The following is a 52,466-nucleotide window of genomic DNA, read 5'->3' on the forward strand; positions in this document are numbered from 1 at the left end:
GCCTGGAGACACACCTGGCGCTGCTGACCTTGGCTGCCGCCATCATCTGCTCGCGCTTCGTCGAAGACTTGTGTTAGCGGCTGTTAATGCGGGCCTCGGCGCGGTTGGATTGGGCGGCTGGTTTGTAGCGGGTGCGGTCGTCGGCTCAGCTTCGTTGGCTGACCGGTACCGGCCAGGAGCGCCCATTGGTCAAGTTGCCACAAAGCAGCCGTGCAATTCTATTGGCACGTTTGAGTGCTTGCAGGGTTTGATCGCGCATTTAGTGCTAGATGCAAAATGACAGCATCCGAAAAACCAACTAAAACCAAAGAACCGTATCAATGAAGGCTGATAAGTTACCCTTCACGAGTCCGAGAAACCCTGCAAAATTGACGTCCACTATACGTTAGCGTTTACCGAAGATGCGCTTACAGCATGAAGAAAATTGCGACCATTTGCACCATCCTCATGCTTTCTTCCTGTGCTACCCCATACGGCAAATATGGCATTACATGAGGCTGCACAGACTCCCGTATTGATGAGAACAATTTTTCGATAAGCGTGGACACAAACGGTTTTACAAACCAACAAACCATCTCAATGCACGCCATGTATCGCGCAGCCGAGTTGACAGTTGAAAATAGCCTTGACTACTTCGTCATTGTCAGCAATTCAAAAAACCGAAAGGCATAACTATGAACATGCCTAACACAGCTCACACCACCATAAATTCATTTGGTTTAACTGCAACCACGAGAACTACCTATACCCCGGGTGCGGCAATACCAATGGTGTTTCCAAACTTTTCGCTCGTTATCAAATCTTTCAAGGGCAATAAGCCGGCTGACGTAGAAAATGCCTACGATGCTCGTTCTGTCATGGCCTACCTTGGCCCACAGATTAGCATTCACAGAAGTAAGAAATGAGGGTGCAACACGATAAAAAACGCTTCTAAAAGGACGCTCATTTTAGGATGCTTGGACCTAAAACATGAAAGAAACCATTATTGGCCTTATATCTGCCTTAGTAGGCTTCATCTCCGGGCTTCTTGTGCCCTGGATCAAATGGGAAATCGAAAAGCGGCAAAAGAGGCATGACTACCGAATGAAATTGATTGCCACTTGGAAAGCAAAACTGGCCGCCGCAGAATTCCATTCACCCGAAAGCCGAAGCAGCTTTGGAAGCTCTCCTGAATATTCAAGCCTACGGTCGCACATGACGACGGCAATGATTGAAAAATTCGAAGCAGCTCGCACTATGTATGTTGGTGGTGGCAGAGGCGACGATGTGCGAAAACAAATGCTGCTTGATGAGGTCTCTCGATTGGAAAAGCACTGGGGGTTGTCATAGTGCGCGGCCCAACCCATCATTCCACCGGACCTGCGAAAAAGCCGCGCAGGCCGACTACCTCCAAGTTAGACTTTTAGAAGGAGCTTCGGATGCCATCCCCACAGCCAGATCAGGCAATACAAACTATTGCTGTGCTAACCACATGCCTCGCTCAAGCCTGGGGCGAGATCGATCCAGAATTCATTCCTGCATTTGAGCAGAAGCTACAAGAAATGTACTCACGCTTGAGAGACAACAGCCACTTCTCTTCTGAAACTCTGCAAGCTATTAGGCTTGTCAGTGATCTATTAAAAGCCTAACAACTCGTTCAGGGAGGGACGCCTTCGGCACACCTTGAGTCGAACGATCCGTTGCGCCAATAACAGCCACGCTATATGAAAAATTTGATTACCTCTTTGTTGTTCTCGAGCCTTTGTGCCACGACACTGCCGTCCTTCGCCAAGGACGAGAAGTGTGTCGCTCTATCAAATTTAGCTTCAACCATTTACAGCAACAAGGCGACGGTTAACGAGTTTCAGATGCTACGTGGGATGGAGCTCAAATCAAAGCAAATTGATTTCGCATTTATTAAGCTTTTTTCTGGAGTAGCATACACAGTAAATACGTTGCCAGCATCCAATTTTCAAGCGGCAACCGATGAATTTTGCCAACGATTTACAGAGGCCGCGTTAGCGCCAAACTCACAAGTCAGTCACGTGGAAAAATCCTCTTGCGAACAAATGGTTGCTTATTCGAATGCGATCAACACTTTCCGCCAAAGCGGGGATACATCCACTTCTCTTCGACGCCACTTTGACAGGACGTTTAGTGAAAATAACTCCGTCCACCGCGTCACCGCCGACTATCTGAATCTCATGTCAGAGATGAGATTTTCGAATCTTTTCACAACACGCTCGGACGCTGATTTTATAAATTTCTCGAAACAAGCCTGTGAAGCATTTGGCGTCTATCTAAACAAGGTTGATAAGAGGCGTTAAGTTATGGGGTGGAAACCTAGCGAAGCTCCTGAATGAGCGCGTATTCATCTTAACCACCGCGAAGCCTAACCTTGAGGTCTACCGAAGGCTGCGCGATAAAGCCGCGCAACCCCGGGGACCTTCACGTTGAACGTCTGCTTTTCACGAGAGCCTAGGATAACTATGGATCGGCTGCTGCCAGTCGCCAGACTTGCCGCAAAGGGCCGCTCCCAGCCTAAACAGGTCACTCAGCAGGCGCCGTGAGAGTCAGCCCCTAGCCGACCCCAGCACACTGGCCGTGATCGAGGGCACCCACGATCTCCCAGGATCGTCAGGTGCTCCACAGTTCTTGGTAAGGATTGCGAAAGTAATCTTTCACGCCAACGGCCAGCAGGTCAACGCCGGCCAGCATGGCCGCGACCCCGAACGGGCAGCGGACTGCCCTGCCCCCTGCTGCCCCGGTTAAGAAAAAGCCTCGCCATGAAAACATAAACGTTTTCTGTATGAAAATCGATGACATAGAAGCTTGACATGTCAGGGAAGCCGTCGATGCTGGCTGCGTACGAAAACGAGGGAGCCCAGGGGCCTGGCAAAGCCGGCGGTGAGAGACTGATGCGCAGGCTGGGCCTGTTGCTGCTGGGCGCGGGACTGATCATCTTCATTGCCAATCTGCTGTGGGAGTCCGAGCTCCGGCCAGGCGGGCCCGGTCTGACCGTGATCGGCCTGCTGATGCTCTACTGGGCTCGCATCGGTCGGATCTCGTGGGCCGTGCATCTGATGTGCTGGGGTCTGCTGCTGATCGGCTGGAGCGGGGCCCTGATGGGGACCGGCCTCTACAACATTTCATGGATCGCGCTGCCGATCGCCACCATGGTCGGCGGCTGCATGCTCGGTCGGCGCATGACGCTGGCACTGATGCTGGCGACGGTCGCCGCGGTGCTGTCGGTCTATGGGCTGCATCAGCAAGGCCAAGAATTCGGCAGCAACGCACCGCCACAGGTGGTCGCCGGCCTGCTGATCCTGGCGGCGCTGGTCGCCGGCCTGATCGGGCGCACGACAGCCAAGACCGTCCGGCGCCAGATGCGCCGACTCGGCGAATCGCAAGCCGAACTGGAGCGGGCCCAGTCGCTGGCCCATGTCGGCAGTTGGACGATGGAGGTCGGCAGCGGCCAGGCCCGCTGGTCGGACGAGTATTACCGCATCTTCGGGATTGCCGTCGGTACCTCGGTCAGCTACCCCGACTTCATGGCCAAGGTCCATCCCGACGACAGGAACCTGATCGATGCCGGCTGGGTGGCGGCAGCACGCGGCGACAGCAGCTATGAAGTGAGCTACCGGATTCTGGTCGGCGCGGAGGTGAAATGGCTGCGCAGCATCACCGAGTTCGCGTTCGACTCGCAGGGCAAGCTGCAGACCCTGTCTGGCAGCGTGCAGGACATCACGCGGATCAAGCGCAGCGAGGAAGTGCAGCGCGAGAGCCAGGAGCGTTTTCGCAAGCTGTTCGAGGATACGCACCAGCCGATCGTGCTGTACGACAGCGACTCGCGCTGTGTCGCGGCCAACCAGGCCTGTCTGGCGATGTTCCGCTTCGACAGCATCGAGGAGATCCGGGGTCGCAAACCGACCGAGCTGTCGCCGATCTGGCAGGCCGACGGGCGCAAGACCAGTGACAAGCTGGCCGAATTGCAGGATGCCGTGATCAAGCACGGCAGCTTCGAGACCGAATGGCTGCATTGCCGCTCCGACGGCGAATCCTTTCCGACCCGGGTCCTGACCACGGGCATCCGCATGGGCGAGCAGGATTTGCTGCATTCGATCATCACCGACACCACCGAGCAAAAGCGGGCGCTCGAACAGATCGAGTTCCTGGCTTACCACGACCCCCTGACCGGTCTGCCGAACCGGACCCTGGGCCAGGATCGTCTGCAGCAGGCGCTGGGCGTTGCCGAGCGCGACGGCAGCAGCCTGGGCGTGCTCTACCTGGACCTCGACAACTTCAAGCATTTCAACGATGTCTATGGCCATGCCATGGGCGACCGGCTGCTCAAGAGCGTGGCCGCCAGGGTGGCCAGCAGCCTGCGCGCGGAGGACACGCTGTGCCGCCTGTCGGGCGATGAATTCATGGTGGTGCTGCTGGATCTGGATGCCATCGAGCAGTTGCAGCTGGTCTGCCAGCGCATCCTGGCCCGGATCGCGGAGCCGCTCGAGGTCGAGGGTATCAAGCCGCTGCTGTCGTTCTCGATCGGGGGTGCCATCTATCCCCAGCACGGACGCGACATCGGCAGCCTGATGCGCCATGCCGACCTCGCGCTGTACGAGGCCAAGAAGGCCGGACGCGGCACTTCCCGCATCTTCAAGCCGCAGATGAACGAGAGCCTGCGGCATTACCTGCAGACCTGCGACGACTTGCGGCTGGCGCTCGAACGCGAGGAGTTGGAGCTGCATTACCAGCCCCAGGTGTCGCTGCACAACAGCGAGGTGATCGGCGTCGAGGCGCTGCTGCGCTGGAACCACCCGCAAAGGGGCTTGCTGCAACCGGGCACCTTCATCGGCGTGGCCGAGGAAAGCGGGCTGATCGCGCCGATCGGGCGCTGGGTGCTGCAGGAGGCCTGCCGCCAGGGCGCCGCCTGGCATCGGGCCGGCTGGAGCCAGCTGCGCATGGCGGTCAACCTGTCGGCGGTGCAGTTTCGCCACGGCCAGCTCGGGCCGGAATTGTTGGAGACGCTGGCCGAGAGCGGATTCAATCCGAAACGGCTGGAACTGGAACTGACCGAGTCGACCCTGCTGCACAGCGACAGCGCGATCCTGGCGACCGTGGCGCAGTGGCAGGCCAAGGGCATCGAGCTGTCGATCGACGATTTCGGCACCGGCTATTCGAGCCTGTCCTACCTGAAGCGGCTCAATGTCGACAAGCTCAAGATCGACCGCTCCTTCATTGCCAATCTGCGCGAGGATGAGCAGGACCGGACCATCGTGCGCGCGATCATCCAGATCGCTCAGAGCATGGGCATCAAGACCATTGCCGAGGGCATCGAGGACCCGCTGGTGGTCGAGCAGCTGCGGGCGATGGGCTGCGACAAGGTGCAGGGCTTCTGGTATTCGAAGCCGCTGCCGGCGGGGCAGTTCGAGCAGTGGTTCAAGCACTACACCGCCCGCGCCGCCTGAGGCAGGCAGCGGGGCGGTGCGGGACGGCGTGGCGCCGGCCCCTGGGGTGGATCAATGGCCCTGCGAACCGCGGTGCGCCCAGCCCGTGGTGTGCTTCTCGATCAGGCTGAACAGTTCGTACATCAGCATCGCCATCACGCCGACGGTCAGCAGGCCGGCGAAGGCCAGGCCCATCTGCATCGCCGAGCCGGCCGAGATCAGCAGGTAGCCGATGCCCTCGTTGGCGGCGGTCATCTCGGACACCGTGGTGCCGACGAAGGCCAGCGTGATCGCGACCTTGAGCGAACCGAAGAAATACGGCAGCGACCTGGGCAGGCCGACCTTCATCAGCACGTCCCAGCGCCGGGCGCCGAGCACGCGCAACACGTCTTCGAGCTCGGGCTCGAGCGTGGCCAGACCGGTCGCGATGTTGACCGTGATCGGGAAGAAGCTGATCAGGAAGGCGGTCAGGATCGCCGGGCCGACGCCGATGCCGAACCAGACCACCAGGATCGGCACGAAGGCGGCCTTGGGCAGCGCGTTGAAGGCCGTCATCAGCGGGTAGACCGCCGCGTAGGCGACGCGCGAGCTGCCGATCAAAAAGCCCAGCAGCACGCCGACCAGAATAGCCAGGCCGAAGCCGACCATCGTGACCCAGAAGGTGCGCCAGGCGTGGCCCGCGATCACGGCGTGGTATTCGATCGCCTGGTCGAGGATGCGGGCCGGGCTCGGGAAGATGAATTCCGAGACCTGGAAGGCGCTGGTCAGCGTCTGCCACAGCACGATGATCAGCAGCAGCAGCAGCCAGGGCGACCAGCGCTCGATGTTCTTGCTTTTCATGGCGGATTTCCGGTTCATTGGTTGATGACGGCGCCGGCCTTGCGCATGGCGCCGATATGGCCGCGCAGTTCGTGCACGATGTCGGTGAAGGCCGGGGTGTAGGTCAGCTCGAGGTCACGCGGGCGCGGCAGCTCGATGTCGCGCTTGACGACGAAGCGGCCCGGGCTCTTGCTCATCACGTAGACGGTATCGGCCAGGAACACGCTTTCGCGCAGGTCATGCGTGACCAGGATCACGTTGAAGCCCTGCGCCGCGTGCAGGTCGCGCAGCGTGCACCAGAGCTCCTCGCGCGTGAAGGCGTCAAGCGCGCCGAAGGGCTCGTCGAGCAGCAGCATCTTGGGCTGGTGGATCAGCGCGCGGCAGATGCTGGCGCGCTGCTGCATGCCGCCCGAGAGTTCCCACGGGTACTTGTCCTCGTAGCCGGACAGGCCGACGGTCGCGAGCAGCTGGCGCGCGCGCTCGACATATTCGGCGCGCTTTTGCTTGAAGGTCGCGCGGTAGGGCTCGACGATCTCGAGCGGCAGCAGCACGTTGTCGAGCGTGCTGCGCCAGGGCAGCAGCGAGGATGACTGGAAAGCCATGCCCGAGATCTTGAGCGGGCCGGTGACCGGCTGGCCATCGACCTTGATGCTGCCGCGGCTCGGCGCCTTCAGGCCGGTGGTCAGCTTCATGAAGGTCGACTTGCCGCAGCCCGAGGGCCCGACGATGGCAATGAACTCGCCGCGCTTGACCTGCAGGTTGATGTCCTCGACCGCGAACTTGCCTTCGGCCCAGAGTTCCTCGTTGTAGGCCAGCCAGACGTTCTGGAAATCGACGAAGGGGGTTTCGGTGGCGCTGTCCATCGGGTCGCCTCTTATTTCTTGGCCTTGGGCAGGATGTCGAGCTCGGCCGCCGGCGGCAGGAAGCTGCCGTTCCAGATCGCGCCGGCATCGACCCGGGTCTTGGTGGCGTAGGCGTCCGAGACCTGGCTCGCCATCAGGCTCAGGCGGCCCGCATCGACGCGGCCGAAGCCCTCGCGGCGCGCATCGGGGCTGGCGACGACCGAATCGATCGCGAGCTGCAGTCGGCGCGTCTCCATCGGCAGGTTGATGATGCCGTCGCGCGCCTTGACCGCCTCCATCGCGGCCGGCGGGTTGGCCATGACCTCCTTGGCGCCCTTGGCGAAGGCGCTCAGGAAGGCCTTGAGCGCGGCCGGGTTTTCCTTGATCAGCTTGGGCGAGGCGATGATGGCGTTGCCGTAGAGCTTGACGCCATGGTCGGCGTAGGGCAGCACTACGACCTGGTCGGCCTTGACGCCGCGCGCCTCGAGGTTGAGCAGCGAGGTGAAGGAAAAGCCGGTGATCGCGTCGACATCGCCGCGCACCAGCATGGTCTCGCGCAGCGAGGGCTCCATCGCGGTCCAGCTGACGGCACCGATCTTGTTGGCCTTGTCCAGGATCGGGAAGGCCTTGCGGCCGGCATCGAACACCGGGGCACCGAGCTTCTTGCCCTTGAGATCGGCCGGTGACTGGATGCCCGACTTCTTGAGCGCCAGCACCGCCGCCGGCGTGTTGTTGTAGACCATCATGACCGCGACCGGCTTGTTCGGGGCCTCGGGGTTGTTGGCGTGGAACTCCATCAGCGCGGCGACATCGGCCAGGCCAATGTCGTAGCTGCCCGAAGCGACGCGGGTCACGGTGCCGCTGGAGCCGTTGCCGGCATCGATCGTCACATCGAGCCCGGCCTGCTTGAAATAGCCCTTGGCCGCCGGCTGGACGAACAGGGCCGAAGGACCCTCGAAGCGCCAGTCGAGCTGGAATTTGAGCGGGGTCTGCGCATGGGCCTGGCCGAGGGTGGCAACGGCCAGGGCAGCGGTGACTTGCAGGAATTGGCGCTTGTGCATGAGGACTCCAAGGGAATGGTCTGGAAACCGCTCGGGGCGGCATGCAGCCTCAGTCGCAAGATCGGTGCCAGGCCCCGGCAGGGTCTGGATACAAATTTGTATACAGTTTCAAACGAAATGATGCACCGCTTCGGGCCAGGCGGCGCACCAGATCGGGGGCCAGGGCTCAGTGCCGGGGCATGCCGGCGTCGAACCAGCGCCGGATCACGAGGCGCTCGGCTTCGGTGATGCCGGTCGCGTTGTTGAGCGGCATCTGGCGCAGCAGCACCGCCTGCTGGTAGATGGCCAGGCCGTGCTGGGCGATCAGCGCATCGGTGTGCAGGGCCACTCCCTTGTTCTGCACCTCGGCGTTATGGCAAAGCACGCAACGCTGGTCGATCACGACTTTCAGCTCGGCCAGGCTGGCCGGCCGGGCCGCGGCAGCTTCGGCCTCCAGGGCTGGCGCAGCAGGTGCCGGCGCCAGCCAGAAGATCAGGCCCGCCAGCACCAGCAGGCCGGCGCCAGCCACTTCCCAGGGCGTGCGGCGCCCCTGCACATGGGCCCGGTGCCGCGCCACGAAGCTGTGCCGGATCAGCGCGCCAGCCAGCATCAGCAGCACCAGCACCAGCCAGTTGTGCCTGGCCTGGTAGAGCCAGCCGTAGTGGTTGGACAGCATCGCGATCAGCACCGGCAACGTGAAATAGGTGTTGTGCACGCTGCGCTGCTTGCCGCGCTGGCCGTGGACCGGATCGGGCGCCAGGCCGGCGCGCAGGGCCGCCACCACCTGGCGCTGGCCCGGAATGATCAGGAAGAAGACGTTGGCGCTCATCGCGGTCGCCAGCATGGCACCGACCAGCAGGAAGGCGGCCCGGCCCGCGAACAGCTGGCAGGCCAGCCAGGCGGCAAAGGTCACCAGGCCCAGCACGCCAGCACCGACGATCAGGTCGCCGCGCCTGCCGCGCCCCAGGCGGCGGCAGATGATGTCATAGAGCAGCCAGAACGCCGCCAGGAAACCGAGCGCGGCCATGATCGCCAGCGCAGGCGGCCAGTCGTGGACGCTCTTGTCGATCAGGAAGCTGCCGGCATTGAGCAGATAGAGCGAGGTGAACAGGCCAAAGCCGGTCAGCCAGGTCGAATAGCTTTCCCAGTAGGACCAGTGCAGGTTCTGCGGCAGTGGCAGCCAGTTGGGCGCCAGCATGTACTTGTTGGAATGGTAGAAACCGCCGCCGTGCACCGCCCACAGCTCGCCGTCGACGCCCTTGGCTTTCAGGTCGGCGTGCTGGGGTGGCGACAGGCTGTTGTCGAGCATGACGAAATAGAAGGAGGCGCCGATCCAGGCCACCGCGGTGATGACATGGGCCCAGCGCAGCAGCAGGTTGACCCAGTCGAACAGGTAGGAATCCATCAGGACCTCGCTTCAGGAACCACGGTAGGTGGAATAGGACCAGGGGCTGACCAGCAGCGGCACATGGTAGTGGGCCGCCGCATCGGCAATACCGAACTCGACCGGCACGCAGTCGAGGAAGGCCGGCTCGGGCAGCGCGACGCCGCGGGCGCGGAAATAGGCGCCGACCTCGAACAGCAGGCGGTAGCGCCCGACGGCCAGCGTGGCGCTGTCGAGCAAGGGTCCCTGCGGCGGGCGACCGTCGGCATTGAGCGCCAAGGTCTGCAGCGTGGCGTAGCCGTCGGCCTGCTGCCGCTGCAGCGTCACCTGCATGCCTGCTGCGGGGCAGCCATTCATCGTGTCGAGCACGTGGGTGCTGAGATGTCCCATCGGATTTCCTTTCTTCGGGGTACGACCGGCCGGGTCCGGTTCTTGCATGTTTGTGAAATGACTGTATACAGTCTGGTGCACATTTGTAGCAACCGATCAAGCAATAACCATGCCCCAGAAGAGACAGAAAATCCAGCCGCTGCCGTCCACCGACTCCCTGCGCGAGCCCCGGCCGGGCGCGGCAACCAATGCCGGCGAGGCCATGCCAGGCGCCACGCAAAGGATCGTCGAGGCCATCACGACCGCGATCGTCGAACGGCGCCTGATGCCGGGCACCAAGCTGGCCGAGCAGAAGATTGCCGACATCTTCCAGGTTTCGCGCACCCTGGTGCGGCAGGCGCTGAACCAGCTCTCGCGCGACCACCTGGTGACGCTGGAGCCGGCGCGCGGCGCCTTCGTCGCCACGCCCAGCATCGAGGAGGCGCGCCAGGTGTTCCAGGTCCGGCTGATGCTCGAAAGCGCGATGCTGCGCCAGCTCTGCGCCTGCATCACCGAGCCACAGATCGCCAGCCTGCGGGCCCACCTGCAGCAGGAACGCGAGGCGGTGGCGCGGGTCGACGTGCCGGGCCGCACCAGACTGCTGGCCGACTTCCACATGGTGCTGGCGCGCATGCTGGGCAACGAGGTGCTGGCCGACCTGCTGGCCGACTTGCTGAGTCGCTCCTCGCTGATCTCGCTGATGTACCAGTCCTCGCACTCGGCCCAGCATTCGCAGGACGACCATGTGCGCCTGGTCGATGCGCTGGAAAAGCGCGACGCCCGCGCCGCCGTGCGACTGATGGAGCAGCATATCGCCAGCGTGGAGCGCAACCTGCGGCTCGATCCCAAGAGCCCTGACCTGGCCGACGTGCTGCGGCCGCTGAACTGATTTCCCCCCAGACCACCCACTAGACCGCCCGCCTAGATCGACCCCCATGGCCAACTCCCTGCCCCACTCGACCCCCTACCCGCGCGACCTGCGCGGCTATGGCCGCAATCCTCCCGCCGCCGACTGGCCCGGGCGCGCGCGCGTCGCGCTCCAGTTCGTGCTGAACTACGAGGAAGGCGGCGAGAACTCGGTGCTGCACGGCGACGCCGGCAGCGAGCAGTTCCTGTCCGAGCTGTTCAACCCGGCCGCCTACCCGGCACGCCACCTGAGCATGGAGGGCATCTACGAGTACGGCTCGCGCGTCGGGGTCTGGCGCCTGCTGCGGGAATTCGAACGGCGCGGCCTGCCGCTGACCGTGTTCGGCGTCGGCATGGCGCTCGAGCGCTGCCCCGAGGTGACCGCCGCCTTCGTCGAGCTCGGCCACGAGATCGCCTGCCACGGCTGGCGCTGGATTCACTACCAGAACGTCGACGAGGCGACCGAGCGCGAGCACCTGCAACGCGGGCTGACCAGCATCGAGCGCCTGACCGGCCAGCGCCTGGGCCAGCCCGGCACCGTGCATGGCGCCGGCTGGTACACCGGGCGCGACAGCCCGCACACGCGCCGCCTGGTCGCCGACCATGGCGGCATCGAATACGACAGCGACTACTACGGCGACGACCTGCCGTTCTGGCTGCAGGTCAGGAAGACAGATGGCGCACTGGCGCCGCATCTGGTGCTGCCCTACACGCTGGACTGCAACGACATGCGATTTGCGCTGCCGCAGGGCTACAGCCACGGCGACCCCTTCTTCCAGTACCTGAAAGATGCCTTCGACGTCCATTACGCCGAGGGTGACGAGCGCCCAGCCATGATGAGCATCGGCATGCACTGCCGACTGCTGGGCCGTCCGGGCCGAATGCGCGCGCTGCAGCGCTTCCTCGACTATGTCGAGCAGCACGACCGGGTCTGGGTGACGCGGCGCATCGACATCGCGCGCCATTGGAAGGCGACCCATCCGTTCGATCCCGCAACCGCCTTCGTCTGGGAATGACAGCATGACCGATCCCTCCCTCCTGAGCCTGGAACAGCTCAACGCCGCCACGGTTGCCGAGTTCACCACCTGGCTCGACGGCACCTACGAGCATTCGCCCTGGATCGCCGAGCGCGCCGCCGCCCGCCGCCCGTTCGTGAGCCTGGCCGCGCTCAAGCGCGCGCTGGTCGAGGTGGTGCGCGAATCGGGCCTGGAAGCCCAGCTCGGACTGATCCGCGCCCACCCCGAGCTGGCCGGCAAGGCAATGATCGCCCGCAAGCTGACCGCCGAATCGAGCCATGAGCAGGGCAAGGCCGGCCTGACCGACTGCACGCCCGAGGAGTTCGCCACCCTGCAGCAGCTCAACGCCGACTACAACGCCAAGTTCGGCTTTCCCTTCATCCTGGCGGTGCGCGGACCGCGCGGCCAGGGACTGGGCAAGGCGGAGATCATCGCGACCTTCGCGCGCCGGCTGCTCAATCACCCGGAGTTCGAGCAGGCCGAAGCGCTGCGCAACATCCACCGCATCGCCGAGATCCGCCTGAACGAGAAGTTCGGCTTCGAGCCCTTGCTCGGCCAGCAGGTCTGGGACTGGTGCGAACAGCTGGCGCGGCACAGCGAGCAGGACGACGCCCTGACCGTGACCTACCTGAGCCCGGCGCATCGCGCCTGCGCGGCGCAGATCGCGCACTGGATGGAGACCGAATGCGGCTTCGACCAGGTCGAGATCGATGCGGTCGGCAACGTGGTCGGGCTCTATCACGGCAGCGACAGCGCCGCGCCGCGCCTGCTGACCGGCAGCCACTACGACACGGTGCGCAATGGCGGCAAGTATGACGGCCGCCTGGGCATCTTCGTGCCGATGGCCTGTGTGCGCGAGCTGAACGCCCAAGGCCGGCGGCTGCCGTTCGGCATCGAGGTGGTGGCCTTCGCCGAGGAGGAAGGCCAGCGCTACCCGGCCACCTTCCTGGGCTCGGGCGCGCTGGTCGGCCAGTTCGATCCGGCCTGGCTGGATCAGGCCGATGGCGCCGGCATCACCATGCGCGATGCGATGGTGCAAGCCGGCCTGCCCGCGACCCTGGAGGCGATCGCGGCGCTGGCGCGCGATCCGGCGCAGTACCTGGGCTTCGTCGAAGTCCATATCGAGCAGGGACCGGTGCTCAACGGCCTGGACCTGCCGCTGGGCATTGTGAGCTCGATCAACGGCAGCCGGCGCTACCTGGGCCAGATCAGCGGCCAGGCCAGCCATGCCGGCACCACGCCGATGGCGCTGCGCCGCGACGCCGCCAGCGCCGCCGCCGAGCTGCTGCTGTTCCTGGAACAGCGCGCGGCGCAGGTGCCCGATCTGGTCGGCACCATCGGCCTGCTCGAGGTGCCGAACGGGTCGGTCAACGTGGTGCCGGGCTGCTGCTGCTTCAGCCTCGACATCCGTGCCACCACCGACGCGGTGCGCGACGCCTGCGCCGCCGACACGCTGGCCGAGCTGCAGCGCATCTGCGAGCGCCGCGGCGTGAGCTACAGCCTCCGGGAAACCCTGTGCGCCGCTGCCGCCCCGTCGGCGCCCGCCTGGCAGGCGCGCTGGGAGCAGGCGGTGGCCGCGCTGGGCCTGCCGCTGCTGCGCCTGCCCAGCGGCGCCGGCCATGACGCTATGAAGCTGCACGACATCCTGCCGCAAGCGATGCTGTTCGTGCGCGGACTCAACGCCGGCATCAGCCACAACCCGCTCGAATCCACCAGCTGCGACGACGCCGAACTGGCCGTGCTCGCCTTCCAGCAACTGCTCGAACTCACCGCCAAGGACACCGCATGACCCCGACCGCCCCCTCCACTGCCCCCTCCACTGCCACCTCCACTGCCATCCACCCTGCCCTGTACGCCGCGCTGGACGGCTGGATCGACCAGCATTTCGAGCAGGAAGTCAGCTTCCTGCAGCAACTGGTGCGCGTGCCGACCGACACGCCGCCGGGCAACAACGCGCCACATGCCGAGCGCACCGCCGAGCTGCTGGCCGGCTTCGGCCTCGACGCCGAGAAGCATCCGGTGCCGGCGCAGCAGGTGCATGACTACGGGCTGGAGTCGCTGACCAACCTGATCGTGCGCCGCCGCTACGGCGCGGGCGGCCCAGTCATTGCGCTCAACGCCCACGGCGACGTGGTGCCACCCGGCGAAGGCTGGAGCCATGACCCCTATGGCGGCGAGGTGGTCGACGGCAAGCTCTACGGCCGCGCGGCCGCGGTCAGCAAGAGCGACTTCGCGAGCTACACCTTCGCGCTGCGCGCGCTCGAGGCCGTGGCACAGGCCCAGGGCGTCGCGCTCAAGGGCGGGGTCGAGCTGCTGTTCACCTACGACGAGGAATTCGGCGGCGAACTCGGCCCCGGCTGGCTGCTGCGCCAGCAGCTGACCCAGCCCGACCTGCTGCTGGCGGCCGGCTTCAGCTACCAGGTCGTGACCGCGCACAACGGTTGCCTGCAGCTCGAAGTCACGGTGCATGGGCAAATGGCGCATGCCGCGATTCCCGACACCGGCATCGACGCGCTGCAAGGCGCGGTCCAGATCCTCAATGCACTCTACGCGCAGAACCAGCATTACCAGGGCATCACGTCAGGGGTGGAAGGGATCAAGCATCCCTACCTCAACGTCGGCCGGATCGAGGGCGGCACCAACACCAACGTGGTGCCGGGCAAGGTGGTGCTCAAGCTCGACCGACGCATGATCCCGGAGGAAAACCCGGTCGAGGTCGAGGCGGAAATCCGGCGCGTGATCGCCGAGGCAGCGGCGCGCCAGCCCGGCATCACGGTCGAGATCAAGCGCCTGCTGCTGGCCGAGTCCTGGCGCCAGCAAGAAGGCAGCGCGGCACTGGTCGCGGCGCTGCAGCGCCATGGCGAAGCCGTGTTCGGCGAACCGATCCCGACTTCGGGCACGCCGCTTTACACCGATGTGCGCCTGTTCGGCGCCGCCGGCATACCGGCCGCGATCTACGGCGCCGGCCCGCGCACCGTGTTCGAAAGCCACGCCAAGCGCGCCGACGAGCACCTGGTGCTGGAAGACCTGCGGCGCGCCACCCAGGTCGTGGCGCGCACGCTGGCGGATCTGCTGACGGGCTGACGGGCTGACGGGCTGAAGCGCCAACATTGCATACAAGATGACAGTTTTTGGTGCGCAATAATGACTGACCCGTCCACCCTGGTGCCTGCGGCGGGTTCGGCCTCCCGCCATGCCCTGTCATGGCCGGAATCCCCCCCCAGGATGACCTGAAAAAACTGGCACATTGCTTGCAAACAGACTGAGACAGGCCGGATTTCCCCGGCTTGATTCCACAGGAGTCTGCACCATGCATTTTGCAAAACCCGCCCCGCTGGCACTCGCCGCTGCCCTGGCCCTGGCCGCCTTCGGCGCCCAGGCCCAAAGCCAGGTCAAGGTCTACGGCCTGGTCGACCTGAGCATCGGCTCCTCCCAGGAGGTCGGCGTCGGCAAGCCGGTCAAGAGCACGCTCGACAGCGGCAAGATGACCACCAGCTACTACGGCCTGAGCGGCAGCGAGGACCTCGGCGGCGGCCTGTCGGGGCTGTTCAAGCTCGAAAGCTTCCTGCGCGCCGACAACGGCGAACAGGGTCGCTTCACCAATGACCCACAGTTCTCGCGCACCGCCTCGGTCGGCCTGTCGCACAAGGACTACGGCCAGCTGACGCTGGGCCGCAACACGACGGCGCTGTTCCTCTCGACGCTGTCGTTCAACGCCTTCGGTGACTCGTTCGGCTATTCGCCCAGCATCCGCCACTACTTCGGCTCGGGTCAGAACGCCGTGACGGGCGATACCGGCTGGAGCGACTCGATCGCCTACGCCAGCCCGAGCTGGAACGGCTGGCGCTTCGGTGCCGCCAGCGCCGCCAAGGAAGCCAATGCCAGCACCGCCAGCAACGGCGGCAACTGGAGCGTCAACCTGGCTTATGCCAGCGGACCGCTGGCCGCAGCATTGGTGGTGCAGGACGTGGAAAAGGATGGCGCCGCCACCGTGGCCGATACCCACACCACCCAGCTCAACGCCTCCTACGACTTCGGTGTCGCCAAGCTGTTCGCCCAGTACGCCACGGTCGAGAACCGCAGCACCGGTATCGACAGCGACCTGAGCGGTCTGGGCGTGCGCGTGCCGGCCGGACCGGGAGCGCTGATCGCCCAGTGGGGCCAGAACTCGCCCGACAGCGGCGCCGAGCGCAACACCTACTCGGTCGGCTACCTCTACCCGCTGTCCAAGCGGACCGAGCTCTACGCGACGGCCATGAAGGACGAACTCGACGGCCAGCCCAGCGGCCACAGCTATTCGGCCGGCATGCGCCTGCGCTTCTGAGCGCTGGCGCGGCCTGATCGTCCGCTGTGCGGCCGGCTGAGCTCGGCCGCGCCAGGGGGACAGGCTAAGCTGCTGCCCCGGCCTGCACCCGATTCCTGCCCGCCTTCTTGGCGCCGTAAAGCCGCAGGTCGGCCAGGCGGACGGCATCATCCTCGCTGAGCTGGTCGGGGCCAGCCGTGGCCACACCGATGCTCAGCGTGATGCCGCCCGCCCCGAGGTCTGGCGCCTGCTCGACCGCCTGGCGCAGCTTCTCGGCCACCAGGCAGGCCTCGGTCATGTCGGTGGCGGGCAGCAGCACCAGGAATTCCTCGCCACCCCAACGGGCGAGCAAATCGCTTTCGCGCAAGGACACGCGCAACAGATGCGCCACGCCCTGCAACACCTTGTCGCCAGCGTCGTGACCCAGGCTGTCGTTGACGCGCTTGAAATGGTCGATGTCGAGCAGCAGCACCGCATAGGGGTGGAGTGAGCGCTTCATCAGCAGGAACTCGCTGCGCAGCCGCTCATTGGCCGCCATCCGGTTGGCCAGGCCGGTCAGCGCATCGTGACGCGTCTGGTGATGCAGTTCCTCGTTGGCCTGGGCGAGTGCCGCCGTGCGCGCCTCGACCTTCGACTCCAGCTCGGCATTGAGCTGCAGCACATGCTGCTCCATGGCGCGCCGCTCGCTGATGTCGAGCAGCACGCAGTGGGTGCGCAGGAAGCGACCCTGTGCATCGCGCTGGATCCGCCCGGTGAACAGCACATCGACCGGCCGGCCGTCCCGGCGCCGCAGCGTGATTTCGCCATCGACGTTGTGATTGGCCTTGAACTGGTCGTAGGCGCTATCGAACTGGCTGCGGCACTGGTCGCTCCAGAAATCGATGAAGTCCAGTCCGAGCAGCTGTTGCGGCGAGTCGAAACCCAGCAGATCGGCCATCCTCTGGTTGGCATCGAGCCAGCAGCCCGCGACATCGAGCGACTGATAGGCTACCGGCAAATGCACGAACAGGTCACGAAAGCGCTGCTCGCTGTCGCGCAGCTGGGCCTCGGCCTGCTCCTGATCGGCCTGCCGGATCGCCTGCAGCCGGGCATAGGCGGCGCGGCGGCGCTGGCAGATCAGCAGGCCGGTCGCGGCCACGCAGGTAACGAGACCGAACAGCGTCGACCTGACCAGCAGCGCCTTGCGCCAGGGCGCCAGAATGGCCGCCTGCTCGCGGCTGACCGAAACCACCAGCGACTTGTCCGCCGGACTCGAGGTGGGGCGGATCGAGCGGAAGGCGACCAGCAGCTCACGGTCCGTGGTCGGCGTGTGGCCCTCGATCAGACTACGGTCCTGCCCGCTGCGGACATGCTGCCAATACAGGGCATCGGGCTTGGTGCGCAGATCGAGCCCGGTCACCCCCTCCAGATCCGGCAGCCGAAACACGACCTTGCCGTCCTGGTGAATCAACGCCAGGCGCATGTCCGGCGCGTAGCGCACCGAGTCGAGCAGCACCGAGAAATAGTCCGGATCGAGGACGGCCAGCACATAGCCGTCGAACTTGCCGTGACGGTCGAGCAGCACCCGGCCCACGCTCATGACATAGGTCTTGAGCGGGGATAGGGCGGGTGCCGTGACATACAGCAGCGCGGGGTCCAGTCCCCGGCTGATGATCTGGTAGCGCTCGCCCTGGCTCACATCCTGTCCCACCAGCTCGGGACGACTGCTGGCGATCAAGCGGCCGGCGGCATTGACGACCAGCAGGCTGCGCACCCCGGTCTGGGCCACGGCCATGGCTTGCAGGCGACGATTCAGCAGCTGGGGGTTCTGATGCTCGATCTGCTGCGACAGCAACCAGGGCAATTCGTCGCGAATCGAATCCAGGGCATCGCTGGTGGTCTGCAAGCTGCGGCTCAGGTTGAGCTCGACCGTCCTGGCTGCCTTGTCAACATGCTCGCGCTCAGAGGCGTGGGCGCTCCGATAATCAGAATAGAGATCGAAACCCAGGGCACCAGCCAGCCCGAGCAGCAGCAGGACCAGCCCGGTCCAGCGGGCTCGGTCACTCGGGTAGGAAAGACTGGCATCACTCATTTTTCATGGGCTGGCGCGCGACATCAATATTGATTTATATCATTTTAATTATAGTATACAGAAAGTTATCAGCCACGGGGTCGCTTGCCGCCAGACAAGCACATAAGGCCCGCGCAGCAGGCTCGGTGGGCCAGCCTGCGCACTGGTCCTTGCACTGTCAAGCCATACGACATATAGGCACAGCAATTGCGCCATATGATGCAAGGGCTTATCGAATTTGCCACGCCTGCACCCAAATAATGAAAAAGCTATCGACATCGTTTGCCACCGCCACCTTGGCCCTCGCTGGCGCGCTGGCACTCAACGCCTGCGGCGACAAAAGCCCGACCGCCCAGCCAGGCGGCGCAGCCGGCTCAGGCGCCAAACCCGCTGCGGCGACGCCGGCGGTACCGGTCAGCACGGTGGCGGCGGTCAAGCGCCCGCTGACGCTTTCGCTGTTCGCCACCGGCAGTGTGGTGCCGGTGTCGGCGGTCGAGGTCAGGCCCCAGCTCAGCGGCGTGATCAGCCGGGTCCATGTGCGCGAGGGCCAGACCGTGCGCGCGGGTGAACTGCTGTTCACGCTCGACACCCGCAGCGACGAGGCCAACGTCGCCAAGCTGCGCGCGCAGATCGCCAAGGACCAGGTGCTGCTGGCCGACGCCCAGCGCCAGCTGGCCCGATCGCGCGAGCTGCTGGCACAGAACTTCATCTCGCAAGGCGCGGTCGACAGCAGCCAGGCCGCGGTCGATTCCCAGCTGGCCAACCTGCAAGCCGACCAGGCCAGCCTGGCCGCGGCGCAGGTGCCGCTGTCCTACGGCCAGATCCGCGCCGCCAGCGCCGGGCGCATCGGACTGGTGCCGGTGTTTGCCGGCAGCGCGGTGCAGGCCAATGTCACGCCCCTGGCCACCATCACCCGGCTCGACCCGATCGATGTCGCCTTCAGCCTGCCGCAGTCGGCGCTGCCCGACCTGCTGGCCCTGCTCCAGGGCGGCAAGGCCCAGGTCGAGGCCCGCCTGCCCGAGCAGACGCAGGCGCTCACGGGCCAGCTGCAGTTCGTCGACAGTGTGGTCGATGCCGCCTCCGGCACGGTCAAGGTCAAGGCGCGCTTCGAGAACCGCGAATCCCGGCTCTGGCCCGGCGCCTTCGTCAAGGTCGCGCTGCAGACGCGCGAGCTCAAGGACGCGATCGTGATACCGCTGCCGGCCGTGATCCAGAGCGCGCGCGGCCCCGTCGTCTATGTCGCGCAGGACGGCAAGGCGGTGCAAAAGCCGATCCAGCTGCTGGCGGCACAGGGCGATGACGCCGCCGTGTCGGGCCTCAGCGAGGGCGACCGGGTCGTCGTCGACGGACGGCAGAACCTGCGCCCGGATGTGCCAATCGCCGAGCGCAAGCCGGCCGGCGACAAGGCTGGCGGCAAGAACGGCAAGCCCGAAGGCCAGCCGGCTGCAGGCGCCCAGGGCGGCCAAGCGGTCCAAGGCGAAAAGGCCGCGCCATGAACCTGTCCGAACTCTTCATCCGCCGGCCCGTCATGACGGTGCTGCTGAACCTGGCCATCGTGCTGGCCGGTGTCATCGGCTATCGCTCGATCCCGGTCGCCGCGCTGCCGAGCTACGACACGCCGGTGATCAACGTCTCGGCCTCGCTGCCGGGCGCCAGCCCCGAGACCATGGCGTCCTCGGTCGCGCTGCCGCTGGAAAAGCAGTTCCAGACCATCCCGGGCCTGGCCCAGATCAGCTCGACCAGCACGCTGGGCAATACCTCGCTGACGCTTGAGTTCGTCGAGGGCCGCGCGCTTGACGGCGCCGCGCTCGACGTGCAGGCCGCGCTGCTGCGCGCGCAGCGCTCGCTGCCGCAAGACATGACCAGCCCGCCGTCCTACCGCAAGGTCAACCCGGCCGATGCGCCGGTGCTGCTGGTCGCGCTGACCTCGCCCTCGCTGGCGCCGGCCGAACTGCACGACTACGCCGAGCACCTGATCTCGCCCACGCTGTCGACCCTGGACGGCGTGGCCCAGGTCAACATCTACGGCGCCAAGCGCTATGCGGTGCGCGTGCGGGTGCGCCCGGAGGCGCTGGCTGCGCGCAACATCGGCATCGACGAGCTGGCGTCGGCGCTGCGCGCCGCCAACGTCAACACCCCAGTCGGCACGCTCGAAGGCCCGCGCCAGACCCTGACGCTGCAGGCCAACCGGCAGCTCAGCAATGCGGCCGAATTCGCCGACCTGATCGTGCTGAACCGTCCGGCCGGTCCGGTGCGGCTGCGCGATGTCGCCACGGTCGAGGACAGCGTCGAGACGCTGAAGTCCTACGGCAACCTCGACGGCGAGCCCTCGATCACGCTCGCGATCCAGCGCCAGCCGGGCGCCAACACGGTGCGCGTGGTCGATTCGGTCAAGGCCGCGCTGGCCCAGCTGCGTGCGCAACTGCCCGACTCGGTCCAGATCACCCAGGTCAACGATCGCTCGGTCTCGGTGCGCGAGGCGCTGCACGATGTCTCGCTGACGTTGATCGGCACCATCGCGCTGGTGGTGCTGGTGATCTTCCTGTTCCTGCGCCACGCGGTCGCGACGCTGATCCCGACCCTGTCGCTGCCGGTGTCGCTGGTCGGCGCGGTCGCCCTGCTCTGGGGCCTGAACTACAGCCTGGACAATATCTCGCTGCTGGGACTGACGCTGGCGGTCGGTCTGGTGGTCGACGACGCGATCGTGATGCTCGAGAACATCATGCGCCATGTCGAGGCCGGCGAGCGTCCGTTCCAGGCCGCGCTGCGCGGCTCGCGCGAGGTCGGCTTCACGATCATCTCGATCTCGACCTCGCTGATCGCGGTCTTCATCCCGATCTTCTTCATGCCGGGCGTGATCGGCCTGCTGTTCCACGAGTTCGCGGTGGTGGTCGGACTGGCGATCCTGGTCTCGGCCTTCGTCTCGCTGACGCTGGTGCCGATGCTGGCCAGCCGTTTCCTGCATGGCGAGAGCCATTACCAGCGCCGTCCCGGCCTGGTGGTGCGCGCCTTCGAGCGCGGCTTCGAGGCCACGTTGCGCGGCTACACCCGCACGCTCGATCTGGCGCTGCGCTGGCGCAAGAGCATGCTGGGGCTGACGCTGCTCACCTTCGCGCTGACGGCCTGGCTGTTCGTCGTGATCCCCAAGGGCTTCTTCCCCGAAGAAGACATCGGCCAGATCAGCGTCAGCACCGAGGCGGCCGAGGACGTGTCCTTCCCCGAGATGATGAAGCTGCAGGACAGCGCGGCGGCGATCATCCGGGCCGACCCCAACATCCTGCGCGTCAGCTCGTTCAACGGCGGCAGCGGCTCGCAGAACAGCGGGCGCATGTTCATCACGCTCAAGGACCGCGGCGAGCGGCTGCCGGCCAAACAGGTGATCGAGGGCCTGCGCAAGCAGCTGCGCGCGGTGCCGGGCCTGCGCGTCTTCATGCGTCCGGTGCAGAACCTGCAGCTCGGCGGACGCTCCAGCAAGGCGCAGTACCAGTACATCCTGCAAAGCCTCAAGGCCGACGAGCTCAACCGCTGGGCGCAGCAGCTGCAGCAGAAGCTGCGGCCCGACCCGCTGTTTCGCGACGTGACCAGCGACTCGCAGCTGCGCGGCCTGCAGGCCCAGCTCAAGATCGACCGCGAGCGCGCCAATACGCTCGGGGTCTCGGTCGACGCGATCCGTAACGCGCTCTACAGCGCCTTCGGCGAGCGCCAGGTCTCGACCCTCTACCTGCCGAGCGACAGCTACCAGGTCATCATGGAGGTCGAGCCCGAGGCCAAGCGCGACGAAAGCGCCTTCAGCGCCATCTATGTGCGCGCCAGCACCGGGACCCTGGTGCCGCTGTCGGCGTTCGCGACCGTCGAGCGCGGCGTCGGCCCGACCGCGATCAACCATGTCGGCCAGCTGCAGGCAATCACGGTCTCGTTCAACCTGGCGCCCGGCGTGGCGCTGGGCGACGCGACCGCAAGGCTGGAGGCGCTGCGCGAGGAGATCGGCATGCCGAGCTCGATCATCACGCGCTACGGCGGCGACGCGGCGGTGTTCCAGAGCTCGCAAGGCAGCCAGGCGGTGCTGATCGCCGCCGCCCTGCTGGTGATCTACGTGCTGCTCGGCGTGCTCTACGAGAGCTATATCCACCCGATCACGATCCTGGCCGGCCTGCCCTCGGCCGCGGTCGGCGCGCTCGCGACGCTGATGCTGTTCAAGCAGGACCTGACGCTGATCGCGACCATCGGCATCCTGCTGCTGATCGGCATCGTCAAGAAGAACGCGATCATGATGATCGACTTCGCGCTCGACGCGCAGCGCCACCATGGCATGACGCCGGCGCAGGCGATCCGCGAGGCCTGCGTGCTGCGTTTTCGGCCGATCATGATGACGACACTGGCCGCGCTGATGGGCGCGCTGCCGCTGGCGCTCGGACTGGGCGCCGGTGCCGAGCTGCGCCAGCCGCTGGGCCTGGCGGTGGTCGGCGGACTGATCTTCTCGCAGGCGGTCACGCTCTACATCACGCCGGTGATCTACCTGGCGCTGGACCGCTTCAGCGGCAGCGGCCCGGACACCACGCCAGAGGCCAGCCACGCCTGAGCGGTCAGCTGGTTGAAGGGGGTGAACAGGGGGAGCCTGCCGCCCTCATCCGTCCGCTGCGCGGCCGGCAAATCGGGCCGCAGGCTCCCCCTGCTCACCCTTGCCCGAGGCATCGCACGCCTGATTCCTTCCAGTTTGGTGCTGGAGGTGGTCGGGGTAACTCCTCCCCCCTCATCCGTCCGCTGCGCGGCCGGCAAATCGGGGGGCGAAGTCACCCCGCCCACCTCCGACACATTGGCTGGCAGCTCAAGAAAGGAAACAAGGCAAGCGTGCCGCCCTAACTCGCTTTTCTACTGGTGCGATATAGCGGGGAGCGGGGTGTGCCCGGCTCCCGATTTGCCGGCCTCTCATTAGCCATAGGTTTGGCAGCAGAGAGGGGGGACAGGGGATGGCTGCGGCCCGATTTGCCGGACGCGCAGCGGACGGATGAGGGCGGCAGCCATCCCCTGTCCCCCCTTGCCCAATCAGCCAGTGCGCCCACGATAATCACGCCATGCACATACATATCCTCGGAATCTGCGGCACCTTCATGGGCGGACTCGCCGCACTGGCGCGTGAAGCGGGCCACCAGGTCACCGGCTGCGACGCCGGCGTCTATCCGCCGATGAGCGACCAGCTGCGCGCGCTCGGCATCGAGCTGATCGAAGGCTTTGGTGCCGACCAGATGGCGCTCAAGCCCGATGTCTTCGTGGTCGGCAACGTGGTCTCGCGCGCACGACTGGGCGACGGATCGCCGAAGTTCCCGCTGATGGAGGCCATCCTCGACAGCGGCGCACGCTACACCAGCGGCCCGCAATGGCTGGCCGAACATATCCTGCAGGGCCGCCATGTGCTGGCGGTCGCCGGCACCCATGGCAAGACCACCACCACCTCGATGCTGGCCTGGATTCTCGAGGCAGCCGGACTGCAGCCGGGCTTCCTGGTTGGCGGCGTGCCGCTGAACTTCGGTGTCTCGGCGCGGCTCGGCGTGGGGGCCCCGTTCGTGATCGAGGCCGACGAGTACGACACCGCCTTCTTCGACAAGCGCAGCAAGTTCGTCCATTACCGCCCGCGCACCGCGGTGCTGAACAATCTCGAATTCGACCACGCCGACATCTTCGACGACCTGGCCGCGATCGAGCGCCAGTTCCACCATCTGCTGCGCACCGTGCCGTCAACCGGCCGGGTGGTGGTCAACGGGCTGGAGGAAAGCCTGGCGCGCGTGCTGAATCAGGGTTGCTGGAGCGAACAGCGCAGCTTCGGCGCGCTGGTCAGCGACTTCAGCGCCGAAGGCGATGCCAGCGACTTCGCCGTGCTGCAGCAGGGCCGCGTGGTCGGCCGCGTGCAATGGAGCTTGAGCGGCCAGCACAACCAGCTCAACGCGCTGGCCGCGATCGCCGCCGCCGAGCACCTGGGCGTGGCGCCGGCCCAGGCCGCTGCCGCCTTGGGCGAGTTCCAGAACGTCAAGCGCCGCATGGAAGTACGCGGCAAGGTCGCGCTGCTAGGTCAGGACCAGGGCGAGGTCACGGTCTACGACGACTTCGCGCACCACCCGACCGCCATCCGGACCACGGTCGACGGCTTGCGGCGCCAGCTCGACAAGGCCGGCAAGAAAAACCAGCGCATCCTGGCGCTGTTCGAGCCGCGCAGCAACACCATGAAGCTCGGCACCATGAAGGCCCAGCTGCCCTGGAGCCTGGAGCAGGCCGACCTGGCCTTCTGCCACTCGGGCGGCCTGGGCTGGGACGCCGAGGCCGCGCTGGCACCGATGGGCGAGCGCGCGCAGGTGGCGGGCGACATCGACTGCCTGATCGAGCAGGTGCTGGCCGCCGTGCAACCCGGCGACCAGCTGCTGTGCATGAGCAACGGCGGCTTCGGCGGCATCCACCAGAAACTGCTCGCCGCGCTGGCACTCAAGGCGGGCTGAACGGATCGGCGAACTTCGGGTTGGCCAGGAACTCGTGATCGGTCAGGGTCTTGAGGAAGGCGACCAGGTCAGCTTTTTCCTGGGCATCGAGGTCGATCGGCGCGATCTGGTCACTCTTGTTCGGATGCTTGCGCCCGTCCCCGGCCAGCGGCCCGCTGCTGATCTGGCGTCCGCCGGCGGCGTAGAAGTCGACCACCTCCTCCAGCGTAGCCAGGCTGCCGTCGTGCATGTAGGGCGCGGTGACCTCGATATTGCGCAAGGTCTGGGCGCGGAACAGGCCCCGGTCGGTCGCCTGGGCCGTGAACTCGAACAGCCCCTGGTTCAGCGCCGGAAAATCGCCCCGGTCGCCGAGGTTGTAGAGCCCGGTGTTGTGGAACGGCGTCTCGACGAAGCGGCTCGATGCATGCACGACCTGGTCGTTGAAGTTGAAGCTGCCATGGCAATGGAAGCACTCGGCCTTGTTGCCGAAGAACAGCCGCAAGCCGCGCTCCTCGGAAGCTGACAGCTGCGCCTGGCCCCGCGTGTACTGGTCGTAGCGGCTGTTGCCCGAGATCAGCGAACGCTGGAAGGCGGCAATCGACTGGATGACATGGGCCCAGCTGACGGAATCGGACTGACCTGGGAAAGCCAGCGCAAACCTGTCCGGATAGGCGGGATCGCCCGCGATCCTGGCCAGGACCTGGGCCTGGTTCGAGTCATTGACCCCCATCTCGACCGGATCGTCACCAAACAGCGGCACCTCCATCTGTTTTTCCAGCGTCACCAGCGAGGGATTGGCCCAGGTCAGCGTGGCGTTGTAGGCCACGTTCGCCAGCGGCTGCGCGCCACGGCGATGGAACTGGCCGGTGGACCCCTGGGCCAGCGCCAGCCCGTCGGTGAAGGCCTTGTGCTGCAAATGGCAGCTCGCGCAGGACTGGCTGCCGTTGCCCGACAGGCGCCGGTCGTAGAACAGATGGCGCCCCAGCTCCACCTTGGCCGCGCTCATCGGGTTGGTTTCGGGCTCCTTGGGGATGGAAAATCCGCTCGGCAGCACCCAGCTCCAGCGGTCGGCCGCCTGGGGTACTGCCTCCAGCTCCGAACGACCGCCGCCACCGCAAGCCGTCAGGCCCGCCAGCAGGCTCGCGACGGTCAGCCACCTGAGCCGGCCAGTCCATCCGGAGCCTGGCGGCAGGCAGCCCGGCGCTGAAGTCATACGCCGAGCGCGCTTCATTTGCTGATTGCTCGGAACAGGACCTGGCCGGCGCCGCCATTGACCGGCAGGCCGGTGCCCGAGCCATCGGACTTCCAATCAACGCCGATCGCGTCGAACAGGAGCTGACATTCGGGATCGGTCCCGCCCGACATGCAGCCCAATGCGCCACCCGCGTTGACCGTGATGTCGGCCGCCGCCAGCAGCGCGCGCAAGTCGACGCCCACCTTCTGAGTCGCCGGATCGAAAGCGGGCAGCGTGAAGTCCATGCGGTTGGGGGCATTGCAGTGGCTGACCTGGGTGCCGGTCACCGGATTGCCCTGGCAACCGGTCGAGCCCAGGTGGAAGTTGAAAGTCGGTGCCGACCAGGCCGGGCTGGCCCCGGCAGGCTGGGTGATCTCGATCTTGGCGAACTTGCGCCCGCCTTGCCAGCTCCAGCTCATGGCCTGGATGTCGAGCGGCGGCTTGGCGCTGGCCGGGTCCGACCACAGGCTGTGGTTGAGCGCGAACGGCACGCCCAGCGTCATCCTGACGCCGGTATAACTGCCTGCCGGCACGCGGCCCTTGAGTACCGCCTGGGTGGCGGCAGTCCCGGTCGCGCTCGGGCAGGCGCCGGTGGCGTTTTCCAGGTCGATCAGCGTGACGCGGTCCTGGCCCACGGTCAGGTTCCAGTTGTCGTTGCCAGCCAGGGTGATCGGCACTTCGCTGCCGTCGGCACGCAACAGCGCGGCATTCGAGATGTAGAAGCGCAGGTCCTTCAGCGTGGCTTCGACATTGTCCCGCCCCAGCCGCACGGTGCTGTTGCAGGCAATCGGCTGCTCTGCGGCAACGGCAGCAAACTGGATCTCGACGGCCTGGGGACCGTCTTCGCCGCCGCCGCAGGCGACCAGCAGGCTGCTCAGGGCGACAGCCGTCAGGCCCGCGCCGGGCCATGCATGGGATTTCTTCATTGGGTTTTTCCTTGACTCGAATTGAAAAATCAGTGCTGCGGATGTGCAGCCGCTGCCGGGGCTTGCTGCACCCAGACCTCGACCTTGACCGCGCCGGAACGCTCGAAATGCAGCGTCAGCGGAAAACGATCGCCCACGACGAGCGGGCGCCGCAGTCCCGACAGCATCAGGTGGTGGCCATCCGGACTGCCCTGGCGCATGGCCAGCCGGGTCCGGGGCGGGATGGCGATGGCGGGGACGGCTTGCATGCGCATGACGTCACCGTCCTGCTGCAGGCGGTGCAGCTCCACCCGCTCGGCGACGGGTGTGCTCGCCGCCAGCAGGCGCTCGGCCGTTTCGCCCTGGTTGTCGATGGCCACCAGGTAGACGGCGCCGGTGCTGGCATGGCCCAGGGTCGGTGTCGCGTAGGGATGGAGCAGGCGCAGGTCGCCCACCCGGCTGCCATGGGCCAGCGCGGCCGTCGGCCACTGGGCGACACAGAGCGGCAGCCAGGCGGTGCAGAAAGCGGCACGGCGCAGCCAGCCGCGGCGCGTCTGTTCGCGCCGCAGTTTGTCTTGCGGTATCAATTGAAACTCCTGATCTGACCAGGGCCGCGCCGCTGCCAAGGCAACCGCGTCAAGCCCGATGGCTTCCCCGCAGGGGAAGGCTAGGAAGGGGTCAGTTCAGGCTGGGAGGGGCGCGCGACTGCGCCGCCAGCCAGACCGACGAGGTATGCGCCGCCTGGAAGAAGGCGGGTGGCATCTCGCGCAAAGGCAGGACGGCGACAGGATCGATCGCCGCGGGCGGCAGGCCGGCATGACCGGCGTGCAGGTTGCAATACGGGCAGTCCTGCGACTGACCGGCCCCCGAGTCTGCCGGATGATGCTCCGAGTCATCGAGCGGCAGCCGGACCATGCCGGTGCTGGTGCAGATCTCCTGCCACTGGCTGCCCGGGGTCGATGCCGCCATGGCCTGGGCGGCCAGCGGCATCAGGGCGTTCAACACCAGCACCAGCATGGACAGCCATGCGGTGATGCGTCGGGTCGAACGGTTTTTCAACATGGAAAGGATTATAGGGGCAGGAACCGGCCCTGCCCGCTGCGCTCAGCCCCGGCGCGCCTTGACCGCGTCGCTCAGCGTCTGCATGACCCGGACCGAGCTGTCCCAGTCGATGCAGGCGTCGGTGATGCTCTTGCCGTACTCGAGGCCGGACACCTGGTCCTTGCCGGGCGTGAACTTCTGCGCCCCGCCCTTGATGTGGCTCTCGACCATGACGCCGAACACCTGGCGCGAGCCGGCGCTGAGCTGGGCCGCGATGTCGTCGGCGACGACGATCTGGCGCTCGTGCTGCTTGCTGCTGTTGCCGTGGCTGCAGTCGACCATCAGCGTCGCCGGCAGGCCGGCGGCTTCGAGCTCCTTGCAGGCGGCTGCAACGCTGGCGGCGTCGTAATTGGGCGTCTTGCCGCCGCGCAGGATCACGTGGCAGTCCGGGTTGCCCTTGGTGTGCACGATCGCGACCTGGCCGTTCTTGTGCACCGACAGGAAATGGTGGCCGCGGCTGGCGGACTGGATCGCGTCGGTCGCGATCTTGATGTTGCCGTCGGTGCCGTTCTTGAAACCGATCGGCGCCGAGATGCCCGAGGCCAGCTCGCGGTGGATCTGGCTCTCGGTGGTGCGCGCGCCGATCGCGCCCCAGCTGATCAGGTCGCCGATGTACTGCGGGCTGATGGTGTCGAGGAACTCGCTGGCCGCCGGCAGGCCCAGGCGGTTGATGTCGATCAGCAGCTGGCGCGCGATGCGTAGGCCCTCGTCAATCTTGTAGCTCTCGTCCATGTAGGGGTCGTTGATCAGGCCCTTCCAGCCGACCGTGGTGCGCGGCTTCTCGAAGTAGACCCGCATCACGATCTCGAGCGTGTCGGCGAACTGCTCGCGCAGCGGCTGCAGGCGGCGCGCGTAGTCCAGCGCCGCTTCCGGGTCATGGATCGAGCAGGGGCCGATCACGACCAGCAGCCGGTCATCCTTGCCCTGGATGATGTCGTGGATGCTGCGGCGCGTATCGGCAATCAGCTTCTCGGTCTTGCTGCCGGCAATCGGGAAGAAGCGGATCAGATGCTCGGGCGGAGGTAGCACGGTGATGTCCTGGATGCGCTGGTCGTCGGTACGGCTGGTGCGGTCGGCCGGGTGGGAGGACCAGACATCGGTCGCGGGCTGGTGGGGCTTGGTCATCGCTGAACTCCTGGAAGATGGGGGCTGTGGGGTGTGACAGGTAAAAAAAAACCGCCGGGGCTTCCGACGGTTCTTTGTGAGGGGCTTGGGCGCTTTTAGCTGTGCTCAACTCTCTCTGCCGTCGGTGACGCTTGAGAACCAAAAGTAAGCAAAGTAAAAGCGGGTTGCCTTCATGCGAATCAATATAGCACAGGAAACCGGACCGTTTTCTGACAAAAGCGGCAATCCGGGTAAACCCGCCATCACGGGCGCCAGGCTCAGGCCGTGCCGCCGACCGTCAGGCCTTCGATGCGCAACGTGGGCTGGCCGACGCCGACCGGCACGCTCTGACCGTCCTTGCCGCAGCTGCCGACGCCGCTGTCGAGCGCGAGGTCGTTGCCGATCAGCGTGATCTTCTTGAGCGCCTCCGGGCCGCTGCCGACGATGGTCGCGCCCTTGACCGGATACATCAGCTTGCCGTTCTCGACCCACCAGGCCTGGTTGGCACTGAAGACGAACTTGCCGCTCGTGATGTCGACCTGGCCGCCGCCGAAATTGGTCGCGTACAGGCCCTTCTTGATGCTGGCGATGATCTCCTGCGGGTCCTTGTCGCCGCCCAGCATATAGGTGTTGGTCATGCGCGGCATCGGCAGGTGGGCATAGCTCTCGCGCCGGCCGTTGCCGGTCGGTGCCACACCCATCAGGCGCGCGTTCAGGCTGTCCTGGATATAGCCCTTCAGGATGCCGTCCTCGATCAGCACGTTCTTCTGGCTGGCGCAGCCCTCGTCGTCGACGTTGAGCGAGCCGCGGCGGTCGGTGATGGTGCCGTCGTCCAGCACGGTCACGCCCTTGGCCGCGACGCGCTGGCCGATGCGCCCGCTGAAGGCGCTGGACCCCTTGCGGTTGAAGTCGCCCTCCAGGCCATGGCCGACCGCCTCGTGCAGCAGCACGCCGGGCCAGCCCGGACCCAGCACCACCGTCATCTGGCCGGCCGGTGCCGGGCGCGACTCGAGGTTGGTTAGCGCCGCGCGCACCGCGTCATCGACATAGTCCTGCAGCAGCGCGTCATCGAAGCGATCCAGGCCGAAGCGGCCACCGCCACCACCGGTGCCGACCTCGCGCCGGCCGCCCTGCTCGGCGATCACGGTCACTGACAGCCGCGCCAGCGGGCGCACGTCAGCCGCCAGCGTGCCATCGGCGCGCGCGACCAATATCACGTCGTATTCGCTGGCCAGCCCGGCCATCACCTGCACCACGCGCGGGTCCTTGGCCTTGGCCAGGCGCTCGACCTTCTCGAGCAGTGCGACCTTCTCGGTGCTGTCGAGGGTGGCGATCGGGTCCAGGCCGGCGTAGAGGCTGCGCGACTTGGCGACCTTGCGCGCGCCGACCTTGGCCTTCAGGCTCTGGCCCTGGGCGCCGATCGCGCGCACGCTGTGCGCGGCGTCGAGCAGCGCGGTCCAGCTCAAGTCGTCGGAATAGGCGAAGGCGGTCTTCTCGCCGCTGACGGCGCGCACGCCCACGCCCTGGTCGATGCTGAAGCTGCCGGTCTTGACGATGCCCTCCTCCAGGCTCCAGCCCTCGGCGCGGGTGTACTGGAAATAGAGGTCGGCGTCGTCGACGCCGGGCACGAGAATCTCGCCCAGCGCACGCTTGAGGTGTTTCTCGTCCAGGCCGTAAGGCGAGAGCAGCAGGTCTTGGGCGATGGCCAGACGGGCCAGGGTGGGTTCACGGGCGATCATGCCCGCATTGTAGGTTTTGTGCCTCAGGTCTGCACCAGCCGCCGCGCGCGCGCCACCGCCATCAATATCCCCAGGCCCGCACCCAGCGTCACCATCGCGGTACCGCCATAGCTGATGAAGGGCAGCGGCACCCCCACCACCGGCAGGATGCCGCTGACCATGCCCATGTTGACGAAGCCATAGACAAAGAAGATCAGCGACACCGCGCCGGCCAGCAGGCGCGAGAACAGCGTCGGCCCCTCGAGCGCGATCTTGAGCCCGCGCGTGATCAGGAACAGCAGCGCTGCCGCCAGGCAGAGCACGCCGACCAGGCCGAACTCCTCCGAGAAGGCCGCAAAGATGAAGTCGGTGGTGCGCTCGGGAATGAACTCGAGGTGGGTCTGGGTGCCCTGCATGAAGCCCTTGCCCCAGACGCCGCCCGAACCGATCGCGATCATGCCCTGCAGGATGTGAAAGCCCTTGCCGAGCGGGTCGCGCGTCGGGTCCAGCAGGGTGCAGACGCGCTGGCGCTGGTACTCGTGCAGCACCCGCCAGTCGACATCGGGCGCGCACCACTGCGGCTCCATCACGACCAGGGTCACGATGCCGATCGCGCCGAGCAGGATCGGCGGCAGGATCAGTTTCCAGCTCAGGCCAGCAAAGAAGATCACGGCCAGGCCCGAGGCCATCACCAGCAGCGAAGTACCCAGGTCAGGCTGCTTCATGATCAAGCCGACCGGCAGCAGCAGGATCAGTCCGGCCACCGCGAAGTCGAGCGGACGCAGCGCCCCCTCGCGCTTCTGGAACCACCAGGCCAGCATCAGCGGCATCGCGATCTTCATGATCTCGCTCGGCTGGATCACGACGCCGACGTTGATCCAGCGCGTCGCGCCCTTCTTGGTGATGCCGAACAGCGCGACCGCCAGCAGCAGCGCCACGCCGACCGTATAGAGCGGTACCGCCAGCGCGGACAGGCGCTGCAGCGGAATCTGCGCCACCACGAACATCACGCCGAGCGCGATCAGCATGTTGCGGCCATGGTCGTAGAAGCGGTTGCCGTTGTCGAAGCCGACCGAATACATCACGAGCATGCCGCCGCAGATCAGCAAGGCCACGGCCAGCGCCAGCACGCCATCGAAGCCGGCGAAGGCCGGGCGCAGCCGTTGCCAGAGGGGAGGTTTTGCAAACGCAGACATGGGGCTGGATTATCCTGCTTCGATGAAGACCACGCATCTGCTCTACCTGCACGGCTTTCGTTCCTCGCCGCAATCGGCCAAGGCCAGGCTGATGGCCGAGCGGGTCCGGCGCGACCATCCCGCCACAGTCTGGTGCTGCCCGCAGCTGCCGCCCTCGCCTGCGGCGGCGATGGAACTGATCCGCGCGCTGACGGCCGACTGGCCACGCGAAACGATGGCGGTGCTCGGCTCCTCGCTGGGCGGCTGCTACGCGGCCAGGCTTGCGGTCGAGACCGGCTGCGCCAGGGCCGTGCTACTGAACCCGGCCGTGCAACCGGCACGCGACCTGGCCCAATACATCGGCGAGCAAGGCAGCTGGCAGGACCCGACCGAGCGTTTCTACTTTCGGCCCGACTATGTCGAGCAGCTGCGCGCGATCGAGACCGGTACCCTGCCGCACCCGGCGCAATGCCTGGCCATCATCGCCAAGGGCGACGAAGTGCTGGACTGGCGCGAGATGGTGGCACGCCACCCCGGCGTGCAATTGCGGCTGGTCGAAGGCGGCGACCATGGACTCAGCGACTTCGAAGGCGCACACCTCGACGCGGTGATCGACTTCCTGCAGCTGGCCTGAAGCCGCGCTGGTCAGTCGGCGCGCTGCTACAGTCGCCGCCATGGCCAAAGACAAGACCCTGTATGCCTGCAATGAATGCGGCGGCACCAGCACGCGCTGGCTCGGCAAATGCCCGAGCTGCAACGCCTGGAACAGCCTGGTGGAAACCGTCGCCGAGGCGCCCACCAGCAGCAAGAACCGGCTGAGCGCCACCCCCAAGGGCCTGGCGCCGGCGTCCGAACTCGCGACGCTCAGCGAGATCGAAGCCTCTGACTTCGAACGCACGCCGACCGGCCTGGGCGAGCTCGACCGCGTGCTCGGCGGCGGCATCGTCGAGGGCGGCGTGGTGCTGATCGGCGGCGACCCCGGCATCGGCAAGTCGACGCTGCTGCTGCAGGCGCTCGACGCGCTGCAGCGCGCCAACCTGTCCACCCTCTATGTCACCGGCGAGGAAAGCGGCGCCCAGGTCGCGCTGCGGTCGCGCCGGCTCGGCCTGGACAACAGCCAGGTCAAGGTGCTGGCCGAAATCCAGCTCGAGAAAATCCTGGCCACGCTCGACGCCAAGCGGCCCGCGATCGCGGTGATCGACTCGATCCAGACCGTCTACTCCGACCAGCTGAGTTCGGCGCCGGGCTCGGTGGCGCAGGTGCGCGAATGCGCGGCTCACCTGACGCGTGCGGCTAAGGCCAGCGGCGTCGCGATCGTGCTGGTCGGCCATGTGACCAAGGAAGGCGCACTGGCCGGCCCGCGCGTGCTCGAGCACATGGTCGACACCGTGCTCTATTTCGAGGGCGACACGCACAGCAGCTACCGGCTGATCCGCGCGATCAAGAACCGCTTCGGCGCGGTCAACGAGATCGGCGTCTTCGCCATGACCGAAAAAGGCCTGAAAGGCGTCAGCAACCCGAGCGCGATCTTCCTGAGCCAGCACAGCCAGCCGGTGCCGGGCAGCTGCGTGCTGGTGACGCTCGAAGGCACGCGGCCGCTGCTGGTCGAGATCCAGGCTCTGGTCGACAGCGGCGGCCCCAGCCCCAGGCGCCTGAGCGTCGGCCTGGACCGCGACCGGCTCGCGATGCTGCTGGCGGTGCTGCACCGCCACGCTGGCGTGTCCTGCGCCGACCAGGACGTGTTCGTCAACGCGGTCGGCGGCGTGCGCATCGGCGAGCCGGCGGCCGACCTCGCGGTACTGCTGGCCATCACCTCGTCCTTGCGCGGCAAGGCGCTGCCGCAGGGCTTCCTGGCCTTCGGCGAAGTCGGCCTGGCCGGCGAAGTGCGCCCGGCGCCGCGCGGCCAGGAACGCCTGAAGGAAGCGGCCAAGCTCGGCTTCAAGATAGCCATAGTGCCCAAGGCCAACCTGCCCAAGAAATCGGACAGCAGCCTGGCCAAGGCGCTCGAGGGCATGACGATCTACCCGGTCGAGCGGATCGAGGAAGCGCTGGAAGTCGTGCGCGGCTTCTGATCGATTGCGTGCGATCTGGCGCGGCTCAGCCAACCGGCATGAAGCGGACCAGCAGCCGCGGCAGGAAGATCCAGCCGCCGGTCGCCAGCGCGCCCAGGCTGGCCAGCAGCACACCGGCCGCCGCCACATCCTTGGCGTCGCGCGCCAGCCGGTGCCATTCGGGCGAGACCAGGTCGACCACCAGCTCGATGCCGGTATTGAGCGCCTCGGCGCACAACACCAGGCCGATCACCACCGACAGCAGCGCCCATTCAAGCGCGCTGATGCCCAGCCAGGCGCCCAGCAACACCACCAGTGTGGCCGCCAGCAGGTGCAGACGCGCATTGGCCTGCCCGGCCAGCAGAACGCCGATGCCGCGCAAGGCATGGCCGAAAGACGCCACCCGCGACCGGGCGCGGTTATGCAACAAGGGCCGCATGATCCGGCCTGCTTACCAGGGCCGCTGCCAGGCCAGCGTCACACCATTCGGAGCCGGCAGCAGGCTGACACGGCCACCGGCCTGGGTCTCGGTGAAAAACTCAGCCCAGGCATAGCCCAGGGCGCCACCGGCGATCGTGTCCTTCCAGTAATGCTTGTCGGCCTGGACCCGCGCCAGCGCCGTCAGGCTGGCCGCACCGTACAGCAGATAGGGACTGACCTGTCCGGAATAGCGCTTGTCCAGGTAACGCGCCGAGGCAAACGCCACTGCCGTATGGCCGGACGGAAAGCTCTTGTCATCCGACTTGTCGGGCCGCAGCTCCGAGATCTGGGACTTGAGGATCTCGGCACTGCCCACGGTGGCGCCCAGCGTCCAGGCCAGTTGCGCCGCACCATCGGCATCCCGATCGCGGTAGGTGTAGGCCGCAGCCAGCGTCGGCAGGCCTACAGCCAGCAGGTCGGAAGCCGTGCCCCAACCATTGCCGCCAGCGTGGCCCTGGGTGACCAACAGCATTCCAATCATTGTTATTGATATTTTTTTCATTAAATAATCCATTATTTCGATTAGAGAATCATCAATTCTAGCTATCGTCGTAATTAGTATAATGGGCGGCAATTAAATTCAAAGTAGCAAAAATGGAAAACGCGATGATTAAAGGCATCGTCATTGCGGTAGCCATGGCGACATCAGGTCTGGCCGGGGCCGAAATGACGCAGGCCTCAGTGCCCTACGCGCCGTCCTGGCAGGCCCGCCACTACCTGCAGCTGCTGGCCGATGATGCCGGTCTGCCACTCACCACCAGCCACTGGCCCTTGCCGGCGGCTGCCGTGCAGGACGCGCTCAACGAGGTGCAGCCGGCCAATGCCGAACAGGCCCAGGCCCTGGCCTACCTGCAGCGTGCCCTTGAGCAGCACCTGCAAACGGTGCAAACCAGCTTCCAATTGCGCAACCGCGCCGAAGGTGCCGGTGGCTTTGGGCAAAACTATACCCCGGGCAGTTCTTTCAGCTTGGCCAGCGACCAGGCGCAATGGACCGGCGACTCGGTGTCGTTCGCCGGTCGGATCGGCCTCAAGCTGGAACAAAGTCCCAACTCGCTGCAGACGGAATTCTCCGGACTGGGCAAGGAAGGGCAGGTGCAGCTGCGTCCCGACAATGCCGCCGCCGTGCTCGAGTGGAAGGGCGTCAACCTGCAGGCGTTCGCGCACCAGAACTGGTGGGGACCGGGCTGGCAATCGAGCCTGGTCAACGGCCACAACAGTCCGGCCTGGATCGGACTCGGGCTGCAGCGCGCCAGCGTGCAGCGTTCGGCATCGCCCTGGCTGTCCTGGCTCGGTCCCTGGACCCTGGAAGGTTTCGTCGCCCAGGCGCAAGACCCGGTCGTGGTGGCCAATCAGCCCGAAGGCTATCTCTACACCGGCATGCGCATGACCTTCAAGCCCGCGCCCTGGGTCGAGGTCGGCTTGAGCCGCGCTGTCCAATTCGGCGGCAAGGGCCGGCCGCAGGACTTCAACACCTACGTCAAGTCCCTGCTCGGCCAAAGCACCAATCAGGACGCCAACAATCCGGTTGACAGCAGCTCGCAAATCGCCGGCTACGACCTGCGGCTGCGCTGCCCGACCCGGCGCAACTGCGCTGCTTATGTGCAACTGATGGGCGAGGATTCCGCCGGCAGCGGCATTCCGCTGCCCTACCGCTTCATGAGCCTGTTCGGCGTCGAAACCTGGTTCGACCAGGGGCGTTACCGGGCCTTCGCCGAATACGCCGACACCAGCGTCGACGCCATCTACGACAACAGCAAACGTATCGCCGGCTACGACAATTACTACTACCCGCAAGGCTTGACGAATGGCGGACGCTGGATCGGCAGCGCCTTCGGCGGCGGCTCTGAAGTGGTCACCCTAGGCTTGCTCGACGCCCAGTCGCAGCGCCAACTCAAGCTGCATACCGGCCAGATCCATTACAGCCTGGGTGCCCATCTGCCTGGCAGCAACGCGCCCAAAGGCAAATTCCTCGGCGTCTCAGCCAGTCAAACCCTGCGCTGGGGCCCCTACCGCATCACCCCCGAGATCGAATGGCTGGGCCTCAAGGACGGACAGCGCGTCAGCGACAACCAGCGTCATCACTGGCGGCTGGGCCTGACGGCTAGCAAGCCCCTCTAGCTATCTGCAATCAATTTGACACATAAATGTCATCCAATGCGATGGCATATCCAGACTATTTGTAACAATGCTCAAACCAGAAACTGCCTCCCATCTTGGGTGCACCGCCCCTGCTCTCTCGCACAAGTTCAAGATGCGTTCTACCGCCTTGACCGCGATCGCGGCCTCGCTGGTGCTGTCGGGTGCAGCCTGGGCGCAGGCCCTACCCGAGACAGATACCAGCACACAGCTGGACATGCTACGCACTGCTGGTGCCAGCAACAAAGCCACTGACAACGGCATGGCTGGTCAGCTGGGAACTACTGCGACCGGTGTCGGCCCATCCAGGAACCTCGGCCTGGCCCAGGCCAGCAACCAGCCAGTCCTGCCCGAATTGACGCCCGAGCTCAAGCGTCCGGCCGAGCTGCCCAAGCCCAGCCAGTTCCAGCGCTTCGTGCAGGAATCGACCGGCAAGCTGCTGCCGGTCTATGGCGCCGAACTGTTCGCGCAGACGCAGACCTATGCGCCAGTCAGCAATATCGCGCCGCCGGCCAACTATGTGCTCGGCCCTGGCGACGAGGTGCAACTGCAGGTCTGGGGTGCGATCGACCTGGCCGCCAAGCTGGTGGTCGACAGCAAGGGCCAGATCACCATCCCCAAGGTCGGCGCCGTGACCGTGGCCGGCATCAGCGTCGGCAAGCTCGAGCCCACGCTCAAGGCCCATGTCAACAAGGTCTTTACCAATATCGAGCTGTCAGCCAGCGTGGCCAGGCTGCGCAGCATCCAGGTCTATGTGGTGGGCCAGGCACAACGCCCGGGCACCTACACCCTGTCCAGCCTCAGCACCCTGGTCAATGCCCTGTTCGCCAGCGGCGGGCCGAGCGCCAACGGTTCCATGCGCGCGATCCAGCTCAAGCGTGGCGGCCAACTGGTGGCCACGATCGACCTGTACGACTTCATCGCCAAGGGCGACAAGCTCAACGACCCGTCGCTGCAGCCGGGCGACGTGATCGTGATTCCGCCGGCCGGCGCACGCGTGGCCATCACCGGCGCCTATGACCAGGCCGCCATCTACGAAATCAAGCCAGACCGCAACAGCGTCGGCGACCTGCTGGCGCTGGGCGGCGGCGTGCCGACGCTGGCATCGCCACAAAAAGCCTTGCTGGAGCGCATCGACCCCAGCGCCAAGTCAGCACCACGCCAGGTGCAGGAAATCGCGCTGAGCCAGACCGGCCTGCAGCAGCTGCTGCGCGACGGCGATGTACTGACCCTGCTGCCCATCAGCCCGGCTTTCGGCAATGCCGTCACGCTGCAAGGCTCGGTGGCGCAACCCCTGCGCCATGCCTGGACTTCGGGCATGAAGGTGGCGGACCTGATTCCCGAGCCCGAGGCGCTGATCAGCCGTGACTACTACCAACGCAAGAATGCCTTTGTGCAATTGCAGGAAGAGGCTGAAGATGCCAATTCCGATGGCAAAGCTGGCGATGCTCTGTCGGGTCAGGTCAAAGCTGTACGCAATACAAAGGAAAAGCTAAAGCTGAAAGAAGAGAGCAACAGGGCCGAAGGCGCTGCCATCCTCGACAGCTTCAGCGAAGGCAAGCGACAGATCAACTGGGACTACGCCGTCATCGAGCGCCTGAACAAGGACACGCTCAGCACCCAGCTGATCCCATTCAACCTCGGCAAGGCCGTGCTGCAGCGCGACGCCGAACACAACCTGCCGCTGCAACCGGGTGATGTGGTGTCGATCTTCAACCAGACCGACCTGCGCCTGCCGACCGACCGCCAATCGCGCCTGGTGCGCATCGAGGGTGAAGTCGCCGCCCCCGGCGTCTACCAGGCCAAACCCGGCGAAACGCTGCGCCAACTGATCAAGCGTGTCGGCGGCCTGACGCCGCAGGCCTATGTCTTTGGCACGGAATTCACGCGAGAGTCGGTGCGCAAACAGCAACAGAAGAATCTGGACCAAGTGATAGCCAAGCTTGAGGCCTCGATGTCGTCGCAGTCCAGCGCCCAGCTCGCCAACCTCGGCGCCGACCGCGCCGCTCAGGCCGCCACGCTGCTGGAAGCACAAAAGCAGAGCCAGCAGCAACAGCTGGCCCGGCTCAAGACCATGCGCAGCAATGGCCGGGTGGCGCTCGAGCTGTCGCCGACACAGAACAACCTGATGGCATTGCCTGACATCCCGGTCGAAGACGGCGACCGCATCGTCATGCCGTCAACACCCGGTTTCGTCGCGGCCTTCGGTGCCGTCAATAATGAAAACGTGTTTGTCTACAAGCCCGGCCGCACCGTCGACGACGTGCTGCGCATCGCTGGCGTGACCGAGGACGGCGAACTCGACCAGGCCTTCGTGCTGCGCGCCGACGGCACCGTGGTGGCACGCAAGGACCGCTCGGGCTGGTTCAGCGGCAGTTTCGACTCGCTCGCGCTGATGCCGGGCGACACCGTGGTGGTGCCGCAAAAGGTCGACCGCGAAACCAAGTGGACCTTCATCACCCGAGTGGTCAAGGACTGGACGCAGATCCTGGCCAACCTGGGCTTGGGCATCGCCGCCATCAACACGCTGTAAGGGACTGACATGAACGAAACCGCAGTCCCCAAAAGCTCCAGCAAACCAGCCAGCAACGAGGTCAGCCTGCTCGACCTGCTGCAGATCGTCGCCGACAACATCAAGCTGCTGACCGTAGGGCCGCTGGCCGTGGGTGTGACCGCCCTAGCGATCAGCTTTGCGATTCCACCGACCTACACCGCCAGCACCAAGTTCCTGCCGCCACAGCAGCAGCAAAGCCTAGCAGCCGGCATGCTGTCCAGCCTGGGCGCCCTGGGTGGGCTGGCCGGCGCAGCAGCTGGGCTCAAGAGCCCGGCCGATCAGTATGTGGCCTACCTCAAGAGCATCAACGTGCAGGATGCGCTGATCGAGCGCTTCAAGCTGCAGGAACGCTATGACCAAAAATTTAAAGTAGACACGCGCAAAGAACTGAGTACAAACACCCGCATCAGCGCTGGCAAGGATGGCCTGATCACGGTCGAAGTCGACGACAAGGAAGCCCAGGTATCGGCCGATCTGGCCAATGCCCATGTCGAGGAACTACGGCGCCTGTTGGGCCAATTGGCAGTGACCGAAGCGCAGCAACGGCGCCTGTTCTTCGAAAAGCAGCTGAAACAGACCCAGTACAAACTGACACAGGCCGAACAGGCGCTGCGCAGCAGCAGCGTCGATGCCTCAACACTCAAGAGTGATCCCAAGGCGGCAGTCACGGCGGTGGCGCAACTGCAAGCCCAGGTCACGGCACAAGAGGTCAAGGTCGCCAGCCTGCGCGGCTACCTGACCGAATCGGCACCCGACTTCAAGCAGGCCATGACCGAACTGGGCGCGCTGCGGGCTCAACTCAACAAACTTGAAAACGCCAACAGCAAGAGCAGTGGCGATGGTGATTACACTACCCGTTACCGCGAGTTCAAGTACCAGGAAACCTTGTTCGAGCTGTTCGCCAAGCAATACGAACTGGCTAAAGTTGACGAGGCACGCGAAGGTGCGGTGGTACAGGTACTGGACATAGCTCAGGCCCCCGAGAAAAAATCCAAACCCAAGAAAGCCTTGATCGCCATCCTGGCCACGCTGGGTAGCGGCTTCGCACTGCTGTTGTATGTGCTCATCAGGCAAAACCTGCGCAACGCCAGGCGATCGAGCGAAACGGCTGAGAGGCTAGCCAAAATTCGTCGCAGCTTTGGCTTCAAATCTTAATAACAAGCCGGGCAAGGCCCAGGGGGGCCGTTTCATGCAAGTTAATAATAATTTAAATGGGGCAATCAGTCCCCACCGGTTCAGCGCACGGACGCAAGTCTGGGCGCAAGCCCTTGTCATGCTGGGGATCGAAGCCGTCGCCCTGCATACCCCCACTTTCTGGGGGCTGACGCCCAATCAGGCGCAATACGAAATCCTGGCCCTGGGCTGGCTGCTGTGGTTTGGACTGGCCAGACGGATCTACACCGAACGCCGTCCGTTCTGGAACGAGTTGCTCTATGTCGTGCTGGCAGCCTTTGCCATCACGCTGCTGGCTGCTGGTCTGGCACTGACAAGTTCGACGGCCTTCTCGCTGGGCGCCAGCGCCCAGCTTTTTGCCTATGTGATCCTGGCGGTGCTCGCAGGAAGACTGGTGTCACACCAGCTGCTCAAGGCCCTTGGACTATGGGTCAAGCCGACCCTGATCTTTGGCGACGGCAACAATGCCATCCAGGCTTGCCTGGCGCTGCGCAGCGAACCCTGGATGGGCATGACGGTCAAGGGTTTCGCCAGTCTGCCAACCGGCAAGGCGCGTGAAATCCCGGCCTGCCTGCCCGGCAACTTTGCCTGGCAGGACAAACCGGAATCCTGGCAACTGATCCAGCGCTACTACCAGTGCGTGATCGCGGTCGAACCCGACGAAGCCGAGCAACGCGACCGCCTGATCCGCCAGTTGGCCCAGCACCACGTCAACAATCTGCATGTAGTTCCGGCCATGCGCGGCATCCCGCTGTTTGGCCTGGAAACTTCGCATTTCCAGAGCCATGAAGTGCTGATGATCCATCTGCAGAACAACCTGGATCGCCCCATCTTTCAGGCTGTCAAGCGAGTCTTCGATCTCGTGACTGCCAGCTTGTCGCTGCTGGTGCTGAGCCCTTTGATGCTGGTGTTGGCAGTCCTGGTCAAGCGCGACGGCGGTCCGGCCTTTTTCGGCCACACACGCATCGGGCAGAACGGTCAGCCGTTCAAGTGCTACAAGTTCCGCTCCATGGTGGTCAACTCGCAGGAGGTACTGGCCGAACTGCTGGCCAGCAGCGCCGAAGCGCGCGCCGAATGGGAAAAAGACTTCAAGCTCAAGAATGACCCGCGCGTGAGCCGGATCGGTGACATCCTGCGCAGGACCAGCCTGGACGAGCTGCCACAGCTCTGGAACGTCATCAAGGGCGAAATGAGCCTGGTGGGACCGCGCCCGGTGGTCAAGGCAGAGCTTGAACGCTACGGCGAAGATGTCTCGTACTACCTCGAGGCCAAGCCCGGCGTGACCGGCCTGTGGCAGGTCAGCGGCCGCAACGACGTGGATTACGACACGCGTGTCTACCTGGACGCCTGGTACGTCAAGAACTGGTCGCTGTGGACCGACATCTCGATCCTGTTCAAGACCGTCGGGGTTGTGCTGTTCCGACAAGGCGCTTATTAGCGGTGGATTTAAATCTGAAGCGAAACACATGATCTGCCGTAAGGTAAGCAGATGTCGCCACAGCATCAAACCTACCACCAAATACAGTCCGAAGATTGTGTGTCTCTTGCCAGCCTCAAGCAGCGTAACTACAGCGTGCATGAAATCGACAGTATTGTCGGTCGCTCCGCCAGCACCATCAGCCGTGAACTGCGACGTAGTGCCTCAACCAGCCAGTACAACAGTACCGCTGCTCAGCAAAGCTGCTAGCGTCACCGCAGACAGTGCCACCCGATCCGAAAACTGCATTCTGACACTATCGTTTCTGTCATCGTGCAGTATCTGCTGCGACAGCGCTGGTCGTCCGAACAGATTGCCCTGACACTGGCGCACATCTACCCCGAGGGCAATGAGCTCCGCGTCTCGCACGAGATCATTTACAACTTTATCTATACCCAACCAGTGGACAAGCTTCACAAATACCTGATCGCCTGCCTGCACAATACACTCACAAAAAACGCGCACCACACAGCAAAGGCCAGGAACCGATGCAGACAGTTTCCAGACATGCTCAGCATCCACACGTATCCTGCCAAGAAGGATAATCGCTAGTATCTAGGCTGCAGGAAAGTCAACCTCATCAAATGCAACGCCAGCGCGGTGGGCAGCCAGATCGAAGCCCCTATTATTAATTCCGATCTCGCAATCGCACTCTAAGCTCATCAGCGCCGCCATTGAATTGCAGGCATTCACAGACGATGCACTACCCAACCCATGCGTCAGGGCCTAGCGCATAGGCGGAACCAGAAAATTTTTTACTAACCGAGTAAATTGGCGTGACCATCTACTTTTAGTGATTCGCACAGCCTATGGCAGCACGACACCAACAAGAACACCAACGGACTGATGCGCCAGTACCGTCTTGTCTGTGCACAGCCGAGAGCAGCCCGACGAGATTACCGACTGAATCAATGATCAACCACGCAAGGGCCTCGGGGCACGATCACTACTGGTAGTTTATCGAAAGTTGCTACTGAACAGCTCCCAACATCCGCCCTTCATTTACTGAAAAACCGAATGTTGTGCTTCAATTTTTAAACTCACCCTCTTTACACGCACCAATACAAACAAGAAATTAAAAAACCACCAACAAAAACTCACTCAAAAAATACAATTACAACCACGGATAAAAATTGATCAACAGAATACTAGGCTTCGGGATTATTCAAGCCCTTAATTATATATCGCCAATAATAATATTGCCAATTCTAGCGAAATCGCTATCGCTTTCCAGCTTTGGAGTCTACTCAGTCTACATAACAATAGCAAGTTTTGGCGCAATAATTGCCGACATGGGAATATCCACTGTTACAGCCCAGAAAATGTCGCGCGCGCAAACAAAAGAAATTACAGCCGAAATACTGGGGAGTGCACTCACAACAAGAGTCTCATTAACTCTCATCACATACTGCGCAGGATCCACAATAGGCCTTATATTTTTCAATAATGAATTCAACGCAATCAATATAATCATCACTGCAATAGGCACGCTCGGGATAGTCGCCAACCCAAGCTACTACTACATAGCAAAGAATGAAATAAAAGAATTTGTCATAACAAACTCCATCGCCAAAGCGGTCACAGCAATACTAATGCTTATCCTAAGCACACAGGGAATGACCATAACCATTGCATTAGCAGCAACATTTACGCCACCCCTCATCGCATCAATCGTATTAAATAAAAAATTATTTTTAAAATATGAAATTTCATGCAAAAATATCAATCCAATACAAGCCTTTCAAGAACTCATAAAGATCAAGACAATTGGAATTTCGTCACTGATGGCCTGGATATATATATCCTGCCCGATAATCATTACAGCAAAATATCTTGGCCCTGAATCAGCAGCCCTTTACGGAGCCGCCGAAAGGGTTATGAATGCAGTTAAAAGTCTACTAACGCCATTTTTAAATGCCATTCACCCCATCATCTTCAAAGATATTGACAAAAAAAGAAAAGTTTACAGATCGAAAATATTACAGATAATTCAAATATCATTTATTTTTTGCCTGATAATTTCGTCATTCACAATCTGGTATTCAAGCGAAATATTCGAATTCATCGATAACAACAAGTATAGCAAGTCCGCGAGCATCTTAAGCATACTGAGCATTATTCCGCTTTTTTTTGCAATTTCAAATATTCTAGGAAACTACGTACTGATAGCCAACTCAATGAACAAGCAATACTTCAAATCAATCCTAAGCGGATTAATTGTATTTGCAGTTCTAAATTATTTCAACAAGCAAAATCCAGAAAACATCGCCATCTCAGCGGTTGCGGCAGAGATGGTGGTCTGCCTGCTCATGTCCATCTATTCATATAGGTTTCTCTCAAAATGAATGTCAGCTTTGTAATTAGAACCTACAACGAAGAGAAGTACATTGAAGAAGTCATCAAGAAGATTAAAGCTCAAGCAACCAATCACGACATTGAAATAATTATTGTCGACTCCGAATCAACCGATGGGACTGTTGAGATATCCAGAAAACTTGGTGCAAAAATAGTTCACATAACAAAGAGCGAGTGGTCTTGGGGCAGATCCCTCAACAAAGGAATAGAAGCATCAAACTCTGATTACATTGCAATAATATCTGGGCACTGCATCTTAGCCTCAGATCAATGGGTTGAAACCTCGATACATACAATCCAAGAAGGCTATGATGCAATATATGGACGCCAGATACCAATCAAAGGATTAGATTATTTCGAAGAATACGAACTCTTCAAATGGTATCCAGACATCGACTTATGCAAACTTTCAATTAAAAATCAAACTGGAATATCGAACGCTGCCTGCTTCATGAAAAGAGAAGCCTGGAATCAAGTAAAATTTGATGAAGAAGCGCAGAGCATGGAAGATGGAATATGGGCGACGACAGCAATCAAACTTGGACTGCGAGTAGGATACACATCCAGAACGTGCTTGTATCACAGCCATCCATTTGACGCAGAGTATACATATAGGAAATGGTACTCCAGAACTCTTGCAGGCTTACGATATGCAGATATATTATTTTCTGGAAATAAGATCTACAAAACAAAGCGGCTTATAAAAAGACACCTATTCATTCTGATAATAATAAAAAACTCTCTTCTCGAGCTAATAGATTTTCAATACTTCTTCAAGGAAAACAAAGCAGTAAGCTTCAAGGCAGCATGCTACTTCATACTGCTGAAGTATTATGCAATAATTAAATCCCAACAAAGCTACAACAAAAACATAAACGTCAAATATTGGGGCGTACAGCAGAGCAACAGATTAATGACCAATATCAGCAATAATCTGAATGGTATGTTTCAAAAAAAATAAGCAGACGTCATTCTGTTTTCTGAAGCAGAAATCATTACCCTGATCATGCGAAATGATCCAATCAATAATGCTGAAATAAGGTCTAACCTGTTCCTGGCTGCTCAGGTAGCGCTGTGCCAAATCGGCTAAATCCGGGCAGTATGGCAGAGCGCCGATGTGCGGGTGTCGTTGGCGCCGGTGCGCGATAGTGGTATTCAACATGCTGGGCGTAATCAGAGCGGCGCAACGCGTGTATGGCGCGAAAATTAAAGCGCGGCTATAAGCCATGCCACATCCACGCACACGCGATCCACGGTTCAGAGTCTGGAGACATCGTCACGCCAGAGGACTGGGAGGTCTTCAATGACGCCAGCGCACTCGATAGTGCGCAATCACTGTTGAGCAGACACGCCTGCTGGTGCCGTTAGCACAATATACCAAGCCCTCCGCGCGGCGAAACACCGACAAAACCCGCCGCCAAGCATGCGCACTCCCACCCGAAAGCCCTATATATGACTTGCCAAGTTGCTGGCCGTCAGGGCAGCAAAGGCACCTTGAAATCACTCGTCATTAGTTTCGAACATCATCCTTAGCGCGCACAAAAAACAAGGCATGTTTTGATAACATCTATCAAAACAAAAAACAACTAGGAAGTTAATTTTGAATAATTTACTTAATAGCCAAAATACCAAGAAAATCTCGAAATGGACTTATCCACACACAATAATTTTTTTCACCATTTTAATATATCTCACGCCTGCACTAATTATTGAACTAACCAACCATCCATACCTTGCATCATACAACTCAGGCTTAAGACTAAACAATCCAATTTCAGTATATGGAATAATATCAGCACTAGCCGCGCTAGTATTTATCATATTTAAATTTCCAGTATTAAAGATATCAGTCAGCGCAAGTGAAATTGAAAATAAAAAATATTTAACATTAGTACTGGCTTCCTGGATCGTTATTTTCTTATACAGCATGATTGAACTAAACAATTCACTCGAATTGATCAATCTTGCCGAAACGCTATTCACCGATGTAATTTCATTCTCCATAAGACAACCAATGATTGGAGTCATACTAAGCGAAGGCGGGAAACTCAAATATTACTTCCTGGCTCATTTTGGCGTCATCATTTGGTTTTACATCTTCTCACTATGGGATAAAAATTCAATTCCCAGGAAGTTTTTACTCATTCTGACTTTTTTTGGACTTCTATTTATATACTTCCTAATGACCAGAAGAGAGATTCTAATATACGCAATCTTAGTTTTTATGATTGGATTTGGTAGCAGGATAAATATTAAAATAATTGCCGGCATGGTGATTTTATCGATCGCTTCTGTTATAGCATCCGTAAATCTTCGCATAGGAAGCGATCACATTCTTGATCTATCAAATTACTTCGCTAGCGAGGAATTTTATCCATTCCAACTCTCGGCATTTCTTATTGACTCATGGATTGATTTTTTTGAAATTAGAAGCCCATTGGAAATGACACCTATCAATCTAATAGGAGGAGGGGCCTCTGTTCTGTCGCCGCAGATAGTGGCGGAAAAATTCAACCACTTTGGACCAGGTCCAACAATTGGAATATTTTATCCAATAATTTCATTTGGATTCATATTGCCGATTTTGTATTTAATGTACTACTCAATAATAATTAACTCAATACATAATCTATACCTAAATCCAAAGACGAAACGACTCGCAACTCCAATCTATAGCTTCCTTATCCTCAAGCTATTTCTGCTAGTTAGAAACGGAGAGTTCATCAATAATACAATAGACTGCTTGATATTTTTAATACTGTATTCCCCATTTTTTTTCATCGAAATATCTTTAAATAAAACAGAATCATGAGCTCAAAAATATGCGGGATTGTTATTTTTTACAACCCGACAAGTCAACATATAGAATCACTAAAAACAAATCTCGATGTACTAGACGGACTGATCGTTGTTGTAAACGGAGAATGGGACGATAGATTCCATGAACTATCCGACAGAAAAAATATCGAATTTATCATAGAAGGCAGTAATCTAGGAATAGCAAAAGCAACAAATGACGGAATATTAAAAGCCAAACTTTACAATGCGTACACTCACGTATGCCTTTTGGATCAAGACACAAATCTTCCGAAGAACTATAGAGATATCCTCCTACTCTGGGATAACTTGAATCCAAAAAATAAAGTAGGAATCATAGCTCCTACCTACAAAAATCCACGGACAAACATAGCTGCAAAAGCACTTATTTTCAATAAATATACCTTTAATAGATTTCAACCCAGCAATCATATAGAGCGCGTTTCATGTCCGATTGCCTCAGGATCACTACTTTCTCTAGAAATTTTTGATCAAGTCGGATTACTCAGGGAAGATCTTTTCATTGATTACGTAGACAACGAGTTCTCCCTCAGGCTGTTAAGCAAAGGCTATGTTAATTACATGACATCAAACATTTGCATGCTTCACGAACTAGGAGAACAAAAAATATTTCGACTTCTAGGACTTGAAATCAGGCCAACCAATCACTCCCCAATCAGAAAATACTACATATCAAGAAACAGGATGGAAATTATTAAATGCTACGGCCTAAAAACTCCATCGATAATCACATTTGAACTTATTGCAATTTTCTACGATCTATTCAGAGTCATCGCTTTCGAAACAAAAAAGCTAGAGAAAATTCAACTATCATTTCTAGGATTTTTAGACTTCACTCGACGCCGATTCGGAAAAATCAATGACTGGCGATAAAAAATCAGCAGCCTAAAACTTTATTAAAATCTTCAATCTGGCCATCTCTGTTCGCAGAAAACACCAAATTTAATCAATTCACTTTTAGCATCAATTTTTCATGATTTTAATAACTGGCGGCGCCGGCTTCATCGGCAGCAACTTCGTGCTCGACTGGCTCAGCGCATCTGATGAGCCCGTCATCAACCTCGACAAGCTGACCTACGCCGGCAACCTCGAGAACCTGGCTTCGCTCCAGGGCAATCCCAACCATGTCTTCGTCCAGGGCGACCTCGGCGACCGCGAGCTGGTCGATCGGCTGCTGGCCGAGCACCGTCCGCGCGCGGTGCTCAACTTCGCGGCCGAAAGCCATGTCGACCGCAGCATCCACGGCCCCGAGGACTTCATCCAGACCAACATCCTCGGCACCTTCCGCCTGCTGGAGTCGGTGCGCGCCTACTGGGCAGGCCTGCCGGCCGACGACAAGGCCGACTTCCGCTTCCTGCATGTCAGCACCGACGAGGTCTATGGCACGCTGTCGAAGGAAGATCCGCCCTTCGCCGAGGACCACCGCTACGAGCCCAACAGCCCGTATTCGGCCAGCAAGGCCGCCAGCGACCATCTGGTGCGCGCCTGGCATCACACCTACGGCCTGCCGGTGCTGACCACCAACTGCAGCAACAACTACGGCCCGTATCACTTCCCCGAGAAGCTGATCCCGCTGATGATCGTCAATGCCCTGGCCGGCAAGCACCTGCCGGTCTACGGCGACGGCATGCAGATCCGCGACTGGCTCTACGTCAAGGACCATTGCAGCGCGATCCGCCGCGTGCTCGAAGGCGGCCGCCTGGGCGAGACCTACAACGTCGGCGGCTGGAACGAGAAGCCCAACATCGAGATCGTGCAGCGGGTCTGCGCCCTGCTCGACGAGCTGCGCCCCAAGGCCGACGGCAGCTCCTACGCGACCCAAATCACCTATGTGACCGACCGTCCGGGCCATGACCGACGCTACGCGATCGACGCGCGCAAGATCGAGCGCGAGCTGGGCTGGAAGCCGGCCGAGACCTTCGAAACCGGCATCCGCAAGACGGTCGAATGGTATCTGGGCAATCCGGACTGGGTCGCCCATGTGCAAAGCGGCAGCTACCGCGACTGGGTCGCCAAGCAATACGCCAGCGAAGCGCCATCGGCATGAGTGCCGTAACTCTGACGCCCACCATCCTGCTGCTGGGCAAGAGCGGCCAGGTCGGCTGGGAGCTGCAGCGCAGCCTCAGCGTCCTGGGCCAGGTCGTGGCGCTGGATCGCCACAGCAGCGACTACTGCGGTGACCTGTCCGATCTGGCAAGCCTGCAGGCCACGGTGCGTGCACTGCGGCCGCAGGTGATCGTCAACGCTGCCGCGCACACCGCGGTCGACAAGGCCGAGAGCGAGCCTGAATTGGCGCGACTGATCAACGCGCTGGCACCGCAGGCGCTGGCACAGGCCGCGAACGAGGTCGGCGCCTGGCTGGTGCACTACAGCACCGACTATGTCTTCGATGGCAGTGGCGACCAGCCCTGGCAGGAAGCCGATGCGACCGGCCCGCTCAATACCTATGGCCACAGCAAGCTGGAAGGCGAGCAGCTGATCGCCCAGGCCTGCGCGCGGCATCTGATCTTTCGCACCAGCTGGGTCTACGCGGCGCGCGGCGGCAACTTCGCCAAGACCATGCTGCGCCTGGCCAAGGAACGCGAACGCCTGAGCGTGATCGACGACCAGCGCGGTGCGCCAACTGGCGCCGAGCTGATCGCCGACGTGACCGCGCATGCCGTTCGGCAGGTCCTGCGCACCGGCAGCGGCTATGGGCTTTACCACCTGGCCGCTGCCGGTGAAACCTCCTGGCATGGCTATGCCAGCCAGGTGGTCGAGATCGCACGCCGGCTCCAGCCCGGGCTCGAACTCAAGGTGCAGGCGATCGATCCGGTGCCGACCAGCGCCTTCCCGACCCCGGCCCGGCGACCGCACAACTCGCGCCTGGACACGACCCGACTGCAGCAGACCTTCGGCCTGACGCTGCCGCCCTGGCAGCAGGGCATCGAGCGCCTGCTGGCCGAAATCCTCTGACCTCCAACCCTCGAATTCATCATGACTGATCGCAAAGGCATCATCCTGGCCGGCGGCTCCGGCACCCGCCTCTATCCCGTGACCCAGGCTGTCAGCAAGCAGCTCATGCCGGTCTACGACAAGCCGATGGTCTATTACCCGCTCAGCACGCTGATGCTCAGCGGCATCCGCGACGTGCTGCTGATCAGCACGCCGCAGGACACGCCGCGCTTTGCCGACCTGCTGGGCGACGGCAGCCAGTGGGGCATGAACATCCAGTACGCGGTCCAGCCGAGTCCGGACGGCCTGGCCCAGGCCTTCATCATCGGCAAGGACTTTGTCGGTCACCACCCGAGCGCGCTGGTGCTGGGCGACAACATCTTCTACGGCCATGACCTGGGCAAGCAGCTGCACAACGCCGATGCACGCACCGAGGGCGCCAGCGTGTTTGCCTACCATGTGCACGACCCCGAGCGCTACGGCGTGGTGGAATTCGACCAGGAGTTCCGCGCCCTCAGCATCGAGGAAAAGCCCCAGCACCCGAAGTCGAACTACGCGGTCACGGGCCTGTACTTCTACGACCAGCAGGTGTGCGACATTGCGGCCGACATCCAGCCGTCGCCGCGTGGCGAGCTCGAGATCACCGATGTCAACAAGCGCTACCTGGAACTGGGCCAGCTCAATGTCGAGATCATGGGTCGCGGCTACGCCTGGCTTGACACCGGCACCCATGACAGCCTGCTGGAAGCCGCCAGCTTCATCGCGACGCTGCAAAAGCGCCAGGGCCTGCAGGTGTCCTGCCCGGAGGAAATCGCCTTCCGCCAGGGCTGGATTGATGCCGCCAAGCTGCAGCAACTGGCCGAGCCGCTCAAGAAGAATGGCTATGGGCAATACCTGCTGAGCCTGCTCAAGTAAACCGTTTACCGCCCTACGCCATGCCATTCACCGTTACACCCACCGCCCTTCCCGAAGTCCTGGTGCTCGAGCCCAGGGTCTTTGGCGATGCGCGCGGCTTCTTCTACGAGAGTTTCAACGCACGCGACTTCACCCAGGCCACCGGGCTGCAGGTCGAGTTCGTGCAGGACAACCACAGCAAGTCGGCCCGTGGCGTGCTGCGCGGCCTGCATTACCAGATCGCGCATGCCCAGGGCAAGCTGGTGCGCGTGGTGCAGGGCGAGGTGTTCGACGTCGCGGTCGACCTGCGCCGCAGTTCGCCCACCTTCGGCCAGTGGGTCGGCGTGCACCTGAGCGCCGACAACCACAGGCAGCTCTGGGTCCCGCCGGGCTTTGCCCATGGCTTCGTGGTGCTGAGCGAGTCAGCCGAATTCCTCTACAAGACCACCGACTACTGGTACGCCGAGCACGAGCGCAGCCTGCTCTGGAATGATCCGGCGATCGGCATCGCCTGGCCGATCGACTTCAAGCCGCAGCTGGCAGCCAAGGATGCGGCAGCCAAGTTGTTTGCTGAAGCAGACACCTACGAGTAACGCATGACACGCATCGCTTGTGTTGTTCCGACCTACAACGGACGTAGAGATCTGGCTAGACTACTGGACTCCTTGGAAGGCCAGACAGCGGAATTCGACACCTTCATCGTTGACTCCAGCTCCAAGGACGGGACGCTGGAACTGGCACGTGAGCGGGTCAGCAACGTGACCGTTATCCCGTCTGGCGAGTTCAACCACGGTGGTACCCGCCAGTTGATGATCGACAGAAATCCTGGCTATGACATTTATGTCTACCTGACGCAGGATGCCTGCTTGGCGGAAAAAACGGCTATCGAGCAGCTGGTGAAGCCGTTTTCGGATCCAAGAGTTGGCGCCGTTTGCGGACGACAACTGCCGCATTTGGACGCCACACCACTGGCACAACATGCGCGGCTGTTCAATTATCCGGATGGTATACAGGTTAAGGTCATGGCCGACGCACCCAGCCTGGGGATCAAGACCGCATTCATGTCCAACTCGTTCGCGGCTTATCGCAGTGCTGCGCTCAAAGCCGCGGGGGGCTTTCCGGTTCATGTAATTTTTGCCGAGGACATGTATGCCACGGCAAAGATGCTGATGCAAGGTTGGAAAGTGGCTTACGCTGGGGACGCACAATGCCGTCACTCGCACAACTACACCTTGATGGAAGAATTCAAACGCTATTTCGACATGGGCGTTTTCCACGCTCGCGAGCCCTGGATACGGGAAAATTTCGGCGGAGCTGGAGGCGAAGGCTTGCGCTACGTCAAGTCCGAACTGTCGTTCCTAGGCTTGGGCCGGTTTTATCTTTGGCCGTCAGCCATGGTCCGTAACGCCGTCAAGTTGGCAGGCTACAAGCTGGGCCAAAAGGATGCGCGTCTTCCTATCCATTGGAAGCGAAAGCTGGGGATGTACCGCCGCTACTGGGATGGTCCATTTGCCTGACAGTACGTATTTGATGGTGGCGAAAAGATGTCAATCAAAATTGAAGGCGATATGAACATCCTACTGACCGGCGGCGCCGGCTACATCGGCAGCCACACCTATGTGGCACTGTTCGAGGCGGGCTATCAGCCCGTGATCCTGGACAATTTCGCCAACAGCCAGCCCGAGGTGCTGAACCGGCTCGAGCGCATCACCGGC

Annotated in this window: 44 protein-coding genes and 1 pseudogene; 29 read left to right on the top strand and 16 right to left on the bottom strand. The window is 62.2% G+C overall.

Annotation, left to right across the window (positions count from 1 at the left end; all coding sequences use genetic code 11):
• Nucleotides 1-507: 507 nt before the first annotated feature.
• The 4 genes and pseudogenes from C6P61_RS18365 to C6P61_RS10415 all read left to right on the top strand — a co-directional run.
• A pseudogene (locus C6P61_RS18365) lies at nucleotides 508-672 on the top strand (CC0125/CC1285 family lipoprotein); the annotation flags it as partial.
• A gap of 297 nt (nucleotides 673-969) precedes the next feature.
• Nucleotides 970-1,329 carry a hypothetical protein gene (locus tag C6P61_RS17700; RefSeq protein ID WP_146115029.1) on the top strand — a complete coding sequence of 120 codons (360 nt, stop codon included), beginning with the start codon at nucleotides 970-972 and terminating at the stop codon, nucleotides 1,327-1,329.
• Nucleotides 1,330-1,703: 374 nt separating this feature from the next.
• On the top strand, nucleotides 1,704-2,306 hold the full coding sequence (locus tag C6P61_RS17705) for a hypothetical protein (protein ID WP_146115030.1): 603 nt from the start codon (nucleotides 1,704-1,706) through the stop codon (nucleotides 2,304-2,306).
• A gap of 591 nt (nucleotides 2,307-2,897) precedes the next feature.
• Nucleotides 2,898-5,450, top strand: coding sequence for a putative bifunctional diguanylate cyclase/phosphodiesterase (locus C6P61_RS10415; RefSeq protein WP_170067371.1), 2,553 nt, complete (start codon nucleotides 2,898-2,900; stop codon nucleotides 5,448-5,450).
• A 51-nt stretch (nucleotides 5,451-5,501) separates the two neighbouring features.
• Here C6P61_RS10415 and C6P61_RS10420 read toward each other — a convergent pair whose 3' ends face one another.
• From C6P61_RS10420 to uraH, 5 genes are all read right to left on the bottom strand, one after another.
• Nucleotides 5,502-6,269 (bottom strand): ABC transporter permease, encoded by a 768-nt coding sequence (locus tag C6P61_RS10420; protein ID WP_105729873.1) that lies wholly within the window; start codon nucleotides 6,267-6,269, stop codon nucleotides 5,502-5,504.
• 14 nt (nucleotides 6,270-6,283) lie between these two features.
• Nucleotides 6,284-7,111 carry an ABC transporter ATP-binding protein gene (locus tag C6P61_RS10425; RefSeq protein ID WP_105729874.1) on the bottom strand — a complete coding sequence of 276 codons (828 nt, stop codon included), beginning with the start codon at nucleotides 7,109-7,111 and terminating at the stop codon, nucleotides 6,284-6,286.
• An 11-nt stretch (nucleotides 7,112-7,122) separates the two neighbouring features.
• Entirely contained in the window at nucleotides 7,123-8,151 is a 1,029-nt protein-coding gene (locus C6P61_RS10430; protein ID WP_105729875.1) for an ABC transporter substrate-binding protein, read from the bottom strand.
• Between the two features lie 166 nt (nucleotides 8,152-8,317).
• Nucleotides 8,318-9,535 (bottom strand): urate hydroxylase PuuD, encoded by a 1,218-nt coding sequence (locus C6P61_RS10435; RefSeq protein ID WP_105729876.1) that lies wholly within the window; start codon nucleotides 9,533-9,535, stop codon nucleotides 8,318-8,320.
• A gap of 12 nt (nucleotides 9,536-9,547) precedes the next feature.
• The gene (uraH, locus tag C6P61_RS10440; protein WP_105729877.1) at nucleotides 9,548-9,904 is read right to left on the bottom strand and encodes a hydroxyisourate hydrolase; all 357 of its coding nucleotides are present in this window, start codon (nucleotides 9,902-9,904) and stop codon (nucleotides 9,548-9,550) included.
• Nucleotides 9,905-10,013: 109 nt separating this feature from the next.
• Here uraH and C6P61_RS10445 point away from each other — a divergent pair, with 109 nt between their 5' ends.
• The 5 genes from C6P61_RS10445 (at nucleotide 10,014) to C6P61_RS10465 (ending at nucleotide 16,129) form a co-directional block, all read left to right on the top strand.
• A complete protein-coding gene (locus C6P61_RS10445) occupies nucleotides 10,014-10,772 on the top strand; it encodes a GntR family transcriptional regulator (protein WP_371417004.1) in 759 nt (252 codons plus the stop codon).
• Between the two features lie 46 nt (nucleotides 10,773-10,818).
• A complete protein-coding gene (gene puuE, locus C6P61_RS10450) occupies nucleotides 10,819-11,805 on the top strand; it encodes an allantoinase PuuE (RefSeq protein WP_105729878.1) in 987 nt (328 codons plus the stop codon).
• A 4-nt stretch (nucleotides 11,806-11,809) separates the two neighbouring features.
• A complete protein-coding gene (gene uraD / locus C6P61_RS10455) occupies nucleotides 11,810-13,594 on the top strand; it encodes a 2-oxo-4-hydroxy-4-carboxy-5-ureidoimidazoline decarboxylase (protein ID WP_105729879.1) in 1,785 nt (594 codons plus the stop codon).
• A complete protein-coding gene (locus C6P61_RS10460) occupies nucleotides 13,591-14,889 on the top strand; it encodes a M20 family metallopeptidase (protein WP_105729880.1) in 1,299 nt (432 codons plus the stop codon). The genes uraD and C6P61_RS10460 overlap by 4 nt, the downstream gene beginning before the upstream one ends.
• A gap of 226 nt (nucleotides 14,890-15,115) precedes the next feature.
• Entirely contained in the window at nucleotides 15,116-16,129 is a 1,014-nt protein-coding gene (locus tag C6P61_RS10465; RefSeq protein WP_105729881.1) for a porin, read from the top strand.
• A gap of 64 nt (nucleotides 16,130-16,193) precedes the next feature.
• Here C6P61_RS10465 and C6P61_RS10470 read toward each other — a convergent pair whose 3' ends face one another.
• Entirely contained in the window at nucleotides 16,194-18,179 is a 1,986-nt protein-coding gene (locus tag C6P61_RS10470) for a sensor domain-containing diguanylate cyclase (RefSeq protein WP_105729882.1), read from the bottom strand.
• A gap of 239 nt (nucleotides 18,180-18,418) precedes the next feature.
• Between C6P61_RS10470 and C6P61_RS10475 the strand changes: the two genes are divergently transcribed.
• The 3 genes from C6P61_RS10475 to mpl all read left to right on the top strand — a co-directional run bounded on the left by C6P61_RS10475 (nucleotide 18,419) and on the right by mpl (nucleotide 24,643).
• Nucleotides 18,419-19,654 carry an efflux RND transporter periplasmic adaptor subunit gene (locus C6P61_RS10475; protein ID WP_170067372.1) on the top strand — a complete coding sequence of 412 codons (1,236 nt, stop codon included), beginning with the start codon at nucleotides 18,419-18,421 and terminating at the stop codon, nucleotides 19,652-19,654.
• Nucleotides 19,651-22,737 (top strand): efflux RND transporter permease subunit, encoded by a 3,087-nt coding sequence (locus tag C6P61_RS10480; protein ID WP_105729884.1) that lies wholly within the window; start codon nucleotides 19,651-19,653, stop codon nucleotides 22,735-22,737. The genes C6P61_RS10475 and C6P61_RS10480 overlap by 4 nt, the downstream gene beginning before the upstream one ends.
• 493 nt (nucleotides 22,738-23,230) lie before the next feature.
• Nucleotides 23,231-24,643, top strand: coding sequence for a UDP-N-acetylmuramate:L-alanyl-gamma-D-glutamyl-meso-diaminopimelate ligase (gene mpl / locus C6P61_RS10485; RefSeq protein WP_105729885.1), 1,413 nt, complete (start codon nucleotides 23,231-23,233; stop codon nucleotides 24,641-24,643).
• On the opposite strand, the gene C6P61_RS10490 is transcribed toward mpl, so the two are convergent.
• The 7 genes from C6P61_RS10490 to rodA form a co-directional block, all read right to left on the bottom strand.
• Entirely contained in the window at nucleotides 24,630-25,835 is a 1,206-nt protein-coding gene (locus C6P61_RS10490; RefSeq protein WP_105729886.1) for a methanobactin export MATE transporter MbnM, read from the bottom strand. The two genes, mpl and C6P61_RS10490, sit on opposite strands and share 14 nt — an antisense overlap.
• 14 nt (nucleotides 25,836-25,849) lie before the next feature.
• Nucleotides 25,850-26,782 carry an MbnP family copper-binding protein gene (locus C6P61_RS10495; protein ID WP_105729887.1) on the bottom strand — a complete coding sequence of 311 codons (933 nt, stop codon included), beginning with the start codon at nucleotides 26,780-26,782 and terminating at the stop codon, nucleotides 25,850-25,852.
• A gap of 29 nt (nucleotides 26,783-26,811) precedes the next feature.
• Entirely contained in the window at nucleotides 26,812-27,348 is a 537-nt protein-coding gene (locus C6P61_RS10500; RefSeq protein ID WP_244908869.1) for a copper chaperone PCu(A)C, read from the bottom strand.
• Between the two features lie 91 nt (nucleotides 27,349-27,439).
• Complete coding sequence (locus tag C6P61_RS10505) at nucleotides 27,440-27,823, bottom strand: DUF2946 domain-containing protein (protein WP_105729888.1); 384 nt, start codon at nucleotides 27,821-27,823, stop codon at nucleotides 27,440-27,442.
• A gap of 42 nt (nucleotides 27,824-27,865) precedes the next feature.
• A complete protein-coding gene (locus C6P61_RS10510; protein WP_105729889.1) occupies nucleotides 27,866-28,987 on the bottom strand; it encodes a 3-deoxy-7-phosphoheptulonate synthase in 1,122 nt (373 codons plus the stop codon).
• Between the two features lie 257 nt (nucleotides 28,988-29,244).
• Nucleotides 29,245-30,705 (bottom strand): metalloprotease TldD, encoded by a 1,461-nt coding sequence (gene tldD, locus C6P61_RS10515; protein WP_105729890.1) that lies wholly within the window; start codon nucleotides 30,703-30,705, stop codon nucleotides 29,245-29,247.
• Nucleotides 30,706-30,728: 23 nt separating this feature from the next.
• On the bottom strand, nucleotides 30,729-31,880 hold the full coding sequence (gene rodA / locus C6P61_RS10520) for a rod shape-determining protein RodA (protein ID WP_105729891.1): 1,152 nt from the start codon (nucleotides 31,878-31,880) through the stop codon (nucleotides 30,729-30,731).
• A 22-nt stretch (nucleotides 31,881-31,902) separates the two neighbouring features.
• Between rodA and C6P61_RS10525 the strand changes: the two genes are divergently transcribed.
• Nucleotides 31,903-32,493: a YqiA/YcfP family alpha/beta fold hydrolase gene (locus C6P61_RS10525; RefSeq protein ID WP_105729909.1), complete on the top strand. Its 591-nt coding sequence runs from the start codon at nucleotides 31,903-31,905 to the stop codon at nucleotides 32,491-32,493.
• 40 nt (nucleotides 32,494-32,533) lie between these two features.
• Entirely contained in the window at nucleotides 32,534-33,931 is a 1,398-nt protein-coding gene (gene radA, locus C6P61_RS10530; protein WP_105729892.1) for a DNA repair protein RadA, read from the top strand.
• A gap of 25 nt (nucleotides 33,932-33,956) precedes the next feature.
• Here radA and C6P61_RS10535 read toward each other — a convergent pair whose 3' ends face one another.
• Together C6P61_RS10535 and C6P61_RS10540 are read right to left on the bottom strand one after the other, a co-directional pair.
• The gene (locus tag C6P61_RS10535; RefSeq protein ID WP_105729893.1) at nucleotides 33,957-34,349 is read right to left on the bottom strand and encodes a diacylglycerol kinase family protein; all 393 of its coding nucleotides are present in this window, start codon (nucleotides 34,347-34,349) and stop codon (nucleotides 33,957-33,959) included.
• A 12-nt stretch (nucleotides 34,350-34,361) separates the two neighbouring features.
• A complete protein-coding gene (locus C6P61_RS10540; RefSeq protein ID WP_211296962.1) occupies nucleotides 34,362-34,862 on the bottom strand; it encodes a phosphatase PAP2 family protein in 501 nt (166 codons plus the stop codon).
• Nucleotides 34,863-35,056: 194 nt separating this feature from the next.
• On the opposite strand from C6P61_RS10540, the gene C6P61_RS10545 reads away from it, so the two are divergent.
• From C6P61_RS10545 to C6P61_RS18370, 5 genes are all read left to right on the top strand, one after another.
• Nucleotides 35,057-36,508: a capsule assembly Wzi family protein gene (locus tag C6P61_RS10545; protein ID WP_170067373.1), complete on the top strand. Its 1,452-nt coding sequence runs from the start codon at nucleotides 35,057-35,059 to the stop codon at nucleotides 36,506-36,508.
• 133 nt (nucleotides 36,509-36,641) lie between these two features.
• Nucleotides 36,642-39,059, top strand: coding sequence for an SLBB domain-containing protein (locus tag C6P61_RS10550; protein ID WP_244908871.1), 2,418 nt, complete (start codon nucleotides 36,642-36,644; stop codon nucleotides 39,057-39,059).
• 9 nt (nucleotides 39,060-39,068) lie between these two features.
• Nucleotides 39,069-40,235, top strand: coding sequence for a Wzz/FepE/Etk N-terminal domain-containing protein (locus C6P61_RS10555; RefSeq protein ID WP_105729896.1), 1,167 nt, complete (start codon nucleotides 39,069-39,071; stop codon nucleotides 40,233-40,235).
• A 118-nt stretch (nucleotides 40,236-40,353) separates the two neighbouring features.
• The gene (wbaP, locus tag C6P61_RS10560) at nucleotides 40,354-41,691 is read left to right on the top strand and encodes an undecaprenyl-phosphate galactose phosphotransferase WbaP (RefSeq protein WP_170067374.1); all 1,338 of its coding nucleotides are present in this window, start codon (nucleotides 40,354-40,356) and stop codon (nucleotides 41,689-41,691) included.
• A 51-nt stretch (nucleotides 41,692-41,742) separates the two neighbouring features.
• The gene (locus C6P61_RS18370; RefSeq protein ID WP_105729898.1) at nucleotides 41,743-41,940 is read left to right on the top strand and encodes a helix-turn-helix domain-containing protein; all 198 of its coding nucleotides are present in this window, start codon (nucleotides 41,743-41,745) and stop codon (nucleotides 41,938-41,940) included.
• Here C6P61_RS18370 and C6P61_RS17980 read toward each other — a convergent pair.
• Nucleotides 41,896-42,252 (bottom strand): hypothetical protein, encoded by a 357-nt coding sequence (locus C6P61_RS17980; protein WP_170067370.1) that lies wholly within the window; start codon nucleotides 42,250-42,252, stop codon nucleotides 41,896-41,898. The genes C6P61_RS18370 and C6P61_RS17980 overlap by 45 nt on opposite strands.
• Before the next feature lie 611 nt (nucleotides 42,253-42,863).
• On the opposite strand from C6P61_RS17980, the gene C6P61_RS10575 reads away from it, so the two are divergent.
• The 10 genes from C6P61_RS10575 to C6P61_RS10610 form a co-directional block, all read left to right on the top strand.
• On the top strand, nucleotides 42,864-44,075 hold the full coding sequence (locus C6P61_RS10575) for an oligosaccharide flippase family protein (protein ID WP_105729900.1): 1,212 nt from the start codon (nucleotides 42,864-42,866) through the stop codon (nucleotides 44,073-44,075).
• Nucleotides 44,072-45,046 (top strand): glycosyltransferase family 2 protein, encoded by a 975-nt coding sequence (locus tag C6P61_RS10580; protein WP_105729901.1) that lies wholly within the window; start codon nucleotides 44,072-44,074, stop codon nucleotides 45,044-45,046. The genes C6P61_RS10575 and C6P61_RS10580 overlap by 4 nt, the downstream gene beginning before the upstream one ends.
• A 639-nt stretch (nucleotides 45,047-45,685) precedes the next feature.
• Nucleotides 45,686-46,897, top strand: coding sequence for a hypothetical protein (locus tag C6P61_RS17710; protein ID WP_146115031.1), 1,212 nt, complete (start codon nucleotides 45,686-45,688; stop codon nucleotides 46,895-46,897).
• Nucleotides 46,894-47,796 carry a glycosyltransferase family protein gene (locus C6P61_RS17715; RefSeq protein WP_146115032.1) on the top strand — a complete coding sequence of 301 codons (903 nt, stop codon included), beginning with the start codon at nucleotides 46,894-46,896 and terminating at the stop codon, nucleotides 47,794-47,796. The genes C6P61_RS17710 and C6P61_RS17715 overlap by 4 nt, the downstream gene beginning before the upstream one ends.
• A 100-nt stretch (nucleotides 47,797-47,896) precedes the next feature.
• Nucleotides 47,897-48,970 (top strand): dTDP-glucose 4,6-dehydratase, encoded by a 1,074-nt coding sequence (gene rfbB, locus C6P61_RS10585; protein WP_105729902.1) that lies wholly within the window; start codon nucleotides 47,897-47,899, stop codon nucleotides 48,968-48,970.
• A complete protein-coding gene (rfbD, locus tag C6P61_RS10590) occupies nucleotides 48,967-49,878 on the top strand; it encodes a dTDP-4-dehydrorhamnose reductase (protein WP_211296963.1) in 912 nt (303 codons plus the stop codon). Before rfbB ends, rfbD begins: the two co-directional genes overlap by 4 nt.
• Before the next feature lie 21 nt (nucleotides 49,879-49,899).
• Entirely contained in the window at nucleotides 49,900-50,772 is an 873-nt protein-coding gene (rfbA, locus tag C6P61_RS10595; RefSeq protein ID WP_105729904.1) for a glucose-1-phosphate thymidylyltransferase RfbA, read from the top strand.
• Nucleotides 50,773-50,792: 20 nt separating this feature from the next.
• A complete protein-coding gene (gene rfbC, locus C6P61_RS10600; RefSeq protein ID WP_105729905.1) occupies nucleotides 50,793-51,344 on the top strand; it encodes a dTDP-4-dehydrorhamnose 3,5-epimerase in 552 nt (183 codons plus the stop codon).
• 3 nt (nucleotides 51,345-51,347) lie between these two features.
• Nucleotides 51,348-52,268 (top strand): glycosyltransferase family 2 protein, encoded by a 921-nt coding sequence (locus tag C6P61_RS10605; RefSeq protein WP_105729906.1) that lies wholly within the window; start codon nucleotides 51,348-51,350, stop codon nucleotides 52,266-52,268.
• A gap of 51 nt (nucleotides 52,269-52,319) precedes the next feature.
• Nucleotides 52,320-52,466: NAD-dependent epimerase/dehydratase family protein (locus C6P61_RS10610; protein ID WP_146115033.1), on the top strand; the 147-nt coding region annotated here is incomplete at its 3' end.

It is taken from the genome of Malikia spinosa, assembly GCF_002980625.1.
Taxonomy (GTDB): domain Bacteria; phylum Pseudomonadota; class Gammaproteobacteria; order Burkholderiales; family Burkholderiaceae_C; genus Malikia; species Malikia spinosa.

Bases quoted from the DNA above. Each gene is read 5' to 3' on its own strand.
- C6P61_RS17700 (WP_146115029.1), top strand. From the start codon at position 970: ATGAAAGAAACCATTATTGGCCTTATATCTGCCTTAGTAGGCTTCATC.
- C6P61_RS17705 (WP_146115030.1), top strand. From the start codon at position 1,704: ATGAAAAATTTGATTACCTCTTTGTTGTTCTCGAGCCTTTGTGCCACG.
- C6P61_RS10415 (WP_170067371.1), top strand. From the start codon at position 2,898: ATGCGCAGGCTGGGCCTGTTGCTGCTGGGCGCGGGACTGATCATCTTC.
- C6P61_RS10420 (WP_105729873.1), bottom strand. From the start codon at position 6,269: ATGAAAAGCAAGAACATCGAGCGCTGGTCGCCCTGGCTGCTGCTGCTG.
- C6P61_RS10425 (WP_105729874.1), bottom strand. From the start codon at position 7,111: ATGGACAGCGCCACCGAAACCCCCTTCGTCGATTTCCAGAACGTCTGG.
- C6P61_RS10430 (WP_105729875.1), bottom strand. From the start codon at position 8,151: ATGCACAAGCGCCAATTCCTGCAAGTCACCGCTGCCCTGGCCGTTGCC.
- C6P61_RS10435 (WP_105729876.1), bottom strand. From the start codon at position 9,535: ATGGATTCCTACCTGTTCGACTGGGTCAACCTGCTGCTGCGCTGGGCC.
- uraH (WP_105729877.1), bottom strand. From the start codon at position 9,904: ATGGGACATCTCAGCACCCACGTGCTCGACACGATGAATGGCTGCCCC.
- C6P61_RS10445 (WP_371417004.1), top strand. From the start codon at position 10,014: ATGCCCCAGAAGAGACAGAAAATCCAGCCGCTGCCGTCCACCGACTCC.
- puuE (WP_105729878.1), top strand. From the start codon at position 10,819: ATGGCCAACTCCCTGCCCCACTCGACCCCCTACCCGCGCGACCTGCGC.
- uraD (WP_105729879.1), top strand. From the start codon at position 11,810: ATGACCGATCCCTCCCTCCTGAGCCTGGAACAGCTCAACGCCGCCACG.
- C6P61_RS10460 (WP_105729880.1), top strand. From the start codon at position 13,591: ATGACCCCGACCGCCCCCTCCACTGCCCCCTCCACTGCCACCTCCACT.
- C6P61_RS10465 (WP_105729881.1), top strand. From the start codon at position 15,116: ATGCATTTTGCAAAACCCGCCCCGCTGGCACTCGCCGCTGCCCTGGCC.
- C6P61_RS10470 (WP_105729882.1), bottom strand. From the start codon at position 18,179: ATGAGTGATGCCAGTCTTTCCTACCCGAGTGACCGAGCCCGCTGGACC.
- C6P61_RS10475 (WP_170067372.1), top strand. From the start codon at position 18,419: ATGAAAAAGCTATCGACATCGTTTGCCACCGCCACCTTGGCCCTCGCT.
- C6P61_RS10480 (WP_105729884.1), top strand. From the start codon at position 19,651: ATGAACCTGTCCGAACTCTTCATCCGCCGGCCCGTCATGACGGTGCTG.
- mpl (WP_105729885.1), top strand. From the start codon at position 23,231: ATGCACATACATATCCTCGGAATCTGCGGCACCTTCATGGGCGGACTC.
- C6P61_RS10490 (WP_105729886.1), bottom strand. From the start codon at position 25,835: ATGACTTCAGCGCCGGGCTGCCTGCCGCCAGGCTCCGGATGGACTGGC.
- C6P61_RS10495 (WP_105729887.1), bottom strand. From the start codon at position 26,782: ATGAAGAAATCCCATGCATGGCCCGGCGCGGGCCTGACGGCTGTCGCC.
- C6P61_RS10505 (WP_105729888.1), bottom strand. From the start codon at position 27,823: ATGTTGAAAAACCGTTCGACCCGACGCATCACCGCATGGCTGTCCATG.
- C6P61_RS10510 (WP_105729889.1), bottom strand. From the start codon at position 28,987: ATGACCAAGCCCCACCAGCCCGCGACCGATGTCTGGTCCTCCCACCCG.
- tldD (WP_105729890.1), bottom strand. From the start codon at position 30,705: ATGATCGCCCGTGAACCCACCCTGGCCCGTCTGGCCATCGCCCAAGAC.
- rodA (WP_105729891.1), bottom strand. From the start codon at position 31,880: ATGTCTGCGTTTGCAAAACCTCCCCTCTGGCAACGGCTGCGCCCGGCC.
- C6P61_RS10525 (WP_105729909.1), top strand. From the start codon at position 31,903: ATGAAGACCACGCATCTGCTCTACCTGCACGGCTTTCGTTCCTCGCCG.
- radA (WP_105729892.1), top strand. From the start codon at position 32,534: ATGGCCAAAGACAAGACCCTGTATGCCTGCAATGAATGCGGCGGCACC.
- C6P61_RS10535 (WP_105729893.1), bottom strand. From the start codon at position 34,349: ATGCGGCCCTTGTTGCATAACCGCGCCCGGTCGCGGGTGGCGTCTTTC.
- C6P61_RS10540 (WP_211296962.1), bottom strand. From the start codon at position 34,862: ATGCTGTTGGTCACCCAGGGCCACGCTGGCGGCAATGGTTGGGGCACG.
- C6P61_RS10545 (WP_170067373.1), top strand. From the start codon at position 35,057: ATGACGCAGGCCTCAGTGCCCTACGCGCCGTCCTGGCAGGCCCGCCAC.
- C6P61_RS10550 (WP_244908871.1), top strand. From the start codon at position 36,642: ATGCGTTCTACCGCCTTGACCGCGATCGCGGCCTCGCTGGTGCTGTCG.
- C6P61_RS10555 (WP_105729896.1), top strand. From the start codon at position 39,069: ATGAACGAAACCGCAGTCCCCAAAAGCTCCAGCAAACCAGCCAGCAAC.
- wbaP (WP_170067374.1), top strand. From the start codon at position 40,354: ATGCTGGGGATCGAAGCCGTCGCCCTGCATACCCCCACTTTCTGGGGG.
- C6P61_RS18370 (WP_105729898.1), top strand. From the start codon at position 41,743: ATGTCGCCACAGCATCAAACCTACCACCAAATACAGTCCGAAGATTGT.
- C6P61_RS10580 (WP_105729901.1), top strand. From the start codon at position 44,072: ATGAATGTCAGCTTTGTAATTAGAACCTACAACGAAGAGAAGTACATT.
- C6P61_RS17715 (WP_146115032.1), top strand. From the start codon at position 46,894: ATGAGCTCAAAAATATGCGGGATTGTTATTTTTTACAACCCGACAAGT.
- rfbB (WP_105729902.1), top strand. From the start codon at position 47,897: ATGATTTTAATAACTGGCGGCGCCGGCTTCATCGGCAGCAACTTCGTG.
- rfbD (WP_211296963.1), top strand. From the start codon at position 48,967: ATGAGTGCCGTAACTCTGACGCCCACCATCCTGCTGCTGGGCAAGAGC.
- rfbA (WP_105729904.1), top strand. From the start codon at position 49,900: ATGACTGATCGCAAAGGCATCATCCTGGCCGGCGGCTCCGGCACCCGC.
- rfbC (WP_105729905.1), top strand. From the start codon at position 50,793: ATGCCATTCACCGTTACACCCACCGCCCTTCCCGAAGTCCTGGTGCTC.
- C6P61_RS10605 (WP_105729906.1), top strand. From the start codon at position 51,348: ATGACACGCATCGCTTGTGTTGTTCCGACCTACAACGGACGTAGAGAT.